Annotated in this window: 41 protein-coding genes, 4 tRNA genes and 1 pseudogene (2 of these 46 only partly in view); 18 read left to right on the top strand and 28 right to left on the bottom strand. The window is 37.9% G+C overall.

The genetic code is table 11. The features are described from left to right. From AB1A03_RS14290 to hflX, 4 genes are all read right to left on the bottom strand, one after another. Positions 1–357, bottom strand: the beginning of a protein-coding gene (locus tag AB1A03_RS14290) for a PAS domain-containing hybrid sensor histidine kinase/response regulator (RefSeq protein WP_354625281.1). Its footprint begins 2136 nt before the window's first position; only the first 357 of its 2493 coding nucleotides appear in the window; it begins with the start codon at positions 355–357; its stop codon lies beyond the left edge, outside the window. Further along, entirely contained in the window at positions 275–535 is a 261-nt protein-coding gene (locus AB1A03_RS14285) for a PAS domain-containing protein (RefSeq protein ID WP_354625280.1), read from the bottom strand. The genes AB1A03_RS14290 and AB1A03_RS14285 overlap by 83 nt, the downstream gene beginning before the upstream one ends. Continuing rightward, the gene (locus AB1A03_RS14280; RefSeq protein ID WP_354625279.1) at positions 511–2832 is read right to left on the bottom strand and encodes a PAS domain-containing protein; all 2322 of its coding nucleotides are present in this window, start codon (positions 2830–2832) and stop codon (positions 511–513) included. The genes AB1A03_RS14285 and AB1A03_RS14280 overlap by 25 nt, the downstream gene beginning before the upstream one ends. 282 nt (positions 2833–3114) lie before the next feature. Next, on the bottom strand, positions 3115–4458 hold the full coding sequence (gene hflX / locus AB1A03_RS14275; RefSeq protein ID WP_354625323.1) for a GTPase HflX: 1344 nt from the start codon (positions 4456–4458) through the stop codon (positions 3115–3117). 309 nt (positions 4459–4767) lie between these two features. Here hflX and AB1A03_RS14270 point away from each other — a divergent pair, with 309 nt between their 5' ends. Both AB1A03_RS14270 and AB1A03_RS14265 read left to right on the top strand, forming a co-directional pair. After that, positions 4768–5529, top strand: a complete 762-nt coding sequence (locus AB1A03_RS14270) for a hypothetical protein (protein WP_354625278.1) — start codon at positions 4768–4770, stop codon at positions 5527–5529. 98 nt (positions 5530–5627) lie between these two features. Next, positions 5628–7790, top strand: coding sequence for an MFS transporter (locus AB1A03_RS14265; RefSeq protein WP_354625277.1), 2163 nt, complete (start codon positions 5628–5630; stop codon positions 7788–7790). Between the two features lie 48 nt (positions 7791–7838). Here AB1A03_RS14265 and AB1A03_RS14260 read toward each other — a convergent pair whose 3' ends face one another. From AB1A03_RS14260 to AB1A03_RS14250, 3 genes are all read right to left on the bottom strand, one after another. Then, positions 7839–8651 (bottom strand): competence/damage-inducible protein A, encoded by an 813-nt coding sequence (locus AB1A03_RS14260; protein ID WP_354625322.1) that lies wholly within the window; start codon positions 8649–8651, stop codon positions 7839–7841. A gap of 67 nt (positions 8652–8718) precedes the next feature. Next, positions 8719–9585, bottom strand: coding sequence for a mechanosensitive ion channel family protein (locus AB1A03_RS14255; RefSeq protein WP_354625276.1), 867 nt, complete (start codon positions 9583–9585; stop codon positions 8719–8721). Positions 9586–9714: 129 nt separating this feature from the next. Further along, on the bottom strand, positions 9715–10620 hold the full coding sequence (locus AB1A03_RS14250; protein ID WP_354625275.1) for an ADP-ribosylglycohydrolase family protein: 906 nt from the start codon (positions 10618–10620) through the stop codon (positions 9715–9717). An 88-nt stretch (positions 10621–10708) separates the two neighbouring features. Here AB1A03_RS14250 and AB1A03_RS14245 point away from each other — a divergent pair, with 88 nt between their 5' ends. The 12 genes from AB1A03_RS14245 (at position 10709) to dndE (ending at position 26938) form a co-directional block, all read left to right on the top strand. Beyond that, positions 10709–11575 carry an NAD(+)--dinitrogen-reductase ADP-D-ribosyltransferase gene (locus tag AB1A03_RS14245; RefSeq protein WP_354625274.1) on the top strand — a complete coding sequence of 289 codons (867 nt, stop codon included), beginning with the start codon at positions 10709–10711 and terminating at the stop codon, positions 11573–11575. A gap of 284 nt (positions 11576–11859) precedes the next feature. Continuing rightward, positions 11860–13659 carry a heme ABC transporter permease/ATP-binding protein CydD gene (gene cydD / locus AB1A03_RS14240; RefSeq protein ID WP_354625273.1) on the top strand — a complete coding sequence of 600 codons (1800 nt, stop codon included), beginning with the start codon at positions 11860–11862 and terminating at the stop codon, positions 13657–13659. Further along, complete coding sequence (gene cydC, locus AB1A03_RS14235; RefSeq protein ID WP_354625272.1) at positions 13656–15431, top strand: heme ABC transporter ATP-binding protein/permease CydC; 1776 nt, start codon at positions 13656–13658, stop codon at positions 15429–15431. Before cydD ends, cydC begins: the two co-directional genes overlap by 4 nt. A 460-nt stretch (positions 15432–15891) precedes the next feature. Further along, positions 15892–16686: a metallophosphoesterase family protein gene (locus AB1A03_RS14230; RefSeq protein ID WP_354625271.1), complete on the top strand. Its 795-nt coding sequence runs from the start codon at positions 15892–15894 to the stop codon at positions 16684–16686. 57 nt (positions 16687–16743) lie between these two features. Then, entirely contained in the window at positions 16744–17808 is a 1065-nt protein-coding gene (locus AB1A03_RS14225) for an amidohydrolase family protein (protein WP_354625270.1), read from the top strand. Between the two features lie 28 nt (positions 17809–17836). Continuing rightward, entirely contained in the window at positions 17837–18244 is a 408-nt protein-coding gene (locus tag AB1A03_RS14220; RefSeq protein ID WP_354625269.1) for a hypothetical protein, read from the top strand. A gap of 358 nt (positions 18245–18602) precedes the next feature. Next, positions 18603–18998: a hypothetical protein gene (locus tag AB1A03_RS14215; RefSeq protein WP_354625268.1), complete on the top strand. Its 396-nt coding sequence runs from the start codon at positions 18603–18605 to the stop codon at positions 18996–18998. A gap of 458 nt (positions 18999–19456) precedes the next feature. Then, the gene (locus tag AB1A03_RS14210; RefSeq protein ID WP_354625267.1) at positions 19457–21499 is read left to right on the top strand and encodes a DNA phosphorothioation-associated putative methyltransferase; all 2043 of its coding nucleotides are present in this window, start codon (positions 19457–19459) and stop codon (positions 21497–21499) included. Positions 21500–21718: 219 nt separating this feature from the next. Next, complete coding sequence (dndB, locus tag AB1A03_RS14205) at positions 21719–22810, top strand: DNA sulfur modification protein DndB (RefSeq protein ID WP_354625266.1); 1092 nt, start codon at positions 21719–21721, stop codon at positions 22808–22810. A 1-nt stretch (position 22811) separates the two neighbouring features. Further along, the gene (dndC, locus tag AB1A03_RS14200) at positions 22812–24578 is read left to right on the top strand and encodes a DNA phosphorothioation system sulfurtransferase DndC (RefSeq protein ID WP_354625265.1); all 1767 of its coding nucleotides are present in this window, start codon (positions 22812–22814) and stop codon (positions 24576–24578) included. A 1-nt stretch (position 24579) separates the two neighbouring features. Beyond that, a complete protein-coding gene (gene dndD / locus AB1A03_RS14195) occupies positions 24580–26586 on the top strand; it encodes a DNA sulfur modification protein DndD (protein WP_354625264.1) in 2007 nt (668 codons plus the stop codon). 1 nt (position 26587) lies between these two features. Beyond that, positions 26588–26938 carry a DNA sulfur modification protein DndE gene (dndE, locus tag AB1A03_RS14190; protein ID WP_354625263.1) on the top strand — a complete coding sequence of 117 codons (351 nt, stop codon included), beginning with the start codon at positions 26588–26590 and terminating at the stop codon, positions 26936–26938. A 315-nt stretch (positions 26939–27253) separates the two neighbouring features. Here the strand turns inward: dndE and AB1A03_RS14185 are convergent, their stop codons facing one another. From AB1A03_RS14185 to zipA, 13 genes and pseudogenes are all read right to left on the bottom strand, one after another. Next, entirely contained in the window at positions 27254–28189 is a 936-nt protein-coding gene (locus AB1A03_RS14185) for a hypothetical protein (protein ID WP_354625262.1), read from the bottom strand. Continuing rightward, a complete protein-coding gene (locus AB1A03_RS14180) occupies positions 28190–30253 on the bottom strand; it encodes a ParB N-terminal domain-containing protein (protein ID WP_354625261.1) in 2064 nt (687 codons plus the stop codon). A 99-nt stretch (positions 30254–30352) separates the two neighbouring features. After that, positions 30353–31486, bottom strand: a complete 1134-nt coding sequence (locus AB1A03_RS14175; RefSeq protein ID WP_354625260.1) for a PIN-like domain-containing protein — start codon at positions 31484–31486, stop codon at positions 30353–30355. Continuing rightward, positions 31483–36606: a DNA phosphorothioation-dependent restriction protein DptH gene (gene dptH, locus AB1A03_RS14170; RefSeq protein ID WP_354625259.1), complete on the bottom strand. Its 5124-nt coding sequence runs from the start codon at positions 36604–36606 to the stop codon at positions 31483–31485. Before dptH ends, AB1A03_RS14175 begins: the two co-directional genes overlap by 4 nt. After that, positions 36587–37999: a DNA phosphorothioation-dependent restriction protein DptG gene (gene dptG, locus AB1A03_RS14165; RefSeq protein WP_354625258.1), complete on the bottom strand. Its 1413-nt coding sequence runs from the start codon at positions 37997–37999 to the stop codon at positions 36587–36589. Before dptG ends, dptH begins: the two co-directional genes overlap by 20 nt. Further along, the gene (dptF, locus tag AB1A03_RS14160; protein ID WP_354625257.1) at positions 37996–39594 is read right to left on the bottom strand and encodes a DNA phosphorothioation-dependent restriction protein DptF; all 1599 of its coding nucleotides are present in this window, start codon (positions 39592–39594) and stop codon (positions 37996–37998) included. Before dptF ends, dptG begins: the two co-directional genes overlap by 4 nt. A gap of 640 nt (positions 39595–40234) precedes the next feature. Then, a tRNA-Met gene (locus AB1A03_RS14155) sits at positions 40235–40311 on the bottom strand. Between the two features lie 45 nt (positions 40312–40356). Further along, positions 40357–40433, bottom strand: a tRNA-Met gene (locus AB1A03_RS14150). 45 nt (positions 40434–40478) lie between these two features. Further along, positions 40479–40555, bottom strand: a tRNA-Met gene (locus tag AB1A03_RS14145). Positions 40556–40600: 45 nt separating this feature from the next. Further along, positions 40601–40677: transfer RNA gene (locus tag AB1A03_RS14140), tRNA-Met, on the bottom strand. Between the two features lie 205 nt (positions 40678–40882). Beyond that, positions 40883–41143, bottom strand: coding sequence for a DUF5062 family protein (locus AB1A03_RS14135; protein WP_354625256.1), 261 nt, complete (start codon positions 41141–41143; stop codon positions 40883–40885). A gap of 61 nt (positions 41144–41204) precedes the next feature. Next, positions 41205–43212: pseudogene (gene ligA / locus AB1A03_RS14130) on the bottom strand (NAD-dependent DNA ligase LigA). A 296-nt stretch (positions 43213–43508) separates the two neighbouring features. Continuing rightward, positions 43509–44348: a cell division protein ZipA gene (gene zipA / locus AB1A03_RS14125; RefSeq protein WP_354625255.1), complete on the bottom strand. Its 840-nt coding sequence runs from the start codon at positions 44346–44348 to the stop codon at positions 43509–43511. Positions 44349–44782: 434 nt separating this feature from the next. On the opposite strand from zipA, the gene cysZ reads away from it, so the two are divergent. Beyond that, positions 44783–45547, top strand: a complete 765-nt coding sequence (cysZ, locus tag AB1A03_RS14120) for a sulfate transporter CysZ (protein ID WP_354625254.1) — start codon at positions 44783–44785, stop codon at positions 45545–45547. A gap of 106 nt (positions 45548–45653) precedes the next feature. On the opposite strand, the gene AB1A03_RS14115 is transcribed toward cysZ, so the two are convergent. Both AB1A03_RS14115 and AB1A03_RS14110 read right to left on the bottom strand, forming a co-directional pair. After that, positions 45654–47069 (bottom strand): SLC13 family permease, encoded by a 1416-nt coding sequence (locus tag AB1A03_RS14115; RefSeq protein ID WP_354625253.1) that lies wholly within the window; start codon positions 47067–47069, stop codon positions 45654–45656. A 141-nt stretch (positions 47070–47210) separates the two neighbouring features. Next, positions 47211–47687 carry a response regulator gene (locus AB1A03_RS14110; RefSeq protein WP_354625252.1) on the bottom strand — a complete coding sequence of 159 codons (477 nt, stop codon included), beginning with the start codon at positions 47685–47687 and terminating at the stop codon, positions 47211–47213. Between the two features lie 559 nt (positions 47688–48246). Here AB1A03_RS14110 and AB1A03_RS14105 point away from each other — a divergent pair. Both AB1A03_RS14105 and AB1A03_RS14100 read left to right on the top strand, forming a co-directional pair. Then, positions 48247–49278 (top strand): polyamine ABC transporter substrate-binding protein, encoded by a 1032-nt coding sequence (locus AB1A03_RS14105; RefSeq protein WP_354625251.1) that lies wholly within the window; start codon positions 48247–48249, stop codon positions 49276–49278. A gap of 7 nt (positions 49279–49285) precedes the next feature. After that, complete coding sequence (locus AB1A03_RS14100) at positions 49286–51670, top strand: putative bifunctional diguanylate cyclase/phosphodiesterase (protein ID WP_354625250.1); 2385 nt, start codon at positions 49286–49288, stop codon at positions 51668–51670. Positions 51671–51675: 5 nt separating this feature from the next. Here AB1A03_RS14100 and AB1A03_RS14095 read toward each other — a convergent pair whose 3' ends face one another. The 6 genes from AB1A03_RS14095 to AB1A03_RS14070 form a co-directional block, all read right to left on the bottom strand. Then, positions 51676–51972, bottom strand: coding sequence for a translocation/assembly module TamB domain-containing protein (locus tag AB1A03_RS14095; RefSeq protein ID WP_354625249.1), 297 nt, complete (start codon positions 51970–51972; stop codon positions 51676–51678). Between the two features lie 4 nt (positions 51973–51976). Further along, a complete protein-coding gene (locus AB1A03_RS14090) occupies positions 51977–52660 on the bottom strand; it encodes a translocation/assembly module TamB domain-containing protein (RefSeq protein WP_354625321.1) in 684 nt (227 codons plus the stop codon). A 248-nt stretch (positions 52661–52908) separates the two neighbouring features. Beyond that, positions 52909–54123 (bottom strand): translocation/assembly module TamB domain-containing protein, encoded by a 1215-nt coding sequence (locus tag AB1A03_RS14085; RefSeq protein ID WP_502945971.1) that lies wholly within the window; start codon positions 54121–54123, stop codon positions 52909–52911. Further along, positions 54111–55514, bottom strand: coding sequence for an AsmA family protein (locus AB1A03_RS14080; protein WP_354625247.1), 1404 nt, complete (start codon positions 55512–55514; stop codon positions 54111–54113). Before AB1A03_RS14080 ends, AB1A03_RS14085 begins: the two co-directional genes overlap by 13 nt. After that, positions 55511–55789, bottom strand: coding sequence for a BamA/TamA family outer membrane protein (locus tag AB1A03_RS14075; protein ID WP_502945970.1), 279 nt, complete (start codon positions 55787–55789; stop codon positions 55511–55513). The genes AB1A03_RS14080 and AB1A03_RS14075 overlap by 4 nt, the downstream gene beginning before the upstream one ends. Continuing rightward, positions 55759–57219: an autotransporter assembly complex protein TamA gene (locus tag AB1A03_RS14070; RefSeq protein WP_354625246.1), complete on the bottom strand. Its 1461-nt coding sequence runs from the start codon at positions 57217–57219 to the stop codon at positions 55759–55761. The genes AB1A03_RS14075 and AB1A03_RS14070 overlap by 31 nt, the downstream gene beginning before the upstream one ends. A 265-nt stretch (positions 57220–57484) precedes the next feature. On the opposite strand from AB1A03_RS14070, the gene AB1A03_RS14065 reads away from it, so the two are divergent. Beyond that, positions 57485–57671: the 5' portion of a peptidylprolyl isomerase gene (locus AB1A03_RS14065; protein WP_354625245.1), read on the top strand. The gene runs 95 nt beyond the window's last position; 187 of the gene's 282 nt are visible here — the first part of the coding sequence; the start codon lies at positions 57485–57487; its stop codon lies off the right edge, out of view.

Here is a 57671-nt window from a genome sequence, read left to right as displayed (position 1 = left end):
AATCGCATTCATAGGAGTACGTATTTCATGGCTCATATTTGCTAAAAAGTCAGATTTGGCTCGCGTTGCAGACTCCGCTTTTTCTTTTGCAACAATAAGCGCCTCTTCCATCATTTTTCGTTGGTTAATATCAGAAATAGAACCAGCATCACGATAAGCAACCCCCGCTTCATCATGTAATGCTTTGCCCCGTATTTGAAACCAGTTTATATCGCCTTGTTTCGTTAATAAGCGACACTCAACGTCATAATCGCTACCATTTTCGATATGTGATTTAAATGTAGCGAGTGCAAATTCTAATTTCCTCGTATAACGCGTTTTCCCATGATTCAAGGTTATTGGGAAAATCTTGTTCATTTTTATAACCTAACAGTGTACGAAAGCGTGGCGAAAACCATATTTTTCTCTCTTTAATATCATAATCCCATAATCCATCCCCGCTACCTGAGGTCGTTAAAGCAAAGCGTTCTTCACTGACTTTAAGCGCATTAAGCGCCAGTTTTTCACTGGTTATATCTTGGTATGCGCCATACATATAAAGTAATTTTCCATTGTCATCATGGACCAGCTTCCGGCGGCATGAACCCAAACAACTTTACCTGTGATTGGACTTTTATAGGCATAAGTAGCTTCATAAAAATCGTATTTGCCACTGACAGCACCATCATATTTCTCGGCCGTAATCGTTGCCGCTGCTTCGTCTCCTGCAACAACATTGGCAAACCATTCACTCTGTAGATGGTAACGTCCATCGGTTCTTAACGGGTCTCCCAAAATTTTTGCGGCACGATCAGATTGGTAGTAATAGTCAGGATCGCTGTAGTCAATATGCCAATAACCGCTTTGCGTCAATTCGAGTGCAATATCCGATAAAAAATTAACATGACGTATTTCTTGCTCTGCCTTAATCCGCTCGGTTAAATCATGCAATACAGTGAAAAACACCGATTTACCATCTAATTGCATGTGCGTTAAAATCACTTCAACGGGAATAGTTGAACCATCTTTACACTTATGACGCCAATCGAAACTGTGACGCCCTTGTTTAAGCGCCAGAGCGGTTACCTCTTTGACTTGCGCTTCTGAACTCTCACCATTTGCTTGATATTCAGGTGAAATGTCACTTGGTTTTTTAGCTAATAATTCGCTTTTATTATCATAATGAAGGAGGTCAATAGCCGCTTGGTTGCAATCAACAAAACGTTCGCCATCAAAAATTAAAAATGGATCTGCAGCTTGATCAAACAAAACGCGAAAACGTTCAATGCTTGCTTGAATTTGAGTTTCACTGGCGATTCTTTCGGTTATATCTCGAAAAACAACGACAGCCCCACTAATTTGCCCTGCTTCATCAATTGGTGTAGAGGTATATTCAACAGGAAATGCGCTGCCATCTTTGCGCCACAATACTTCATTACTAATATTGTGGGTGACCCCTTCTCGGTACGAAGCGCACATGGGACAATCTTCTAAGTGGTAAACTGTCCCATCGGCATTTGCATAATGAATGTGACTATGCATCGACAAGCCAATTAATTCGCTTATTTCATAACCTAACATTTGTGCTGCCGCATGATTACAAAAAGTGACTAAACCATTAGTATCTAAACCAAAAACCCCTTCCCCTGCGGAATTCAATATCAGTTCAGTTCTTTGTTTATGTTCTTGCAACTCCTTAGTACGAATATCAATGAAGTGAGCAAGGCGACTACGTTCTTTATTGCCCATCCAAAAGATGAAGAAGGTTAAAGATAAGGAAATGATGATCACCGAAATTAATACCGTCATGATTAAATTACGCATGTTACGGTAGGATACCAACACCTCCGCCAGATCAATCTCTGTCACGATACCTATCTGTAACTCGTCTGACCAACTCCATGCTCCTGCAACTTCTACACCTCGAGCATCACGATATCCTTGTATATTGTAGCCACTTTCGCCCGCTCTTAATGCCATCGCTGCGGTTGTCAATGGCCATTCCTGAGATGTTAAAGTGGGCTTATAACCTGTGCGTAAATCACCGCCGGGGTCGCGCAATGTAATACCTATCACTTCTCTGTAATCAGGATAATTTTTGGCTAACGTTAGTAATTCCGATTGCAGGCGAGGCGCTGTTAATAATTGCGACTCCCTATCAATAAAATAGGTTTCTCCAGACTTTCCAACCCACCCAGATTTAATTATTGAATTAAGTGAGATAAGCGGATCAAAGGCCACGGCAAGCAGTGCAATAATTTCGTCGGCTTCATTTTTAATTGGTCTAAGAAAAAACATCACAAATTTCTGTTGTTGATATGAATTTTCTACAACAAAAAGGTCTGAATATATAGGCGGAATAAATACACTTCTCCCCTGTAACGCTTGTGTTAGCAACTCAGGATATTGCTTCCTTAATAGGTTAGTTTTACCAATATCATGCTTAATGGAGGAAGCAATGGTGATACCATCAGGCGAAAGAATATAAAAACCGACGGCATTGAAATAGCGTTTTTTGGAGATATATAACTGTTGTAGTTCAGCGAATGCGTCGCTGTTGATCAATTGATTTTCTTCTCGAGGTAAGGTAAGCAAACGTGACACATCACTAACGATTCGTTCATCACTAAAAATAAGGTTAGTTTTATCCCTGCGGCTACTTTTCCAAATAGATAGCGATTCATTAACAGAGTTATTAACCGTCACCAAGGTATCTCCAAATTCGTGACGAAAGCCCTTTTCCATCTGCTCAAGCGCGTACCATGAGACGACCAAAACAAAACAGAGAAAGAACGAAATGAGAGTTGTAAAGATAATAGATTTATTACGTTTATCAAAAATCAAACTTCGCATATGGGTTCTCTCTATATAAATGGGAATACACATTAATTACAAAAAATAGTTAAGAATAAAATCATATAATCAATAAGTTAATATGCACCCTAGCAAAAACCATTGTGATAGCAATATTTATATACCTATGTTACCTAAAGATGCTTTGGCAGGCGCTTGCCTTGCAAAAAGGTGGAAATTTATTTGCAAGGCGATAAGTTACTTATTACAGGAATAATAGTCAAAATTATATATGAAAACAGAATGAAATGTTAAATAAAAGTCTAATTTACATAAACCATTTTATTTACCTAAGTTATACAACTTTTTATTTAAACGTTGCAGAGAGATGCTGCTTGCTTGAACAGTTAGCCTTATACCTCCTTCATGGTAAATTTCTTCAATCACGCGCATTTTACTGTGTACATCGCCAATGATCGCACGACAGTTGTATGGAATATTAAAACAAGCGGAAATCATTTGATCGGCAAGTGCATCTTGAATTTTTTGATGCAAAAGTGCTATATCATCACCGTTATGGGCGCAAATTTGTAACGCACTTGGGTATGCATTCGATAAAACATTTCGTTGAGTATCTGGTAAACAATCAACTTTATTTAACACCAATAATCGGTTCTTTGAATCAATCTGTAGTTGCTGCAACACCTGTTCAACAAGTGAAAGCTGTGAACTAAAATTTTTATCGGCAGCATCGACGACATACAAAAGCAAGTCTGCTTCTTTCGCTTCTAGTAATGTTGAATGAAATGATGCGATTAAATCATGCGGCAGTTTTTTAATAAATCCCACCGTATCTGATAGTAAAATAGGCGGATACGTAGCTGGAGATAAAAGCCTTACTGTCGTATCTAAGGTTGCGAAAAGTTTATCTTCAACAAGCACATCGGCCTCTGTCAAAGCACGCATTAATGATGATTTACCTGCATTGGTATAGCCAACTAATGCAACCGTCAACTCTTCTGCTCGACTACTGCGTTGCTCTTGCATTTCATTTTCAATACTCTTTATTTCTCTCCTGATTTCTGCCTGTTTATCACGAATACGACGACGTTCGATAGCAAATGGCGTTTCCCCCGAGCCTCGTCCACTATGACGCTCATGATCGCCACTATATTCACTGCGCACTCGTGGTGCTAAATAGGTTAAACGTGCTAATTCAACCTGTAACCGGGCTGTACGTGTACGTGCATGGCGGCTAAAAATCTCAATGATAATTCCACTGCGATCAAAGACTTTAACGCCTAATGCATCTTCAACATTGCGTAACTGCCGAGGGCTTAGTTCGCAATCAAAGACCACGACATTAGCCTGCGGACCATTATTTGTTTGATTTAAAAATTCAGTTAACTCTTGCTCATCGATATTTGCCAGAGAATCATCTATATTAGTTTTTTCATGGTCTCCTGTTATACGTGCTAACTCCTGTAATTTCCCGGTTCCAAGTACAGTACGCCGTTTAGTGGATGTTTGCCGCTGTGTTTGTGTTGCCAACACTGTAAATCCGAGGGTAGTGACTAATCGTTGCAATTCAGCTAGCGACTCATCAATCTCATCGATAGTAATATGTGGAGTACGAATGGAAATTAATAGAGCACGAGGAGTCGTCTCTAAAGTAGTTATTGTCATCATAGCGCTCGCTAAAGGAATCATATTCGGTCATTGCTAACCGCGTCACTATTATATACCTGTTAATAGTTAAAGCATGTATTTATCGGCGCTTAACTGATAAATTATATTAATACCAATCGCAATAAATAGCTGAGCTATTTTACTGGTTAAAATAACTGACTTTTTTGTTGTAAGTTTCGTAAAGGGAACAACCTATGCATAAACTTACGCCTCAAATTAAGCCTTTTTTCCTGCGCAAAATTTCGATCACAGACTTAATCCGATTGGTATAACCGTAAGTGACACTAGATTAACCAAGAGGTGGTGATGCCCGACAATTTACCTATATGCCCTAAATGTCAGTATCAGCGTACTGAATACGACGCATTAGTTCATCAAGACGTCTGCCCTGCCTGCGGCATTGTCTATAGCAAATGGAGTGCTCAGGAAACCAGTACCAGTAACAATACCCCGTATATGGAAGATAATGTCGATGATACAACCATGAGTCGCTTGGAATTACTAAAGGATCTATTTTTATCGGTTCCCTATCAGGTTGACACAATCGCTTTATACGGGCGTACTTTAACTTTTTTACTTTTTTTTATATGGGGTTGGTCGTTCATTTTAGGTGGCATTGATTGGCAAAGTATTGGCAGCTCTTTTTTACATAACGCCAATTTACCCTTTCACGAGTTTGGCCACTTTCTTTTTATGCCTTTTGGACGGTTTTGGTCTATTTTAGGCGGCAGCTTATTTCAAATAATGTTACCCTTACTGATCCTATTACTTTTTACTATTCAGCAAAAAGACAATTTTGCCGCTTCAATCATGCTTTGGTGGTGCGGTCAGAATTTTATTGATATCAGCCCCTATATTGCAGATGCGCAACATCGCTTGCTCCCTTTAATATTGAATAAAGGCGAAGAAAGCCATGACTGGGGAAATTTGCTTAGCATGACGGGCAACCTTGCACACACCCAAACAATTGCAACCATTGCTTTTACTATAGGTAGCATACTGATTTTATTAAGTTACCTTTGGGGGGGGTATTTGCTCATACAACAGCATAAATTAGCTTTGCAATAATACCTATTAACATTGGTCTGCCGCGTTAATTGCTATACCATACTCATACAAATACCAAACCCACTTTTATAACGACAGTAGTAATAGAGAATAATACAGTGATAACAACGATAAGACCTTTGCTACTGCAACTATCTAGTAGTTTTTTACTCATGCTAGGTTATGGCCTTAGCAATCTTTTGTTACCCGTGAGAATGCAGGTAGATGGTGTTAGCCTCAGCCACATTGGTCTTGTTTTATCAATGTTATCCGTAGGCTTTTTATTCGGTGCTATTTACAGCCGTAAACTATTGCAACGGGTTGGTCATATTCGCATCTTTGCCATGTCTGGTAGCTTAACCTCGGTCGCCATCCTCTTATCTGGCCTCTACCCAGACCCCTATATACTTGGCTTAATGCGTATTGTAACTGGATTTTCTGTGGCCTGTGCATTTGCCACAATCGATAGCTGGTTAAGCCATAGTGCGACTGAAAAAAATAGAGGACGTATTCTATCCATTCATCAGATGGTCATCATGAGTGCGCTTTTCTTGGGGCAATTTTTATTAACATTCGCCCCTGTATCGGAAATAACACTGTTTGTTATTGTCGGTATTTTATTTAGTTTATCGATCACCCCCATTGTTATTAGTAAACAAAAAGGACCACAGATTGAAGACAGTCCATCCATGTCTTTAATTACACTTTTTAAGTTATCACCCTTAGGTGTGGTTAGTTGCTTTTATTGTGGTGTACTGTATGCCGGATTGCTTAATATGTTACCAATATTTGCAGGCAATAACGGCATAACAGGGTTAGATTTATCACTGTTCATGGGGGCAGCAATCTCTGGGGCAATCATCTTGCAATTTCCTATAGCCTACCTATCTGACCATTTTGACCGACGTAAAGTCATGCTGGCAATGCTCGCAACTATTATTATCTTGTCCCTATTAGTCCCTTTACTGGTCACGACAGCAATGTTTAAATTAAGCCTTACAACTATTGCTATTATTACAGGAATTGTGGCCTGCCTGTACCCTATGAGTATGTCAGAAACCTTTGATAAAGTGATTAAGGGACAAATTTTAGCGGCCATGTCTTCGCTATTATTCATCTATGCATTAGGTAGTATTTTAGGCCCCTATTTCGCATCCGTTGTGATGAGTGCTTTTGGCAGTAATGCTTTATTTGCTTTCATCTTATTTACCGCTATAACATTGCTCATTTTTATAATCGTACGTATGCAGCAGCGCGTTGCATTGCCTGCTCAAGAGCAGGAACATTTTATTATGCAAACCCCATCAGGTGCTGTATCAGCACTAAATCCTAGAACCGAATATACCCCTTCGTTTGAGTATAAAGAGGAAGTTGAAGCCGCAATTAATTTAGCGACAAATAACCCCGCTGCCGCAGTAAATATGGCCAAGGCTTTAGCTTTACGTGATCCTATTCATGCATCAAATTTAGCTGCAACATTAAGTACTATCGAAGAGATTGATATTGCAAAATTATATACAGCAATTACCGCTGCAGCGCCAGAAATGACGTTACCAATTGCAACAGCATTGACCAACGCTTCACCCGACCAAGCGGAACAGTTAGTTGATTGGATAACAACCGAATACCCTGAGCAATATACTAAAATCATTGTCGCGATTGCCAATGCGATGCCGGATAATGGTGTCACCATCATGGAATTAGCCGCGGAGAACATGCATCAAAATCATCCTAGTGAGCTCTTAGAAATAACGCAAAAATATATGGAAAATTTATCTGAATCACTCTCCGAAATGCGCCCGGTGGACCGATGTGCAGCGGCTTCTCAAGAGACGGCAACGGAGTTATATAACCGCTTATCTGAGGTCTCTCCCGAGCAGTCTGCCGAATTGGCATTAACCGTCTCAGAAGCATTGCCTGAATCTGCTAATATGGTCGCAGAAGCCTATGTACATAATCTAATTTTGCATGAAGGTAAACAAACATCAGCGCGAGAGGCCGCTGAAAACGTAGAGCATGCAGTCAATGACTATATTGTACAAGTTGTAGAGCATATCCCAGAGTATGCCATCGAGGTTGCCACAACTATCGTAGATTCAGTGCCTGATGTAGCTTCACAAATGGTCGAATTACTACAAGATACAGACGCAGTTTCTAATCAAGAGTTAACGCTTTCTATTGATGATAAACCTGAACAAGACCCGATAAAGGATCAGCTATTAGATGCGGTAAGTACTCAGCAGCAGGAGATAAACAGTGAGGCTATAGAAAATCATAAATAATAAACTAAGCTTTATTTACTTTTGGAATAGTAAATAAAAAACCCCTAATTAGCATTTTTTGATGGCGAAACCAAGCCGAGTGAGGCCATCACATAATTCCTGAAAGGCTTTTTCTAAAATGAAAGTTTTTTCACCGATACCCGATATGGACATAATAATATCCATCTCCGGTTTTTCACCAATCGTTGTCGCTAATGACTTGGTATATATTTCGGGATAGTTTTTCACAACGGGCAGCAAAACCGATTCGAGCAGCGATTCATCGTTGCAACTGACCGTTACGCGCTTCGATATAGCAGCACCACCGACAAAAACGCTATCTAAAAAGGGTTGCAATGATTGTTCAATAATTGCTTGTAATTCCGAAGGTACACCCGGGACACTTATTATGGTGGTCTGTTGTAACGGTAAAAAAACCGCTGGAGCAGTACCAATGGGATTAATAATTGGCTCACTGCCAACAGGCAAATAAGCCATTTTTTCCCGTGCAGGGTTTAACCCACCCTGTGACATAATGCCCGCTTCGAAAAAATGATCATACTGCTTACGCACCAATTCAAGTGCTTCGCTATGTAAGACAAGGTCGCGGTCACTCCCTTTTGCCACCGCTTGAAGTGTTAAGTCATCCGACGTTGGTCCTAAACCGCCAGAAGTAAAAAGGATATCGACCTGCCTTGATACAGCAGCACGAACCGCGTCGGCAATAACTTCGATAACATCCGGGACGACGGTTACACGGCTTACCGCCCCTCCTCGTTGATGAATAAATTTACACAACCAATTCGTATTACTATCAACAATATCACCACTTAATATTTCATTGCCAACAATCAGTATCTCTACATCAGCAGTTTTGTTCATCAATTAACATTCCTTGTACCGATAAAATATAGCTAAATCTATAAAACAAAAAGGTTAGCCACCCGGTTTAGCGCTGACGATTAATCGTTAGCGAGCCATCAATATGTACATCACGTTGTGGGAAGGCAATAACGATATTATTTTCACTAAATAGCTCATCGATTCTAAAACGGATATTACTACGGACAATACGCAGCCCCCCTTCTACATTGGAATTAATCCAAAAATTCACCTCAAAAATAAGGGCGTTATCACCAAAATCTTCAAAGGATACAATGGGTGGTGAATCTTTTAAAACTTCAGGTTGCTCCTTAGCGGCTTGTAGAATTAAATCTGCTACCTGACGTGCTGATGAGCCATAAGCCACTCCGATACGTACAGATGTTCGAACTAGTTGGTCGACCAGCGTCCAATTGATAACGGTGTTTTCCAATAATTTACTATTTGGAATAAGCATATGGACGCCATCAATACGACGAATTTTAGTCGAGCGCGTATTAATCTCCTCAACTGTCCCCTTTGCCCCATCAACTTCAAGGAAGTCTCTAATTCTAATCGGCTTTTCCCATATTAAAATCCAACCACTGATAAAATTGTTAATGATATTTTGTGCACCAAAACCAAAACCGATAGCAATCGCACCTGAGAGAAAAGCAAAGGCGGTAATCGGCACATTAATCATGTCTAATGTGGTGATAACTAAAATGACAATGGCTAAAACATAAAAAAGTCGTTGCAGCAAATGAATAACATTGGGATCGGTATTACGTGAAGCTAAACGCTTAGTAATAAACTTCACCATAAATTTGGTGAACCATAATCCAAAGACTATAAATGCGGGAATAATAAGTACATTACCCACGGTAATGGGCTGATTACCGATTGTTATCACATTTAGATTAAAAAAGGCAGCAACTTGTGAAAATGTTATCATGATTTACCTAACGATTAATGGGTTGACTTTTGTACTAGCAAAGAGCTATTTACAATCAAAAAACAGCTCGGCTAACAGGTGTCGACAATATTATGCTAAATCAGCAATTAATACACTATTTTCAAATTGTTATTTATTGCGCCCTATATCATACAACTGTTCAGCCATGACCTGTATATCTTGCGCTTGTGTGATTTTTTCCAGCCACTTAGTAGGGATCCCTTGCAAACCATAAAATGCGCCTATCTGCCCACATACGGCGGCGGTGGTATCTGCATCATCTCCTAAATTAGCAGCAAGCAGTACCGCGTCCGCGTAATTATCGCTCTTAGCAAAACACCATAGTGCCGCTTCTAAACAGTCGACGACATAACCACTGCCCTTAATATCCATCGCGCTTTTTTCTCGGTAAGCCTGTTGCTGAATGGCTTTTATTTTACGCGTCGTCGGTTGATATAACGAACAACTTAAAATACGCTCTTTATCTTCACCTGAAAATGCGCAATGAAGCAACGAGGCAAAATAGCAACACGCATCAATACACTCCTTGGCGGCATGTGTGGTACGAGAACTTTCACCAGCAAAATGGATAACTTGGTTTAAATTAGGACTATAAAACATCACCACTGGGGCAAGACGCATTAATGATCCGTTACCTGCTGAAAAGGGATTTGTGGAGCCTGCATAGGGGTTACCATCACTTAGATATTGACTCAACGCCTCTGAAACGGTAACGCCAATATCAAAACAACGGCCGTTGCTACTCATATACCCCTGTGTACGCCAGTTGTTGTAGCGCTGCATTTGATCGTCGGCGTCAAAGCCATTACAGCTTAGTAGTGATGTGGCAAGACATAACGCCATTGATGTATCGTCCGTCCATTGCCCAGCCTGTAAACGAAATGGTCCACCGCCGACAAGATCCATTAAGGGCTCAAAGCTACCTCGCTCTTTGAACTCCAATGTGGTGCCCAGCGCATCCCCCGTTGCCAACCCCAGTAGCGCACCTAGATAACGCTGTTTACGATTTTGCATTATTTATATCCCTATTTTCGACAACACTCTGACCGCGCATTTTTTGGTGAATTTGCATCTCTAACGGTGATGGGTATATATTATCACCATGACCGATTATCATATAACAGAACATCGCGACTCAAAAGTGTGTAAAGCCCCCTGCGCCTCTTTACCGATGTTTGCTTACACTTCGCTGAACCGTTGTAATGTCCCTGCCTATATACTAGGCAGTCATACATATCAACAGCACCCGATTGCACTCTCTATCGATTGTGTTACGGCGTTACATCACGATTTTTTCAACGCATTAGCGAACATAACAAGTAAAGAGGTACGCGCGCTACACTTTCATCAATATATGTGTTCAGCGTTCCTATTAGGCAAAAGTGATGAAGCAGGTTTTACACCACAAACCGGTTCTATAAAACGCGATAAAGCCGATTACCTTCGTCTCTTACGGGGTTGGATGTTTAATGCAGAAGGTGTCGAAGCGGCTGTGATGAAGCGCTGGGTTGAATCGCGTTTTGGACTGCTTACCCTTAACCACAATGGCCTACTCAACAATCCAAACTGTATCATTAACCGTGCCTATCAAAGCGACTATGTCCGCGGCCTATATAACAGTAATGCGTTAGAAGCGCAGTTGGATTTACTCTATACCTATTGCCAGTACGAACTTCAACGTATCCTACCTTTAAATACACACTACTTATTATATCGCGGAGTTAACCACCTTGAACAGCACCACAAAATAGGCAATATTAGCGACAATCAACCACTGTTATTACTAAATAATCTCAATTCATTTACTAGTGATCGTGATTTTTCTGGCACCTTCGGGGATGTCATTCTTGAGACTCAGGTTCCTTATAGCAAAATACTTTACTTCCCAGAACTGTTGAACGGCGTACTGAAAGGTGAAAATGAATATTTAGTGGTTGGAGGAATCTACCAAACGACAATAACTCGATAACCTTCCTCGATTTATATACCCATGTTAACTAACGACTAAATCTTTTTGCTGATAGACAAGAACATGCGATACTTCACATATTATAGCCAATCCTATAATTATCTATGCATTAATGGTTGTTAAAATAAATTCTAGTTTCGTCATATATTTTCAATTAAAACAACCAATTGTAGTAATCCATGCCTCGTTAATATGCATTTATTTCTACACATAAATAATTTATATAATTAAAGGGATTACTATTACATTTTGTATCGATAAAACATTCAAACGCCAGGAATAATATGGATAAACCATTACAAAAACAGCTTACCGCTTGGTTAAAAAAACAGAAAAAGATATGTGGTTTTTACCTAAATCTAACCGTTATTTTCGGCCTGTTGAGTGGTTTTGCATTAATATTGCAAGCCTATTTAATCTCTACAATTTTACATGGCATTATCATTTTAAACCTGCCTAAATCTGAATTTAATGACGCGTTTATAGGGTTGCTAGCCCTACTTCCAGTACGCGCACTACTGGCATTTGCTCGTGAAAGAAGCTGTTTTGAAGCAGGTAAACGACTCAGACAGCATATCCGCCACGCTGTACTTAATAAACTTAATGAATTAGGGCCCGCGTTTGTAAAAGGCAAACCTGCTGGCGCATGGGCGACCATTGTGCTTGAACAAGTGGAAGATCTACATGATTTTTATGCCCGATATTTACCACAAATGTTACTGGCTGTTTTTATCCCGTTTTGCATTTTAATTGTCGTTTTTCCTGTCAATTGGACAGCGGGATTGATTTTACTTTGTACCGCGCCACTGATCCCGATATTTATGGTGCTTGTTGGCATGGGCGCAGCTGACGCCAATCGAAAAAATTTCACCGCCCTCGCTAAATTAAGCGGACATTTTATGGATCGTTTGAAAGGTTTAAAAACCTTGAAATTATTCAACCGTGGTGAAGCAGAAGGAAAGGAAATAGAAGCAGCATCTGAGTCGTTTCGTCAAAAAACCATGGAGGTACTACGTATTGCCTTTTTAAGCTCCGCTGTTTTAGAATTTTTTGCAGCCATCTCTATTGCCTTATTAGCCATTTACTTTGGATTTAGTTTCCTAGGACATTTTAGTTTTGGTGATTATGGTGCAGGCTTTAGCCTATTTGCGGGAATGTTTATATTAATGCTCGCACCTGAGTTTTATCAACCACTACGTGATATGGGTAGCCATTATCATGCTAAAGCACAAGCGATTGGTGCTGCACAAGAGCTAATGAGTTTATTAGAATACAAAGTAGAAAATAATCCTCAAGCAACAACGAGCAATGAACAGATCCCAGCTGTAGACTGGCAAAAAAGCGTCGATATTATTGCTAACGATTTCTGCGTACAAAGTCATACCGGAGTCACCCTTGCTGGCCCACTCAATTTTCAACTTAAAAGCGGGCAACATATCGCCGTAGTCGGCCCAAGTGGAGCAGGTAAAAGCAGCCTAATAAATGGTTTATTAGGCTTTCTACCCTATCAAGGGTCACTAACCATTAATGGGATTGAATTAAAAGAAATCCCCATCTCACAGTGGCGTTCTCATTTAGCTTGGCTTGGCCAAGAGCCTCAGCTTTTTCATGGCACAGTACGTGATAATATCGCTATGGCTAATCCGAACATGAGCGATGATAAAATCTTCTCTCTATTAACAAAGGCGCAAATAGCCGATTTTATTGAGCAGCAACCGCTTGGATTAGACCATCCCATTGGTGAACAAATGAGTGGCGTTTCTGTGGGACAAGCGCAGCGCATTGCATTAGCCCGAGCACTTGGACAAGAGGCTGCACTTTTTTTACTCGATGAACCAACGGCTAGTTTAGATAGACATAGCGAACAAGCCGTACTTGCTGCATTACATTCGGCCACCAGCGGTGCCAGTAGTTTAATGGTCACCCACCGCATTGATCAATTACAAAGGGTAGATACTATTTGGGTGTTAGAAAAAGGCCGTATTGTACAACAGGGAAGCTTTACAGCATTGCAAAATAGCGCAGGGTTATTTAAACAAATGCAAGAAGATGAACAACAAGCAAATACGGAGCATCATTCATGAGAGCCTTACTGCCCTTTATAAAATTATTTAAACATCAGTGGCTAATGATGATATTAGGCTTATTTTTAAGCATTGTGGCTTTAATGGCTGCCATTGGCCTGTTGTCACTCTCCGGCTGGTTTTTATCCGCCTCTGCAGTGGCAGGGTTAACAGTTGTCAGCGCACAGGCTTTTAATTATCTAACCCCTGGAGGTGGTGTTCGCTTTCTATCAATCGTACGCACCGGCAGTCGCTACGGTGAACGTTTAACAACCCATGAGGCAACTTTCAAACTACTTACGCAACTACGCGTATGGGCTTGGCGTAAAGTATTGCCGCTAAGCGCGTCCAATATGCAAGGCGTTAGACAAGGTGATTTACTTAATCGGCTAGTTGCAGATATTGACACCTTAGATCACCTCTATCTACGTTTAATTACCCCCATGTTGGCAGCATTAATGATGCTTGCTGGCTTATATCTGTTTGTTGCTTGGATAGATGCGCAAATCGCGCTCATTTTTTGTGCCAGTCTCCTGCTCATGTGGCTTATTTTACCGTGGCTATTCTATTATCTAGGGCGAAAACCTGGCGTACAGGAACTAGAAAAAAGACGTATTTTACGCGTACAACTATTAGAGTTTGTACAGGGATTAGCAGAGATCTCCCTGTTTGCCGCACATGACCGTTTCCGTAAAAAAATAGCAGACTCTGAAGATCAACTTTTAGCAAGCCAAGCAGCCATCGCTAATATTGTCGCCTTTAGCCAAGCCGCCTTGATCCTATTACATGGCGGTATTGTCGTACTTGTACTTTATATTGCATCTTCTGGTATTGGCGACCAGCAACCGCCGGGACCTATGTTAGCAATGCTGACATTTATGGCACTCGCCTGTATTGAAATGCTGATGCCTATTGCCGGTGCTTTTCAACATTTATCATCTTGTATTAATGCCAGCAAACGCGTTAATGAATTAGTAGAGCAAACCCCTGACATTGTATTTAATCAAGGTAATCAATATGCCATAAAAAGCGGTAGCATTACCCTCAAGGATATCTGTTTTTCATATCCCGACAGTGAAGAAATAATTAAAGGGATCAATTTATCAATAAAAGCAGGGGAAAAAGTCGCATTGCTGGGCCAAACAGGTTGTGGTAAATCAACCCTTCTATCACTAATTACAAGAGAATGGGAAGCGAGTTCGGGTTGCCTACTAATAGATGAACAGCCTATTAATCAATATAGTCAGGCAGCGCTGAGCAAGGGACTCTCTATCGTGAGTCAGCGAATCTACCTATTTGCTGGCACATTACGTAGCAATTTAACGCTAGCACAACCCGATTTAGTTGAATATTCAACCTTTACGGAGCAACAACAGGCTCAAGCGGAAAATGACAAACGCCTTATTGAGGTATTGAGAAAAGTTGGCCTTTCTATACTAACAGAAGGAGAGAATCCACTTGATATCTGGATAGGCGAAGGAGGCAGACAGCTTTCCGGCGGTGAACAAAGGCGTATTGGTGTTGCACGTGTCTTGCTACGTAATGCACCTATTTTACTGTTGGATGAACCAACGGAGGGGTTAGATAAGCGTACTGAACGTGAAATTCTCTCTGTACTGCTCGCATTTGCCAAGGATAAAACCGTTTTAATGATCAGTCACCGATTAACCGCAATGAGTGCAATGGATAATATTCACTTGATGGAAAATGGCGTATTGCGTGTATCAGGAGAGCATGCTGAGTTATTAACAAAAGATGCCTATTACGCCAGTCTTTATCAACAATTAAATTAGCGCATATTAATAATGACCGTAATCTATTTGGTTACGGTATAGCCCTAGATGCACTTCACATACATCTACTTGCGCCTATCAATAAACAGTTCGGTGATATCACAAAGAAGTGTGATTCACCAGTTCATCTTACCACTGAGGCCCCCCTATATTCTACTCAAAAAAAAGACTACTGCTTTTGTTATGAAGCAAGGCCACACCTCAGTTATGAGGACTGTGAAAATTAAACAACTGATCAAAATATCGCTTTTTTGGATTGCATTAACCCGTTAATGAGAGCAGAAAACAATTCAAAAGTTTGAAATTAGACGTTAGATTAAATTAAAGTGATAAAGAAATGACATAAGTCAAGGGAAAGTAAAAAACAGACTGCTAAATATTAGATGTCTGACCATAATTACTCAAGCCTGTAGGCAGTGTACAAATAAAACATTACTACTCAGTTAAAACGGAGTTAATTATGACTACAATTATTCATATCAGCGACCTCCATATTCACGGCTCTAATAAACACCCCGACAACATAAATGCAAAGACACTTGTAAGCTACATTATGAAAAACTATGCAAGTCAACCTATTACAATTTTAATTACTGGTGATATCACAGATGATGGTAGTGAGGAACAATACGAAAATGCTCTCAATATATTAAAACCATTAGTAGAAGCTAAGTTTACTGTATTACCAACACCAGGTAATCATGATTATGGATACAAAGGAAATATCTACACTGAAAAATCACAGCAATTATTCCAAGAATACATGCTAGCAAAACTCATTAACCATAAAGAAGCAGAAAATCCATCAATAAAAATGGAAAATATCTACCCTATGATAACTGAGATAGATGACACCATTTTTATTGGAGTAGACTCGGTTGTAGGTAATGAAAATCAACTGCTTCACTTTGCGAGCGGAGAAGTAGGAGAGCCACAAAGAATAGCAATTGACAAACTATTAAAAAAATACCAAGGAAATAAATCTATTGTTGTCTATTTTCACCATCACCCTTTCGATCGAAAATTTGGGATGGAAATGGATGATGCTAAGAAATTATTGCGCATGCTAGCCTCAAGAGTGGATATCCTTTGCTTTGGACACGATCACAAATCAGAAGCTTATAACGGCCAATTTGATATTGATTGGATGCTGGCTTCTGGAAAATCGACTGAGCAAACCCCTCATGACAGATTACAGTTTCGTGAAATTATATTAAGGCATAACTTAACATCTGTCGCACTCACCTCCTTTTAATTGTGACATTCAGTAAGGGCGATGATCAATCGATACTCGCCCTAAGAGGGCAATAACATGACAAAATATATCTATAATTGCCACACTCATATATTTACCCATAAACACATACCCGACCGATATTTCTATTTAGGTTTTGTAAAAGCTGCACGGATTAAATGGCTAAGAAAAATCATTCAAACTGTGATGAAAACTATTATTCCATTTTCTGAAAATGATTTGGCACATCGATATGCAGGATTTGTAGAAACAGCTTATCGCGATACACAACAAGAAAATGCAGATGCACTAATAAGTTGTTACAAACAATACCCTAATATGAAATTTATAGTTTTGCCCATGGATATGGAGTTAATGGAGCGAGGAAAAGTAAAAGAAAATATTGATAAACAACATAAGGAGCTAGTCGAACTTTGTAACGACGAGAAATATCGAGATAAATTAATACCGTTTGCACACATAAATCCTAGGCAACCCAATGCACTATCAAAATTAAAAGAGCTTGTTGAACAAAATGGGATTAAAGGAGTGAAAATATACCCACCTTTGGGCTACCGCCCTGATCACCCTGTGCTCATCAATGATATTTATCCATACCTCATGCAAATGAACCTTCCATTAATGGCACATTGTGCAAAAGGGGATGTTTATCAGGGCTATCGACGCTTTGCCAAAAATAGAAAAGCTGCGCTCGAATATATGAACCCAATACATTACATAGAAATATTAAAAAAATTTAAAAAATTAAGAATATGCCTTGCACACTTTGGCAGTGATAGTGACTGGCAGAGCATCAGTACCTCAAGTATTAACCCCAAAAATCCAGACCATTGGCATAGCATCATAAAACAGATGATAAACAGCAATCAGTATCCAAACCTTTTCACTGACATTAGCTACAGTTGTAGTGCAAAATCTAACAACCTAAATGTGCTAGCTAATATGATGGAAGAAGAAGCCCCGATAAACTCGCGTATTTTATTCGGTACCGACTTTTATATCGCAACAAGCAATAAAATTAAAGAAAACGATATAACAACCAATATCCAAGATAAATTAAATCCAAAACACTTTGATTTAATAACACGTAAAAATCCAGAAACATACCTTTATGGCAAGTAAAAATTGTGTCTAGTGACAGGAGAAGAATATGAGTGATATTAATAGTGTATTTGAAGCAATTAGCCTATATCAAGCCCATTATTCACAAGTTGACAAACTGTGGGATTATTTCAGCGTAGTTTCAATTTCAGTTGCAGGCTTCGTTATAGGGAGTCAAAAAGCAACGAAAAGCTTCAAGGAAGCATTAATAATTGCTGTAGCCTATCTAGCATTTTGTATTGGCAATAATTTAGCATTAACAAATGGACAAAAGCAGTTACAGCAGCTAGCCCAAATTGCAATAGATTTAGGTAAGGAAACTGGGATAGATGTTTCAGCTTTAGCGCCATTATCGACCTGTCATGTAGCTACCTTTCAAATATTAATTGCTTTATCTGTTTCTATAGGCGTGTTATTCATTGCATTCTTACGAAGAGAAAAAAATAATTTAGAATAGACATGCAGTAGCACAGTAATTTTGCCCGGCTAAAGAAAGGTAAATAAATTGACCGAAGCATCCTGCATTAGCATATTTTGTAATCAGATCACACTTATTTACATTCAAAAAATAATAACTTGTAACTCTATTTTTTAGTGTTACTTTATCCACACATACAATTCACAGGCCATCAGCCTGATTAGTATTAATGAAATGCTTCCTATCAGGAAAGTTTCATGGCCGGCCGCCATTACTAATCGATATAAGCAATCTGCTATATAGTGATTTGAAATTGGGAGTAGTGCGTTATGCCTACTTGGTTCGTTTACAGGAAGCCATACCTGTCATACGGCATCAATTTTAAATTGGGATCACTATGCCTATAAAAAACCAAGCACCGAAACAATCTTCAAAAAAGCACTACGAAAACATCTCTTTTGAAACACTAGCAACAAGCTGGTTACTCAACGATGGGTGGGAAGTATACGAACCTAAAATTGACCACGGAATGAAAACTGATTTACTCATTGCAGACGGTCAAAAATATTATCGTATTCAAATTAAAACTCTAGAAAGTAACAACGAAGATGTGGTAGTACAAAATATGTGGGGGGATGCAAATATCGATTTTGTGATTTACTTTTCAAAACATGACAACTGGGGCTACCTAGCCAAGCCGTTTCCACAAAGAAGTAAACCACTAAAATCAGAAGACCATATTAGATTTCACAAACACCCTAAGCCCTTTGCAAAAGCGTTTGAAGCTATTTAGATTATTCAAGGCCGTCATCATTGACGGCCTTTCTGCATAAAGAAAAAATAGTCAATCAACTACTCAATGGCTATCAACACAAGCAATGCAATTACCTAAGTGATCAGAGTGTTATTCAAGCTGAATCACTATAAGCGCTTAAACAGACACTGTAACGGAATTGCTAAAACAAACAGAACCGCAAGCGATATTTTCGTTAAGGTGTTGGTAATACCAATTACAGTAAATAGCTGCTCTATAGCACATACTTAATGTAATTGGTATAACCAGATGCACATCATTGCACAATAGGTTATTAATGAGTTACGTTTGCTAACTGTTATTTTTATGGTCGAAACTACCCTATTCGCATCCCCTTTGGAGCAGATAATAAAGGTGATGAAGACGGAAAGTCTTAAAAAGGCGCAACGGGTGATAAAGCAATTGTCTAACGACGAGACTCAATTTATAGGTGACACATGGACGCAAAGCTATTTGCAAAATTAGTTAAAGAGATAAAAACAGGTAAACAATTACCCGATGCACTCTACCTGCATAAAGACGCGTTCTCCGAACTGCCTAACACGTTAAAGGGCTTTATTCCCGCCGTTGCTAAAGCCTTAAGCATCGATGAAAACGATTGGCATTTAGTAAAGTTATTTAAAAAAGACTTTCGCTTATCACTGCTCAGTTATCCCGGGTTTTACACTGATTCCTATCCTGCACTGCACAAAAGTATTAACGTTGATTTAGGTAAGTTGTCTCATCGCATTACCGACTATACAAAATCTGACAATCCACCCATTTTGCATCGTAAAGAAACCATGGTCTTAGAAGATAACCCTCATTACGAACATTTTATTCAATTAACCAACGAGGGGGAAAATGCGGGGTTATATGAAAACACGCGCATAATCGGTTTCAAACAATCATGGCTTAACTTAATTAACCGCCATGGTTATGAGCTCGTTGATGGCAGGTTATTTCGTTGTTCCGCAGTTGCACAAACAGAAAGTGAAAACAGTATTGATCGCCACAAAACCGCGATTGTTCGCCATGAACTCTCAGCCCCCATGAAAACGCTCGCTAAAAGTGGATTTTTAGCTGGTGATCACACCGTATTTGATTACGGTTGTGGCCGTGGTGACGACTTAAGAGAGCTAGAAGCACACGGTTTAGATGCAATGGGGTGGGACCCAAACTTTCAGCCAGATAACGACAAAGTCACTTCTGATATTGTAAATATTGGTTTTGTACTCAATGTGATCGAAGATCAAGATGAACGGTTGGCCGCTTTACTCGGCGCTTGGGAGCTAACCGAGCAGTTTTTAGTGGTTTCGGTGATGCTGGCGAACGAAACCTATATAAACCAATTTACCCCCTACAAAGATGGCGTGATCACCTCTCGTAACACCTTCCAAAAATATTACGCACAAAGTGAAATAAAAAGTTACATCGAGCGCCACTTAGATGAAATGGCTGTGACCGTAGCCCCCGGTATCTTTTATATATTCAAAGACAAAATTGCAGAGCAAAATTACTTACAGAGCCGATATAAACGCCATCACAGTTGGAAACAACTCACCGGACCAGCGCCCGTTGATACACGCCTATTACAAAAAGACAAAGCCAAACTACTAATCACCCAAAACCAAGCGCTTTATAATGACTTTTGGCAACGCTGTTTACAGCTTGGGCGCATTCCAGCGAATGAAGAGTTTATACAAGCAGAACAAGTAAAAGCATTAACAGGCTCATTCAAAAAGACCTTTTCACTGCTTGAAGAGCTTTACGACACTTCAGAATTTGAACAAGCTCAGCATAAACGCAAAGAAGATCTACTCGCCTACTTTGCTATCAGTTTGTTTGAAAAACGCAAACCCTACACCCAACAACCAGAAAACCTAAAGCGCGATATAAAAGCATTGTTTGGCGAATACAAAACGGCAATAAACCTTGCAACAGAGCTACTGTTTGCCATTTCCGATATTGAGTTGATTGAACAGCAATGTATTAAAGCGCACCAAAGCCTACCAGCAAGTGTGATGAACCAAGGCCACTCACTCATATTACACAAACAGTTTTTAAGCGAGTTACCTCTCTTATTACGTGTTTATGTTGATGCAGCATTACAAATGTACGGTGAATTAGATGACGATATCGACCTAGTTAAAATCCATATCACATCAGGTAAAGTCACTCTCACAGGTTATGACGACTTTCAAAACAAAGCAGTTCCCTTCCTAAAAGAGCGCATCAAAATCAAAATGGCTGATCAAGATATCGATTTTTTTGATTACATTAATGAAAATAGAAGACCACCACTGCTTAACAAAGGTGCTTATATTGATGAGAGCTTTGATAATTACAAAAAACAGCTGAGTTTTGATAAGCGGTTAGCCAAATTACTTGGCTTTGAACAAAACGTCGATATTTTAATTTCAAGAGGGACTTTTGAAAACCAATTAGCGATCATAAATAGAACAATTGCAGGATATACTATTAAACAGGGAGCTGTATAAAAACCCACCACGCAACCACATAACGTAACCAAACGGCAGATTTAACGTTTCACTTGACATTTTAATGTCAAATCTTGACGAAAACAGTGCTTTCATCCTTATTTTTTTATAGAATATCTAACTTTCCAGTTATACCAATAACATCTAAACAGCAATTAGTACGTTAAATATAACGCGCTATACTTATTATTACGTCAAACTTAACGTAGGAGGTATATTATGAATAACTCTCAAGATGGTTACTGTTTTTCTTTCCCTGCTGTAAGTGGTATGCAAGCTGGCAAGCCTTTCTACCTTGCGACCTGTCCGTTAAACACTATTCCCAAAATTTTTGTATTCGATGAAGAAGAAGTACCGCCTGAACTACGCGCTCAACGTACTCTGAATAAATCACGTATTCCCGAAATGGCACGTTATCTTGCAGAAAATCGAGATGATTATGTTTTTTCAGCGATTACCGCTTCTGTAGCGTCCTCTATTAAATTCACAGAGGTAGGTCTCTCTGGGTTAGGTACGTTAAGTATTCCAATGGATGCACAAATACTTATCAATGATGGGCAACACAGACGAGCAGCCATAGAAGCCGCTTTAAAAGAAAATCCAGATTTAGGTCACGACAACATTGCGGTTGTCTTTTTTGTTGATGAAGGCTTAAAACGTAGTCAGCAGATGTTTGCAGACTTGAACAAACATGCAGTGAAACCAAGCCCATCACTCGGTGCTTTATATGATCTACGTGATGAAAGTGCTGATTTAGCAAGGTACCAAGCGCAACATATAAAACCCTTCGTTGGTTTTACCGAGATGGAAAAATCTAGCGTTAGCTCTAAAAGTAGCAAGCTGTTTACGCTAAGTAGCTTAAAACAGGCCAACAGAGCGCTAATGGGTAAAGGTATGAAAGATGGTTTCAGTGAAGAAGAGAAAGAGCTATCTAATGAATACTGGCAAGCAGTATTTGATGCGACACCAGAATGGCAGATGGTATTAAACAAAGAGATTTCCCCATCTCAATTCCGTCAGGAGTATGTGCACGCGCATGGCGTAGGTTTGCATGCTTTAGGCTCTCTTGGTTGCGCATTATTAACGGCTAAACCGAATGACTGGCAACAAACAATTAAAAAACTTAAAGACGTTGATTGGCGTAAGTCTAACCCGCAGTGGGCACAACGTAGCATGTTGCATGGCAGACTTAGCAAAGCCTCAACCAATATAATACTCACCACCAATGCGCTAAAAACGGCATTAGGTTTGGCGTTAACGCCCGATGAGCGCACCTTAGAAAACAAACATATAACAAAAACAGAGGCATAACATGGCTGATCTATTTAGAGCCGATGGCCTAGACGAAGAGCAAGTTGACTATATTGAAAACGAATTCTTTGCTGGTTTTAAACGCTATAACAATCACAACTCATTACCAGAGCAGTTAAATCAATATAATGCGCTTGAAGATAATTTAAAAAATACAGTAAGCGCCAACCTATGTAGAGAGTTATTACGTGAAGAGAAAAACCATGATGGCTTTACCTTAAAACACTTTATCAAAGATGTGCAAAACGTCTATTGTGCAGACAACCGCCCGTGGGTGATTGGTTACAGTGGCGGTAAAGACTCATCAGCCGTGGTGACATTAATCTATTTAGCATTATTGGCGCTGGATGAAGATAAACGTACAAAAGAGATTTACGTCGTTGCCTCTGACACATTAGTTGAAACACCACTAGTTATCGACCATGTAAACAAATCATTAGAGAGCATTGCTAATCAAGCTCGACGTGATAACTTACCGATCACTACCCATAAAGTATTACCAAAACCAGATAAAACCTTTTGGGCGTGTTTATTGGGTAAAGGTTACCCAGCGCCAACGCAGAGTTTCCGTTGGTGTACAGAGCGAATGAAGATTGATCCAGTGAGTGACTTTATCACTGATAAAGTCGCAAAATACGATGAAGTGATAGTGGTATTAGGATCTCGTAGTCAAGAAAGTGCCTCACGTGCTCAGGTGATTGCAAAACATAAAATTGAAAATACACGGTTAGCTCGTCATACCACCTTAGCGAATGCATTTATCTATACACCAATCGATACTTGGAGCATGGATGATGTTTGGAAAATCTTACGTGCCTGTAGTTTAGAGGTAACGATCTCCCCTATGGGCATTGGTAAAAAGTGGTTAAATAAATACGATCTAGAGTGGGAAAATCCGTGGGGCTCAAAAAACATGACCCTATGGAATCTATACAAAGATTCATCAGACCAAGGTGAGTGCCCAATGGTCATTGATGATAGCACCCCCTCTTGCGGTAACTCTCGTTTTGGTTGTTGGACATGTACGGTAGTGAACAAAGACCGAGCAATGGAAAGCTTGATTCAAAATGGCGAAGAGTGGATGCGTCCATTACTTGATTTTAGAAACATGCTTTCTGAAACAGGTATTCCTGAGAACAAATCTAAATACCGTAACTTCAAAAGACGTACGGGTAAAGTAAGCTATCAACGTGCTAAGAGTGACGAAGAGTTAACGATTGACCGTGCTCATATTCCTGGCCCATATATGATGAAGTTCCGTAAAGAATGGTTAGCACATCTATTAACCCAAGAGAAACAATTCAACGAAGATGGTTACAAAGTTACCTTAATCACCCAACCTGAACTACATGCAATTCGCCAAGAGTGGTTAAACGACCCCAATGAACCAGATTGGGCTGATTCACTGCCTAAAATCTACCGTAGTATTTATGGTAAAGACTTAGATTGGATAATCAACGACAATAACAACTTTGGTGAAATTGAAGCGCAGATTCTGCATGAATTAGGTGCTGAACATGATGTTTCTGCAGAGATGATTCAAAAGCTACTCGACCTTGAAATCTCATTAGAAGGATTAAGTCGCCGTACTGGTGTGTTTGATAAAATCGGCACCCTACTAAAACAAGACTGGGGCACGCTGGAAGAGATTAAAGAGAAGCATCATAACCTGCAAAGTAAATCAGACTTTGATGTACATAAAGATCAAATCAGCCAATACGAAGCAGAGCTTGCTAAATTAGAACAACAAAGCAAGGTGGATATTTAATATGATCATCAAGAGCCTTATTGTAAATAACTTTCGCGTATTTCGTGGCGTTCACGAAATCGACCTTGCACCACGTACAGAAAAAAAAATAGAATCAGCAAAGCCAATCATTCTGTTTGGTGGTTTAAACGGTGCAGGTAAAACCTCCATATTAAGTGCTGTACGTGTTGCATTGTATGGTCGTATCGCCTTTGGCCGTGGTTTATCGACACCTGAATACCAAAAAGAGCTAGATGCTCTCATTCATCGCGGTGTGGGCGTTTCTGATAACAAATCATCTATCGAGTTAGTATTCAACCATAGCCATAATGGTATTGAAAGCGAATACAAAGTAACCCGCGCTTGGGAGCGCGGTAAAAGAGATAAACTGACGCTTGAACAGAACAGCAAAGAGCTTACCCAATTAAATTACGACCAATGCCAAAGCTTTTTAACCGAGCTTATTCCAACGGGCATTGCAGACCTGTTCTTCTTTGATGGCGAGAAAATTGCAGAGTTAGCAGAAGATGAATCGGGTCAAGTATTACAAACAGCAGTAAGACGTTTACTCGGTATTGATGTGGTTGAGCGTTTACGTAGTGACTTAGCCATTTACCTAAAACGTCATCATGCTGCAGCGATGCCAGCAAATATTCAAACACAAATTGCCAAGCTAGATAAAGCACGATTAAATGCTGAACATGAAGCAGTGGAACTCACTAATCAAGCCTCATTAAGCCGTGCAAAAATAGATTTAGTCGCTAAAGAGATTGATAACGCAGAATCTGAACTGTCATCTCGTGGTGGTGCTTGGGCAAGTAGCCGAGAGCAAGAGAAAGCTAAACAACTAACGCTAGATGCTGAACGCAAACAGCTTGAGAAAACAGTGCGCAGTGAAATAGAGGGTGACCTGCCCTTCTCCTTTGCACCTAAAACACTACAAAAGCTGTTAACGCAACTTAATGAAGAGAAAGCAACTAAACAAGCAAATAGCTTTAACAAAGAGCTAACAGCGTTTATGACCGAGTTAACTTGGAAGCTGAACGCTGAAATGAGTGATGCAACAACTGCTATCGAAACGATTGGAAAATGTTTGCATGATCGGGAATCAAATCAGCATAATACCGAGATAAAACTCGACATCTCAGACCGTGAATTGAGCCAAATAGAAGCGCAAATCAATGTGCAATCTCCCGTTTCGTTTAATCGCTTTGATAAAGCACGCCAACGTTTAGCAGAAGTTGAAGAGGATATTGCAGCCCTGTCAGTCAACATTGCTCGAGCACCAGAGCAAGAGCAACTTGAGATACAGTTGAATAACGTTAAAGCGTTAACTAGCAAACGTACTAAAGCGATTTTAGAGCATAAAGAGAAAACAGAAGCAGCAAAACGTAAATACCGTGAAGCAATTGAACTCGCACGTAAAATTCAGAAACTACACGATAAACACAAAGTTGCCTTTAATGCTGAAGCCTCGTTAAGCAATGCACAAAATGCGCACATCATGTTGGCTGACTTTAGTGAAAAACTTACTGCAGTCCGTGTTAAACAGCTAGAAGCTGAGTTTATCAAAAGCTATCAGAAACTAGCCCGCAAAGACGATTTAAAGCTTTCTGCACGTATTAACACAACAACCTTTGATGTTGAACTGATTGATGACAAAAAGCATGCCATTAGCCGTAAAGCGCTATCAGCGGGTGAAAAGCAGATTTATGCGATTTCTATTCTTGAGGCGCTAGGTAAAACATCGGGTAAAAAACTACCGATTATTATCGATACACCATTAGGTCGTTTAGACTCAAAACACCGAGATAAACTGATTGAGCATTACTTCCCAGAGGCAAGTCATCAGGTGATTATTCTATCAACTGATACCGAGATTGATGAAAGCTACTTTAATAACACCCTCTTTAAAAATGAAATTTCTCACGCCTTTGAAATTCAGTTTGATGGTGCAACCAAATCATCAAGCCTGAAAGAGGGGTATTTCTGGGAACAGAAATCAAAAGCTGCATTGGAGGTAAATTAAGATGCTACCCAATAGAATGAACCTAAATAGAACCACTGAAGAGCAGCTAAAGAAACTGAAGCAGTTTACGGGTATTTCACCGAATGTCTCTTCACGTATCGCCTTTTACCGCTCTATCGAGTCTGACTTTAGATACTCAGTGGAATCTGCGAAAAAGCTAGACGGTAGCTTGGTATTAGATAAAGTGACGTGGTTGGGTGATACCCAATTAGTAACTGAGCTGACGTTAAAACTCACCTACCCTGAGTTAGATGAAAAAGAGAAGATGGCCGCCTGGGCGGCACATGTTGAAGATGGGATTGCTTCGTTGAGAAATCATAAAAATTTTGTTCATTTAGCATTAGCTATTTAAAAAATCATAATGTTGAATCTTTTGTTACAGTTAACAAAAGGTTCTCCGTAAATACATTTTTCAATTCCTCACTTACGTTAAAACTACAAAACTCTATCAACTTATCAATAATAACATTCCAATTGTTGTGAACTTGATTACATTCAACTTCAATAGCAGTAATAAACTGCAAAATATTCAATTCTATATCTTCTATTATTTCTAAATTAAAACGTACATCACCATGTGTCAAAATAAAATTATTTCGTAAATTAATTAACCCCTCCAGATACATAGTTAAATTTGATGGTATATTTGAAAATTCTGATGTGTTAATTATTTTTGCCCATTTCCCTCCAACCCAGGTATGAAGCTACCATTTACTAATAAGGCATCAGGTCTTTTTAATTCCCCTTTTTTATTATAATAGTCATTAATTTCGCCTAAACCAGCATAAATTAGAAAACCATCACAATAAGTTTCTAGAGATTTAAAGAAATACATAAATGAGCTAGATATAAAGCCTAAATTTTTCTTTATTTTGGCACATTCAAACAAATAGGATGAGTACAATTTATATACAACTGGATACCCATTTATAAGCTGAATTGAATTTGAATTACTTGGTCTTACAGCATTTACCAAATTAAAGAAATCTAGTTTTTTAATCTTAAAGGTTTCTGAAATAACTATCTGAGATTCAAACATTTCTCTGTATTTTTTCTCCCCTTCGACGAACTCTTTCAAACAAATATTATCAAAACACGTATCATTTTCTCTGTTATGTATTTCTGCTTTATTAAGAAAACTCCCCTTATACATTAACTGCATATTCAGGTTTGCAATATTTTCTAGAGAGTTTAAACATCTAATAATTACTTCCCCAATTTCTATAGGGGCATTCAACCTCCTTATCATCTCCTTGAAATCAGTAAAACAAGATAAAAACTCCATGAAATGTAACTCTTCACCTTCAAGACATCTATTCGAAATTGATGAAAATTCACTCAAAACAGGCATACTGTTTTCATTAATGATATAAACATCCCTAGATATTTCAAACAAACAATATAATATCTCCAGTGAACTCAGTTCTAAATCAGAAGTAATAAATGCAAAGGCATTGCAACCTTCAAGTTTCAAAGTTGAGCGAATGTGCTCAATCTCACTGAAATTTTTAACAATTACATGAAGGTCTTTATAAATAGTGGAAACAATATAAAGTTCAGCAATTGATGATTCCCTTGCATCAAAAAGATATACACAGCTCAATTACTCTTCCTCTGAGCCATTCACAATATAAATTATTTCACTTTCTTTTTGATTTAGGCTGTTTGCAAGCGATTTATCGGCGAATTCCAATTCTTCAGACAGTATTTCAAGCACCAATGCATCAAACTCTTTAGATGCGTCAATCTTGCTTGCACTATCTTTTGCATTCTTCAAATTATTATCTCGTTTTTCTTCTGCAATTAATAGACGCTCCCTTTCAAAACTAGGTATTGAAAAATTAGATTTATATGACTTAACAAAACTATTCTTTTTCTCAATAATCATTTTTTGATAATAAGTACTTAACTCTTTAATACCTAATTTATGTAATACATCTACTATTTCTTCAGAATTTCCCTCAACATTAAAAACTTCACAACAAACTTCATGAGCAGATAAAAATGAAAGCATTAAACGTGACAGTTGCTTTTTACATTCCCTAGTGACTTTTATCCGATTCCCATCAAAAATAGTTCCCTGTACATGAGATTTATTTAAATCAAATAATTTAGCGTTATCTTCTAACGTTTTCTCTAACAACAGAATTAATATGTCAGTTACTTTATTTACTTGCACCCCCCTAGGAATCAATACCTCAAGTAATTTGTACCACGACTCAATAATCGACTTTTGGAAAATTGTTTTTCTTGCAATGCTTGGTAAAACTTTGTTTCTTTTCTCAGAATACGTTTCTTTATATCTAGCTAATAATGCTTTAGCTGATTTTTCTTCACTACTAATTGGATCATTAAATAACAAATGATTTTTTACTAATTCAGCCGATTCCGATAGAGGATCTCTACTTGCAATAACCTTCTCGATCACTGTATCTAAAGTTGACTTAAATAACTCAAAAGATTCCTTATACTGCTTAGTTTCAAAAAATATTTTTATCAATGAATTGGTAATTGTTTCATTCACCAAGCCAGTCAATTTTTTCTTATGCTGAAGCGAAAAATCTCTCCATGGAAAATCTTTAGGCATAGGGTTAATTTGTTCATACTCATCCACCCCAAAATCAAAATTATTGATAGTAGACTTGAGACCAATAACTTCGGCAATTAGGCGAATTCCAGATTGAGATTTAAAAGACTCTTCGAAAGCAGAATTAATAACACCAATACTAGTGATTGTGTGGTCTCTAGTGATTGTTAACGATTCTTTATGGTTTTTTGTATTCCACTCAATGAGAGCAAGCGCATCTTTACCAAGGGTTGTGGACGTTAAAACTTCATTGCAAAAGTCTCTACAAATTATTGAACCTAGAGTATTATCTTGTAATAGTGTTAAAAAATGTCCACTCACTCTTTCAACAGTTGAATTTACATCAACAAATAAACTTCTCATAAAAGTTGATATAGTTGGAGGCGTTGCATCTGAAATAGTTAAAGACTTACATGAATGAGAAGAAAATATTAAGCAAACTGGCAATACAATATTTTTTACTTTGCTGTATTCATGGATTCTTAAATGTTCTAAAGCAAACAATCTATGCTGACCATCTATAACGACTAATTTACCACCTTTAATTTTCTTTTTGGTTAAATTAATCTCAACTTTCGCTTGCCCAAAATCTATATTAGCCTTACTTTTACCCGTTACAACAGTATTAAATTCAATTTCATTTCCTGTATTTGCACCAAAATTAGTGACCTTAAATAAGCCAGGCCACTCTCGAGTTATAACATCTCCAAATTCATCTTTATGCGTAGTTAATTTACTATCTGGGTAATAAGGTAGTAAATCGTTGCTACTATCAGTTTCAACTACTGATACCAATAATGGAGGAAGAAATACAATTTCTTTTTGCGGCGCCCCATCCACAGAAGTTATATACCTACTAATTTCACTTAAAGCTCGTTCCTGATCAATATCTCTTTGTATTAAGTAATCGAAATTTAGACTAGAGCTAACATCTCTAGCTAAAGATATATGTGGAATTTCATCAATCGAAAAAGTTGTCATTAAGTACTCAACAGGTACAGAACCATTACTCTCAAAAACGCCAAAAGCTCCAGACCTTTTAAAATCATAACTATATTCATCTTTATTTATTCTTCTCATGTATATCTCTTTATTTAGTTTTCGTGCATGAAATTAATATTTAGTAGTATTAACACTATAATTTTTTCAATATTGGTCAATAAACACAACCGTAATAAATTACGTATTCTTATTTCTCATTTTATACATACCACTGTCTAGCTTCTCAAAATAGTCATTCTTACCAAGATATGCCACAACATCAGAGCAATGATTGTAAATTGTTCGACGAATTATTACTTCCCAACTAGGAGGGAAATTTCTATCAGAGTTTTCATATATGTATTCATATATTTCTTTAAGAGTTAACGCTCGCTCAAAATGGGAAAATGCGTCAAAGATATCACCTAACCAACTTTTATTATCATTTTTTGTTAACTCTTTAATCTGTATTGTAGTTTGCTTAGAGAGCTGAAGTGTTAACTTATCTTTAAAATGACGCTGAAAATCTTCAAGCTTTAATACGTAAAAATCTTGTCCTGTTTTTAATCTAAATTCAGTTATCAGCTCAGGCCTAACTCTAGAAAACTCTTTAGATACCCAGTCTGGTTTTGCATCTCCTGTTACTAGAATAACGGTTAATTCATCTCGAATGGCTTGATCTATTAACTGATTCCAAAGTATCAAATCACCATATTTACTAGATATTTTGATGCCCGAATAACTACTTACTTGCTCTTTTTGTTCATCTTCAAAACCAGGTGGAATGCCGTATTTATATCTATACAAACCTTCTTCTTCAATACCTTCCATTTCACTCTTTGAGTAAGGGGCACCAACAATTCCATCAAATAACTCATATACATCTTTTATTACACTGTCTGTTTTAAAATTATTTTTTTTGACAGGTAGATGCGCAGTGATAATATTATTAATTTCATCAAACTTCTCACCTAACTCCTCCCTAAGAGGCTGTATTTCACTATTCTGCCCACCAATTTTTGCCAACCCATCGATTTCTTTCTTAAACGATTTAAACTTACTCACCACTTGAGAGTGTATTTTACTAGAGTTTTGAATCGTTACTTTCCTATTCGAATTAAACTCTAAAGCGACTTGATGTGGTAACCAAAGTTTAAAGTAATCGTTCTGTTTAAGGGATTTGAATTGAGATAAAACTTCCTTTACAACTGTAGCTTCGTATCTGTATAAGTTTAAAAGTATATTCGTATCAAAAGCTACTAGCACTTTTTTACTTGTTAATACATTGTTTTCGAGATAATCATCAATGTAGCCAGGGAAGTTATTTTTCATTTAACTAACTCCCAAAACGCTTTGTCTTTAATTTTTGTTATCTTCTTATCACCATCCACGTACAAGCTGTAATGCTTTTCTAATTCGCGGATAGACTTCATTAGGTTTTCTTGTTCTTGCTTATCATCTTTATTAAAAATCGATTTAATATCCTGATTTTTAATCTGTGAAACACGATGTACAATCCAGCTTAAAACATAAGTTGAATAATCATTCTCACTGGTCTTAAAATGGGTGATATCTTGTGTTGATAAAATCACTCCCACCCCATATTCACGCCCCTCTTTTAGAATCTTGCGTAAACTTGGGAAGTTCTGCGACATAAAGTTATCGGCTTCATCCACCAGCACGAGTTTAGTCACTTGGCGGAAGTCCCCCTGCACTTCAGGTTTACCCTTCTTCTGCATTTGCGAATAGAAAAGATCTAGCGTTAACGCCACCACTAGGTTTTGTACCTCTGAAGGATACCCCGCTAATTCAACGATGGTTACACCATCAACGAGTTCATACAAACTTGTGCATTTACTGACATCATCTTCAAATATTTCTAGCTCATTTAAGCTTTCTAACGCTGCATAAAGTGAGTCTTCAGTCGGTTCACTCTCTTCAAACAATGCCCACACATCGGCAATGGTTGGTGCTGATTGTTTCCACGTTGAAGGGTCTGCTTTGTGGATACCAGCAAGTTCATAAGCTTCGCTGATTAACTTACGTAATTTAAGCTGTTGTTTTTGCCCTAAACCAAAGGCTTTTCCCATGGTTTCAGCAAAACCTCGTGCGGTGTGCACAGGCAACATGGGCGTATCACCAAACAAACTTAACGGGTTATAAGGTAATTTATGTAGATTGAATTTTTTACCCTGAGTGGCATCAATAAACTTGTCATCTACATAGTCTGATTTGTAATCAAAAATAAGAATGCCAATCGGTTTGCCATCTACATTTTTATGCTGGTCACGATATAGCTGGGTTACCACCGCTTTGGTACACTGTGTTTTACCCGTGCCCATGGTGCCAATAATACCCGAGTTGGTATTCATGAATTTGGCAGTATTTGTAGGCTCCCAAAAAACAGATTGATCATCACGTACGTTATGGCCAACCAACACCTTCAAGTTACCATTTGGATCATATGTGCCCTTAACCTCTGCGACTTTATCTAACTCATTTTCTAATACAGGCTCAGGTTTTTTGGTGTTGTCATTGGTTATTGAGTCATCTACAAATTCTGTTTTAGTATTCTCATTTTCTTCAGAGTTGCTTGTTTTGGCTTTCACACTGGTAGATTCAGCTAACAGATATTGCTCAGGTATTTTACTTAAGGTATCTGAGCAAGCTTCCGCCATTAATGTAGTTAATGGCGTACTAACTAGGTGATTTAAATTAGCAGTTGGTAGCTGAATTTTAAGAATGTTTTGTACCTCTTCAAAGCTTGCTTCAAAGAAGGTGTCATTCTCTACCATCGCCACTAAAAACCCTTCGGGGTAGTCTTGCAGTTCAGCTAATTGATAATCGCCCTGTAACCACCACTCACGCAGTTCTAATATCGGCTCAAAGTAATCGGCTTGGTACAGGTTATAAAGTTTGTATTTATCTATCTGCATTAATATCTGACGTATAAACAAACCGCGATATAAGTGGCCCGCTAAATCATCTCGCCCTAGAATATCCTGCGTTAAATAGCGTTTTAACTCTTTAGCTTGCTCTACCCCTTTTTTATGGGTTTGTTTAAGCCCAGCTTTTACTTCGAGCGGCAATAGGTAGAGTTGATTCTCTTTAAAACCGACAAACAACACATCATCTGAAATCGCGCCCGATTTATAACCGTGTACATTACGCGAGAAATCACTGTCGTTCATTTTTAAACCGATATTACCTGCAACACGCACCATCTCTGCGACTGACAACGGCACCCAGGTAATATCTGATTTTGCTAATAAGCAGTTAACATATTTATAAGCACCAATTATGCCTTTTTTCTCTTTCCGCTCATTAGTACCAGCGGTGATCATTTTTAGCAACCACTCTCCGTTAAAGGCATTAAACTCTTCAATAATGCCCCCTTGATCTTGCTCTAATACTTTTTTGTACAGGTCAGTCTGTTTGGTTACGGTGATAGCATCGTAGTTGGTTGAGTTAGTGTAGTTATCGGAGTAATGGATCAACACCATATCTTTTGCACTTTCAAAAAAGTCTAAGGTGACCTTGGGGTCAATAATGGTGGTCCAAATAGAGTTATCGTAAGAGCGCTCAAGCAATGTTTTAAAATCATCGCTCACTGCTAGCGCTAACGAGTTTGCCCGCCCATGTTGCACATTGGCTTTACGTGCTGGTTTAATCAAACCATTAAGGCGTTGCGCCATGCTAAGATGTGCATTATGTTCTGTTTCAACATTCTTTAAACCAAAGGCAGTGAAATAACTTTCCTCTTTACTATCAGCAGCTTCACCCGCTAATAAACCATGACAAACCACGCCACTGAGCTCTTCTAATACGTTCACATCTGTTGGCTCTACTTTATGATGATTTCTGAAAAAACTTAGGTGTGCATAGGCTTGAGGGTTGGTTTCACACTCATCGTTACGGAACTTGCTATAGGTTAAACGCGTGCGTAACAGATCGATAATCGTATCGACTTGTTCTTTCAGCGCACCTTTATCTAAACCATAGTGTGATTTTAACTCGTCATAACTGGCTGTTTCTGCAAAGCGGTCAAATTCACAACGTGTTTCTTTATCATCATATAAATTCACATGAATGTGGCAGACTTTGTCTTTTTGCGTTTTAACGTAATCCACCAGCCCCATAAACAGTTCTACATTTTTATGGTTATTGACTGAGTTGATAATCAATGTCGCTTTGCTACCCGCTGTAAACAGAGAGCTAAAAGCATCTTTAAACTCTGTGACTTTATCTTTCACCAGTTTGCGCACGTAGCTATAACTTGTTTCTTGATGAGGGACTAACGCTAACCACATGCAGTTGTCTTTTTCTAACTTGGTAAAAGCAAACTCATGTTTAGGATGGTATACAAATGGTAATAAACCACGTGCATTTAAACGGTCTAACGTTACTTTAGGTAATGTTTTAAAACTGCTGTTATCGTTACAGTTATCGTCAACTATGGCCGTTGCTAGACCCAAATGATAAGCCAATATTAGCGGATGAAATGGCGTTATATATTCATGGCACTCTTCGTTTTCTTGGTATTGCGCGTAACCAATATTAACGAGTAGTTTTTCCGCTTTTGTTAGCATCACATCATAACCAATGGCCGCTATCGCTTGGTTATAATTGGTAACTAATTCAGAGACGATTTCTCTAAACTCATCCCCCCAGCTAGATAGACTTGGCAGTGTTTTATTGCTTGTGCAGTATTCAAATAACTGCAGGTATGCGAGATAAACCTCTGGGTAATCTGCTTCAATCGCTTTTAGATCTACACTCCGTTGAGGTTCAACGTGTTGGTTTAATAATTGTTTATCTAAAAAGTCTGCTTCGCGTTGCAACAGTGTTAAACGTCGCCCTTTCGGCGCGACCTCTTTATTGTCTAACAACACTTTATTTTTATTGCGGTTAAAACACGCGAAGTAATCATCTTTAAATAGCTGAACAAAACGGCCTGTATCTAACATAAGTGGTAAAGAGAGTGAATCTGATGCAACAGCCCCTTCGACATTAAAGGTTAAGCTTCCCGTTGGGCTCGTCACCTCAAAAATTACATCGTTTGATTCATTTGCTAGCGTTTCAAAATCGATCTCTTGGATATCTTCGTTATTAAAGACTTCCCCCGTTTGCGTTAACTTGGCTTTATTGCCCTGCTCAGCAATCACAAAGCTGTTATCTTCAATTTGTAGGGTGATACGTTGTTTATTAGGCTCAACTAAAAAGATATTCTCAAACGCTGGTAGGTAGAAGCTCTCTGCTGTTAATACCAATACACGGAACTTATAACACTCAGTCGTTTTATCTCGTTTTAATACCAAACTGAAGTAGGTTGGCTCGCCAGCAAAAGCACCAGTGACCGTTACTTTACTACGCTTACCACCACTATTATTAGGTTGCTGAATTTCAATACTTGGATCTTTGGTGTGTTGCAGTTTAAGTTGGTTTTTCTCTATTTTTCCACCTATGAAGGTTAATGACAAATCAAAGCTCTGCTGCCCTGGTTGTAGGGGTAAAATAATATGCTGTTCGCGTTTACCCGCATTGTTTTCTGATTTACTTTTCTTAGCAAGTTTATCAACTTGCTGCGAGTCAATTGACTCTAGCTCTAACACATTGCTGACATTACGCTTTTTCTCTTCTAAACAATCGGCAAATGTTAGCTCTGTTTTCCAGTTATCTAATTTTTCATCGGCGAAATGTTTTGCGACAAATTTGTCACTGAAATCATTCTCGGCAAACTTCTCTTCAAGCTCAGTTGAGAAACGTTCAGTTACCGTATTAATGCGATCAAAAAGCTTTTTGTTTTCTTCTAACCGTTTGTTGATTTGCTCTGGTTTTCCGCTCCAATTTAATATTTCAGGATCATCTAATAACCCCAATTCATGGAACTGTAAATCACCATCTAAAATTGCTTTGTAAAGCTCTTCAAAACCAAACATAGTTGCACCATCTTCCACTATCTGTGCAAAACGGTGGTCCAACAAACATTCAGAAACTTTACGATCTTTGGCGTGAGGATCAATCAAGTCTTTCAACGCATCTTTAATTTTTTCAGGGTGCCAAACACTGCCATCTTGAGCGATATCTTCAGCAGAATTAATTAACGTGTCCAACATACTGTTATGAATAACTAATAATGCACAGCCTTTAAAGTCACTTTGCTGACCAGCAACTTTATCACGCAGGTGTGAAATAAAATTCTCTGAATAACCATTGCCATTTTCACTATGCAAAACGGGTAATAGTTTTGTATTGCCACAGGTTAATACATTAATGGTGGTGCCTTTAATGATTATTTGATCATCACTTTTTGCAGTGAATGCATCGTATAAACGTTGGCTATTTTTGTTATCTGGCGATTGGAACTGATAACGGTAACCATGCTGTAGCTTTGTCTCGTTTAACTTTAAAAATTGCTCAGTTAAAAAGAACTCAAATTGTTTTTCTGACATAGACTGCATCTCCACTATCACTCATACGTTCAACATTACCAATACGCTCAAAAAAACAGATTAAGGCTTGTTGGCTCTGTTTATCAAAAAATACGCCTCTTGATTGAAAGGATTTAATTAACTCGTGGAAACGAACTTTTTCTTGCTCACCAATGGCTAAGTTGGTTAATAACAATAGGTAGTCTTGGTTAAAGACCAACACACGACCAGCTCGTCCGCGAGACTGCGCAAAGTGACTGCAGAATTCAGACTCAGTGGCTTTAACGTAGAGTTTGTTTATCTCATGACGTGATTCTTTTGCACCAAACTGCATTCGGCTGAGTTTAAGTAGATCTGCTAACACATCTTGTGGATTTTCACTTCCACTCAAGGTTAGATTTAACTCTCGGCTCTCTTTAAATGCCTGCGCATAGTTTTTGAGTAGAATTGCTGAGCTAGGGGTTTGCTGCAGGTTTTCTGCTAATACCCATAAAGGTTGAATGGTATTCACTGCATTATCAATTTTTTTCGATTGCAAACTTTCATTCATTGATAGGTAAGGAAAGATATTCCATAACGCCTGATACATCTGATTATAGCCATAGTCTTTTACTAAATAACGCTCATCACTGGCTTTCTCACTGTCTAAAATGTAATAACTTAATTGTGCTTCCGGTTCCCCTTTTTGCCAGCCTTTCAAATTTAAGGCTAACTGTGCCGTGTAGAGATGTGCGTATAAGCGTAAAAACTCTTTGAAAATTGAAAGCAAATATTTAGGCCTTTTGCCTAAGAAACGCAGATCTTGCTGTAGGTGTTTTGCCATAAATGGCAGGTATGGCTCTTCGCTCGCTTCAGAAATAGTAAGCTTACCTTCTATTACCTCTTTGCTTAGCTTCATTAATTTTAATAATTCAGAATAAAGTTCATTCTCTAAGAAGTTGAATTTGTTATTTGGTTTTTTATCGAAGTAGAAGTTCTGCAGTTGGTTAGCAAACATGCCACCTAAACTTGCATCTCTCGCACTGCCTTTTTCTTTAATGGTTTTGAACAGTAGAAACTCTGGCGATATTTTATAAAGTTGATCATTTTCAAAATACATTTTTTCTAAAACTGGCCAAAATTCACTTTCATCTAACTTAGTTTTGAAGCTCTTTTCACAGCTTGTTTTAAACTTTTCCAGTGCAATTTTAGATTCACTTGTTTCGTCATCTTTTACTGCTTGTTTTTCTTCATCGCTTAGCTTTTCAAGGTGTAGCTCTTTTCGAAATGATGTTTTAACTACATAACCTAGTACACTGTCCCAGTTAAAAATGTCTTTTCTATCTTTGGTATTGATTGGGAAATAGGTTGTTAAGGTATTATTTTTTACCTGCTCTTTAGTCTGAGGTAAATCAGCTCTTAGCATTAAACTCATAATCCACTTACCTCAAAATCTTCATTATCTACATTGGTTATTTTGTATTGTTTGTTACCTTTGCCAACTATGTACAGGGTATCAGAGCTGTTTGCGATCTCTGCAATTTTATCAACCAATTCATCAAGCAACACAACGGTGTTTTTGTCGTGTTTATTAGGACGATATCCCGCAACAATCCGCTGCATTAAATTCAGCAAGTTTATATTTACCTTCAACGCTAAGGTGTTATCACCAGCACGGAAATTAGCAGTAAAGAAAGAGCTGTCTTTTTCGTAGGTGTTATTTATCGCTTTTACATCGACCTTTAGTTCAAGTGATGACGCTAAGAAATAACCATTATGCTCCGAGATAAAGAACTCCCCTTTGGCTAATTTAGGGGCATTACGGTTGTTATATTTATGAATGGCAGTGATTGCCGTTCGACGATAAAACTGACGCAACTTATCCTTTTGCTCTGATGAGTTATCGAAACTAGTATGCAAGTGCCAAACTTGTGAATAATTGTCTATCAGGTGCTCATCAAAATCACCAGCAAACTGTTTATGGTATTCATTGCCGTAGTCAGATTTTCTTAGCATATAAAACAAACGCAAATAGGAGTCTGCATTTGGCACCCTTCGTATACCAAGATCAGTTAATGCTATTTTGTAATCATCAAAATCAGCATCAGGTAGTTGCAAAGAATGAGACAAAATGAATTTATCGATTTTTTGAGTACGTTTAATCGCTGGGTCAAAGTCCGAAATAATATGACTTAGCTCGTTGTCCCCTTTTTTAAATAAGTTATCAAACAGGTAATCAGGGCCAGCGAGCAAATGAAAAATGAAATCTAATAAGGCACGTGCTGTTAAAAATTGGTCTTTCATTAAACGCGCTTTAAATAGAAGGTCAATAATAACGTCTTGCACTTCTTCACGCGCTAGCAATTGATAGTTCGCACAAAGCTTTTTATCTGGGTTTTGTTTTTGTCTCTCGACATCAAAGTATTGACGAATTAAGTTAGCTTCTTGGGCTGTTATTTTCTTTAATAAGTCTTTTGCAAACTTGGAGGTATGACCATCAATCTCTAAAGTAAATTTGGGGTAGTTTTCAAAGTCTAAATAACAATGATTTTCTGGTATATCATCTTTATCATTAGCTAAAAAAGCTTTGATCGACTCAGTAATCTCTGAAATAGCCCCTTCTTCTGCATAATTACCTAACATACCTGTGTTAATGCCGATCACTAGTGGTTTGTTGGTATTTTCAAAATCAGTAAAGAGTTTATTTAGTGTTTCAATAGCTGAATCTTTAGGATGAAAGCTGTGGGTAGCATCTAAGTGGAATTTCACACGTCTAGCGTAGTCTTTGCTGTATTTTGTCAGAATCTCTGATTTACCATCGCCACTACTACCACATAAGAAAATTATCTTCTTATCGGTTGAGGATAAGCCAGTTAATTGCTTTACAAAATCCGTTTCAATATCCGTTTTAATATAAAGGTATTTTTTTACTTCATCCAAGTCAGTTGATAACGCAGCCTCTCGTTCTGTTGAGACAGCGTATGGTGATGATTTAGACATCACACTAAGGGCAGTTCGAAAATTAATCAAATGATTTAGTTCCTGTAAGGCGTTATTGTTAGGGATTATATGTTTAGATGATTTTTATGATGGTAACAGATTGATAAATGGCATGATAACGGTAAGTTCAAATTAATGGAATATTAATACCAATTCTATAATTATCTGTTCATTAATCCCTGTTAAAATGAATGCTAGCTTTGTTATTGATTTTGTAATTATACCAATCGGAGTAAATAGCTGATCTATTTTGCTGGTTAAAATAACTTACTTTTATATTATAAGTTTCGTAAAGGGAGCAACTAGTTACTTAAATCAATCCTCGCTAAATAGATCACATCATTAAAGGAATCGTGAAGAAGCTCTTGATAGCTATAAGATAGCGCTTTTCATGGCCTACTGGCGACAGTAGATAAATGACTTCGTGATTTTAAAATGAGCTGTGACCGACTATATTGGCGGGGGTGAAAACATTTACGGTAAAATTGGTTGCGAGAGCAGGATTTGAACCTACGACCTTCGCTTGTTTATAAAGAGCGGGCCAGACGATTTATCAATCTACCAATCTACAAATGGCAATAAGCCAAAAGTATATCTATGTCTATTGGTAGTTTTTCTTGGAGGCGTTTTTTGAGGTTTTTCTTGGAAGTGTTTTTAATCATAATTAAGTTGGTTGCGAGAGCAGGATTTGAACCTACGACCTTCGGGTTATGAGCCCGACGAGCTACCAAGCTGCTCCATCTCGCGTCCGTAATTTTTATTGCAACACACTTTTATTGTGTGTAAAAGTGTTGGTTGCGAGAGCAGGATTTGAACCTACGACCTTCGGGTTATGAGCCCGACGAGCTACCAAGCTGCTCCATCTCGCGTCCGTAATTTTTATTGCAACACACTTTTATTGTGTGTAAAAGTGTTGGTTGCGAGAGCAGGATTTGAACCTACGACCTTCGGGTTATGAGCCCGACGAGCTACCAAGCTGCTCCATCTCGCGTCCGTGATTTTTGTTGCAATACACTTTTATTGTGTATAAAAGTGTTGGTTGCGAGAGCAGGATTTGAACCTACGACCTTCGGGTTATGAGCCCGACGAGCTACCAAGCTGCTCCATCTCGCGTCCGTTAATCTTAGCTAGTGACGGGTGCCCCTGTCTAAGTGCGGCAAATGATATAGTGATCACATTATCTTAGCAAGTACTATTTTTAATAATAGATCCATCAGCTTAAATAACAAACAGCATCAGCTTATATTGTTTTAAAATAGAACAAACTGTGTGATTTATCTGCTCATTACTTCATACATAATAAGCTATAATCAATCGCTTATTTTAATAATGAATGATCTTCAGGAAGATGTTTACTAATCCAAAGTACTAATTTGTGTCGGATGTTAGCAGCATCTTCTTGATCTTTTGCCAAGGGCGTTATGAGCTTATCTTGCACTAACAACCTGTATATACACTCATTTTTATCTTTGGCAGAGGTTGTTGCGTCAAAACCAACATATTTACGTTGCAGTGCATAGGCGCTGCCTAATTTGATAGCATGCTGTAGTAGTTGCGATTCATTTTTTATTTTTTTCATACTTACCTCGCGAAATATTTTAGTAATTAGCCACTCTGCATAATGACGCTAATGGCCAATATTATTGGTTAAGTAAAGAAAGCAATGCTGCTTCATCCATAATATGAATGCCTAACTCTTCTGCTTTGGTTAATTTAGAACCCGCAGCCTCTCCGGCAATCACTGTTGTTGTTTTTTTAGAAACACTTCCTGCCACTTTTGCTCCTAATGTTTGTAGTGCACTTTTAATGTCAGCGCGAGATAATTTATTAAACGATCCGGTAATGACAAATGTTTGCCCTAATAATGAAAGTTCACTTTCTTCAACGGTGGCAATCTCAGGCCAATGAATCCCCTGCGTAAGTAGCTGCTCGATCACTTCAATATTATGTTCTTGTCGGAAAAAATAATAAATATGTTTGGCGACTATGTCACCGACATCGGAAACGCGCTGTAAATCTTCAATACTAGCCTCTTGTATTGCTGTGATCGTTTTATAATGGTTGGCTAAATTATTGGCTGTTGCCTCCCCTACTTCTCGTATTCCTAAGGAGTATAAGAATCTGGATAAGGTTGTTTTTTTACTGACTTGTAGGCTGTTGATTAATTTTTTAGCTGAAATATCGCCCATTCTCGGTAATGAAGCTATTTGCTGTTCGCTAAGGGAGAATAGTTGAGCTGGATTTTTCACCATGTTGTGATCAACGAGTAAATCGACGACTTTACTGCCAAGTCCATCAACATTTAATGCTTTACGCGATGCAAAATGTTTAATAGCTTGTTTGCGTTGCGCAGCACAATATAAACCACCAGTGCAGCGGATGGTTGCTTCTCCCTCAATACGCTCTAAGGCGCTTTCACAAACAGGGCAATGTGATGGAAATTTAATGGGTTTACAATTTTCAACCTGGCGTTTTTCAAGTATAACTCGTGCAACTTGTGGAATAACATCTCCCGCACGCCGCACAACAACATGATCACCAATATGTATATCTAAACGGGCAATTTCATCTTTATTGTGCAGCGTCGCATTTGAGATAGTGACGCCACCGACAAATACAGGGGCGAGTTTAGCAACAGGCGTAATTGCACCAGTACGGCCAACTTGAAACTCTACATTTTCAATAACGGTTAACGCCTCTTCCGCGGGAAATTTATAAGCCGTTGCCCAACGTGGCGCTCTTGCCACAAAACCTAATTTGTCCTGTATTGCGATATCATCAACCTTGTAGACAACACCATCAATTTCATAGGGAAGTTGAGTGCGCTTTTGCAAAATGTCATCATAATATTTTTGACATGCAGAAACACCGATGACACGTTGCACTTCACTGGAAACGGGCAAGCCCCACTCCTTTAGCTGTTGCATCCGTTGATATTGGCTATTGGCTAAATCGCCAGAAAACACCCCAACCGAATAACAATAAAAGGATAATGGACGACTTGCAGCTATTTTAGAATCTAGCTGACGTAAACTACCTGCGGCAGCATTACGCGGATTGACGAAGCTTTTTTCTTGTGCCGCTTGCAAACGTGCATTGAGTTTTTCAAACCGGCCTTAGGCATAAATACCTCACCGCGAACCTCTAAATAAGCAGGAATATTATTACCACGCAATTTCAGTGGTATATTAGCAATCGTACGCACATTTTCCGTTACATTTTCGCCGGTTTGACCATCGCCGCGTGTTGCCGCTTGTATAAATATGCCATCTTCATAAATAATACTCACCGCGAGACCATCGAGTTTAGGCTCAATACAAAAGGCAATATCATTTGTCGCTGACTTTTCTATTGCACATCAATAAAATCCGAGAGTCCCTGTTCAGTAAAAGTATTATCTAAACTCAGCATGGGCTGTTGATGTGTTACTTGGTCAAACTTGCTAAGTGCAACACCACCGACCTTTTGTGTTGGGGAATTACTTGATATGTATTGTGGGTGTTCATTCTCGAGTTTTTGCAGCTGTTGAAATACACGGTCATATTCACTGTCTGGAACCGTAGGGTTATCAAGTACATAATATTGATAGTTATAATCTTCTAATAATGTGCTTAATGTTGTGATTTCTGTTTTTATAGTCATGCTCATACCAGTTACGACTACCTGTTACTATTTTCATGCGCTAGATGCAATGCCGAATGATACCAATGGGAATAAATAGCTGATCTATTTTACTGGTTAAAATAACTTACTTTTATGTTGTAAGTTTCGCAAAAGGAACAACCATTTGCGTCAACTTACGCCTCAAATTAAGCCATTTTTCCTGCGCAAAATTTAGATCACATGCTTAATCCGATTGGTATAAGTCGTTAAAATAATAACGGGGATCTCTATTTTTTCATAAAAAAACCTCGTTAAACGAGGTTATCAGGGCTTAACGTTTGTTACATATAACGCATTAATCGTTTATGGTAATCTCGAAATTGCTGTTCCGTCATTAATTCTCTATCCGCATTTAACACGATACAATCAAACTCATCGGTCATTTGCTGTACAGCGACTAACATCATGTCGAATGCTTCTTTAATATTGATTTCATCGTTGGGAGCAGTTAAAAAGAAAGAGACTCCCTCTGAATGTAATTGCTTCATTTTGACCGGATCAAAAACACCAGGGGCAACCATATTAGCAATACTAAATAAGATAGGTCCTTTGCCATCAGATTGTAGGTGACGATGAAATATGTTCATTTTACCAAAACGGAAACCAGAGGTTAAGAAAAACTGTAATAGCGTGTGGCCCCGTAAATAGGCATCTTCTTTAGGCACAACATTGAAAATAAAAATATCTTGTATCGCCTCATCGGCATGAACCGCCCCCGGCTGTAGAGAGGGGATTGGTAAGGTATCATCTTCATTAAATACTGGCTGTTGCTCTTCAAGCTTCACATCCGTTGGCTCTTCGCTATCCACTTGCAGCGAATAATGGTCTTTATCAGCGTCTAAATCATTAATAATAAAATCATCCGTGCTGAAGTCGTCATCACCTATATTAACTTTAATTTCTTTCTCGTCTATATCGGGATCATTATCTAAATCAAGTGACACCATCACGTCACCCTCTTCATTAATGGTCTCCCGATTATTTTTTGATAACTGCGCTGCATCCTCACGTCCCTGTTGCAGTAAAGCTTTATCTTTACGATTAAGAAGATAGCCATGAATGAGTACTGCTGCTATTGCAAGCACGCCAATGACTATTAATATAGGTTGAAAATATTGCATTGTTGTTTCTCTTTATTATGGTGTAATTTATATCCATGCTACTTCAACCAGCAAAGTCAGCTAGGACAAAAGTGCCGATATGTTAGGCATAAAATAGCAGTATCGTTATTCAACATAGCGATTATAGAGCAAAGCAGATGGGTGCTATTTTCCTTGCCCGACTGGGCGCTAGCTCAACAAACCGCCCTGCGTTGTCACACTCAAAAAGTGAATAACAATTACTTCATGTTACATCTTACTTTGCTATCAGAGCTCGCGCCTGACAAAGGTTCTGGAAGTAACATGGGTATATAAAGTACCTTGAAACGATCAAAGCGTCTATATTTACAAGTTTATTTTCTTTAAAATGTTAGCTATTTACGCAAAGATCGCTTTTTATACGATAAATTTATTATAACAGAGCTCCATAACTCAATTGCAAAAGGGATATTATATTGAATAAACAAATAATTACGCAGCCACTCTCCGGTATAGAGTACTTGTTAAAAGGCGCTAAATTACTAAGTCATCGCAAATTACGTTTGTTTGTCTTGTTGCCATTAACCATTAATATCTTTATTTTTGCTAGTGCCTTTTGGTTTTTATTTAGCAGTATTACACAATGGGTTGATAGTTACATATCCGGACTCCCTGATTTTTTAAGTTGGTTATCCTATCTATTTTGGCCATTTTTAATTTTTTCAATTTTGTTCGCCTTCTCATTTATTTTTGCCACCATTGCAAATTTAATTGCAGCCCCTTTTAATGGCTTACTGGCTGAAAAAACTGAAATGCTATTGACCAATTCAACGGTAAACGATGATGGTTTAGTAGATGTTATTAAAGATTTACCAAGAATATTTAAACGTGAACTACAGAAACTCGCCTACTTCCTACCGCGAATGCTATTGTGCGCGTTGTTATTCTTTATTCCCGTTGCAGGACAGCTGGTTGCTCCCTTTGTTTGGTTTTTATTTATGGGTTGGATGATGGCTATTCAATATGCTGACTTTCCCTTCGATAATCATAAAATTCCATTTAAAACAATGAAATTAACATTACGAAAACGACTTGCGAAGAATTTAACTTTTGGTATGTTGATTAGTTTTTTTACAACGATTCCGATACTTAATTTTATTATTATGCCTATTGCTGTTTGTGGTGCTACTGCATTTTGGGTCGATGTCTATAAAAAAGAGCTGACTAATATAGATAAATAACTTCCCCCCCTTATGTAACTTCGCTTATTCCTCATTAAGCCTAAGTCTAACGATGGAATGCCACGCCAATAAAGTGGCATTCCATCGTAATAACCTGCTATCACTGCTATAAAAAAGCAAACCATTTCATGATGAATAACATGGCGAACGTAACTAATAACCCAATGCCACCAATAGTTACCCCCACTTTAAGCATTTGCTTATTATCGATTTGACCAGAGGCATACGCCAAAGCATTGGGAGGGGTACTAATAGGTAATGACATCCCTAATGATGCTGCAAATGTCACTGCAATAATCAGCGCCACTTCACCACCAAAAGGTAATAATGAATGCATTGAAGCGCCTAACGCAGCTACCAAGGGTAGTAATAAGTTGGCAGCGGCAGTATGCGACATAAAATTAGCCATCAGTAAACAGGTGCCAGCAGCTCCAACAATAAGTGCTAACGGATGAAATTTCACAAACGGTATCACCGCAATTGCATTCGCAGCCAAGCCCGTTTTATCAATAGCAACACCCAATGCAATACCACCAGAAACAAGCCATAATACATCCCAAGAAATATTTTTTAGATCCTCCTTGGTAATAATCTTAAACATCGAGAAAATAGCAACAGGTAGCATTGCAACGACATAGGAGCTCATACCATGTAAGCTACCGAGCAACCATAATAATATGGTACTTGCAAAAGTAACATAGACCAAAATCGCCTTAGGTGTTTTTAGAAATCGTCCCGAAATATCCAATTTTATGGTTTGCCGTGAAGCTGGGAAAAGAACAATTAATACAAACCAAGCAATGATTAACATAACGACTACAAATGGTACGCCAAAGGACATCCACTTAGCGAAACTAATACTGTTATCTCCGACTAAATACTTGAGTGCAACCGCATTGGGTGGCGTACCAATTGGGGTGCCAATTCCCCCTATATTTGCAGCAACAGGAACAGATAAAGCGAAGGCAACTCGTGCTAAATCCTTTCTTTCAAACAAAGCTAAGACGGGAGTCAGGATAGATAGCATCATTGCAGTAGTCGCAGTATTGCTCATAAACATCGAAAAAATAGCAGTGATCATCATTATGCCAAACATCACATATTTAGGTCGTTCACCGAATGGACGTAATAAAACGCGGGCAAGGTTAATATCTAATCGATATTTGGTCGCTGCCATTGCCAAAAAGAATCCCCCCAAAAATAACATAATAATGGGTGAAGCAAAGGTGGCCATTATTGTATTTTGACTAATAAGTTTTCCCAATACAGCTGGGTCGCCTGAAGTGGCAAACCATAAACCATGATCAGAGACGAGTAGTAATTCTAATACAATGATCAAAACAGATGTCGCGTAAATAGGAATAGGCTCTAAAATCCAACAAAGTGCAGCCATAACAAAAATGGCAAGCACACGTTGTTCTACGAGTGTAAATCCCTCTATAGCAAAGCTATCAGAGGGTAAAAGTAATATTATGAGGGGTAGTATGATAGGTAAAATATACTTTAAATTTTGTTGTATCATGGATAAGCTCCTATACCTAGATAGGAGTTTATTTTCCAATATCAAATAATTATTTTAGTGTTGTAGAATCATATGCTTTAACATTACTTCTGATAAATATTCAGAAAGAGTTGATAGATCACGAAATAATTGAAAACAAATCTAATTATTTATTAAACGATATAAGGTAGGCGCATCTAAATTATCACTATAAGGTTCATAATCAATCCCTTTTTCAATTATATACTCGGTTAACAACTCCTTAATTGTTTGGATTAACTCTTCCGGTTGCCAAACTTTCTCTAAAAAATTATCAATTTTGGCATTATTGATCGCTTTTATTGTATCATCCTGTGTTGCTAAACCTGTCAACAGTAACTTTTTCGTCCCCAAAAAGCGCCTATCAGCAGCGACTTTGGTTAACAGCTCGACTCCAGACATCTCAGGCATAACCTGATCTGAGATAATTACCCCTACATATTCCTGTTGAGCATCAAATTCTTCTAACAGTTCCAGACATTCATAGGCAGACTCACACTCTTCAATATTAAAAAGAGATTCGAAAACCTCAAGGTCTCGTCTAACGGCATCTAATACTTCGCGCTCATCATCGACACATATTATGTTAATTTTATCCATATCCACCTTCTGAAATCATTTACAAAATTCTTAAAATTATTTTAGACAATATGGGCTATTTAAGCATTTAAATAATTACCTATCTAAGTGATCAGCACGACAAAAAAGTGTATGCATAGGGCTAAAATCAGAATAAACATCAACACAAAGGCAAGCAAATATAAACTCAAAATGACAATCGTTATTTATGGCCATTTCTATGAGTTCATTACATAGGTGGTCTTATTGGCAACAAAAACAACAAGTAAGCGCTTGCATAAAATACAAAAACCAACACAGAGCAATAGATAAAAAACATTTAGATCAAAAGGATAAAAGATTCGACTAAATATACTCCAATAATCAAGAAAGCGATTACTAACCGTTAATAGTTCACGAAAACATGCACAAAATACAACCTTATTAATCGATACGCTAACAAAGTAAATAAACAGTTCTATGAGAGTGTTAAATAAGAGAAAATTATCTATAGTTGAACATACATCTATATCATTAACTTACTCTCTATCAATATCTTAATTCTATAATTTATATAAACCTTCACAAGGAAGGACAACAAATGAAACATTGCTTAGTCACTCTGCTAACACTATTTTTAGGCTTTCCTGTATTAGCACAAGAGATAAAAATTTACACGTGGGACGCTTTTTTATCTGAAAATGTTGTTAATCAATTTACCAAAAAAACGGGGCATACCGTTACACAGTATTTTTTCGATAATGAGATTGAGCGGAATGCGATATTAATGAGTGGTCAGGGCGATAAGTTTGATCTTATATTAATGGATCATTTACGAGCACAAGAATACGGTAAATTAAATAAGCTCAGATCACTATCCAACTTAAATATTGCTAATCAACAATACAACAGTATTCAGTCACGTAACTCCTGTGGTCAGTATGGTATCCCCTACGCACAGGGCGTAATGGGGATAGTCCATCGTAAGTCGGTCTCGCTTAAACAAATTGACTCTTGGAATGATTTATTAAACCCAGCTCCCGAGCATGTTGGTGGTACAATCATGCATAAAGATGACATTGATACAACCGCCATAGCCCTCATTGCATTAGGGTTAGATCCCTTTACCGAGGATAAAGCTGATTTAAAAAAAGCTTATGATTTACTAACTAAACAATCCGATAAAATCGAACAGTATGCCTACCCCATTAGTTATCTAACTAATGCGACTTCTACAGCGAAGCTTTCTCTTTCATTTGCCTACTCTGGTGACCTTTTTAATATTAAAAAATTGAGTGGCTATGATGACTGGGAATTTGTCATTCCAAAAGAAGGAACAGTACTATTTGTCGACTGTTTTTCATTACCCAAGCTAATGGCAGTCAAAGATGCAACTTTGGCATTTATCTCGTATATCAACAGCCCAGAAATCGCCGCAAAAAATGCCCAAGAAATGTGGTTTGCAACCACGAATGAAGGAGCCCTGCCACTGCTCAGTGATGAGTATAAAAATGATAAAGAACTGATCCAAAATCCTAATCAAATGAGTAAAACATATCAATATAAATCAACATCTAACCCTGCATATATATTACGTAACAAAATGATTTCGATGTTACATACCAAGGAGTAAGGTGCGCATGAAATTAAATAAAAAAATTAAGTATATTATCTTACCAGTGCTAACCTTGCTTTCTATTTTTCTATCGACAATATTTTATATCGCTAATAAACAGTATATTATCGATAATGAAATCGCTTCATTAAACGCACATATTGATCAGTTACTATTGCGTTCGGAATACAAATTTAAATATACAAAGGATTACTTAAGACAAAAAATCGAAAGCAAAGAAGCAACACTTATTTTAAACAGCGTCGAAAACAAACAAGAAATACCGCATACTTATATCGCACAATTTCTAGAACTGTTTCTCAATAACGACTTATCATCGACTCATAGCCTTAACATCATCAATGACTTTTCAATTTATAAAAAAAATAATGAACTTGTTGTACACATCAATACTGAGGACCCGTTTGCTGAGCCCGTATTAAAAACACAGACAAAGCAAATTCTATATAGTGCGAGATCCGATAAGCAACTTTCGCAATATTATTATTTTACTGAAATGTCTCATAATGACGCTGACATTAAATTTTATATGGTACAAATTTTCTCGCCCTATCAACTTATTAGCACCACGCGCTATAATGTTGATGACTCTCTCTATCTGATGCAAACTGTACTCAATACTGATTATCTTACCGATGAACTTAATACAATTGAAAATGATTACCAAGGATTTTTTAGCTATAAGCTAACAACTGAAAAAGCAATTATCGATACATTGTCATTTTCAACAAAAAACTTTACACAGCATAATAAAGGTTCATACCAAGGATCATTCGCTACCCCCCTATTCAATTTCACCTTAACCTTAGATAAAAATTATTTTTCGCAAACGTTAAACGTACTCATATTAACCATCGTTATAGTCAATATCTTCATTCTGATTATTATCTACCTGTTGTTAATGCTGCTTATCAATAAACAGATAATCAAACCAATTACTTCCCTAGCAGAGGCAATAAAAGGGATAGAGAACGTGCACGAGATAGATCTTAAGCCTCTGCACAGTAAGGATGAAGTTGCCGATCTTAATGCAAGTTACATATCGTTAATGCATAAAATTAATACCCTAGCGAACTATGATTCACTAACAGGCCTTCTAAATAGAAGCTCTTTTAACAAAGAGTTGAACACATTATTGGCCAATCAACCAAATCAAGACTGCCTTACTGCACTTTTTTATATCGACTTAGATAATTTTAAGTATGTAAATGATAATTTTGGCCATGAAGTCGGCGATAAATTACTCAATGTATTCAGTTTACGGTTATCGAAAACGCTCAGAATTGCCACTCGTGACCACAGCGTAAGTAAGACCATTATTGCACGATTCGGCGGGGATGAATTTGTTGTTGTGATAACAGAACTTCCCTCTATCGCTGTGATCAAATCAATAGGTAAACGTATTTGTGGTCTTTTTATCGATGGATTTACGATAGGTGAAGACAACTTTGATGTGCATGCGAGTATTGGTATTTCTTATAGCTCAACACATAATCAATCACCCAAAGTGCTTTTAAACCAAGCAGATGTAGCCATGTATATTGCGAAAAAGGAGGGTAAAAATAAATTCACACTGTATTCTCAAGCGATACAAGAGAGGATACAGTTTGAGAAAAACATTGAAGCCTCACTCGTTGAAAGTCTAATTGAAAAAAACTTTTTATTATTATTTATGCCCGCATTTAGTACAGGTAGTTTAAAACTCGAAGGCTATGAGCTACTGATCCGTTGTCCCATGCTAGAAAAATTAAAAATAGGTCCGGATACCTTCATTACGATTGCGGAGAAATCGGATCTGATATTAAAAATTGATTTATGGGTGGTAGAACAAGCATTAAAAATGCTCAGTGAGATTATTCGCGATTATGCTTTTAAAGGCTTTTTTTCTATTAATGTTTCATCAAAATCATTGCGTGATGATTATTTTTATAATTACTTAAAAAAGTTGATTAAAACTTACGATGTGAATGTAAAACAATTGGAAATAGAACTCACGGAAACGTGTCTATTACCCAATGACAAAAAGGCGATTGCAAGTTTAACACAGCTAAAATCGCTCGGTATACGCATCGCATTGGATGATTTCGGTACAGGCTACACTTCATTTAGCCAGCTAGTAAATTACCCTCTAGATACTTTGAAAATAGACCGGTCATTTGTGCAAGCCTTAAATCATGATAATCGCGACGGTAAAAAACCGACTCTCAATATCATCTTTGAGCTTGCAAAGGCCTATGAATTAGATGTCATTGTTGAGGGTATTGAAACCGAAGCTGACTTTAATTACGTACAAAAATTAGGCTGTGATAGTGCGCAGGGGTACTATTTCACTAAACCGATGAGCTGGGATGCAATGCTTGCAAAGCACCATAAATTACAAGATGTTTAAGGTGCCTAATCCCAATCAAATTCATAGTATGCATCGATTGCCTGATACAGCCCACTCGATGCCTCCACAAAAAAACGTTCAAACATTTCATAACGTAGGGCGACCACACTAAAGCTATCAAATACGCCAACACCATAACTGAGTTGAATGTCATCTGTGATATAGCCACTTACATCAACGGATTGTTCATCCCCAGTGCCGCTGCTGGAAAGCGCTAAATCTTGAATACCTAAGTTATTACCAAATCCAGAAAGAATCTCTGAGGAACTTCCTGTGCCAAGGTTTATCAACATGCTGGTCATCTGATTATCCCGAACTATCATTACTATTTTGTAAAGATTTACCTCGCGTGACATATGAAAGCGCATCTTGTTGCGACATAACCGGGTCGGAAAAAACAACTAAATCAAAATCGCCGGGCGTACCTGTTACGCGCACCCCTGCCGTTATATTTTTCTGAATTCTATTAGGATCGCGAATAGCTTCTATGGATATATAAGGTGTCTCTGGTGCTCCTTGGAAGGTCACAGTACTATTTTGCAAAACCAGTTGCTGTCCGAGTGAGCGGTAGCTTCCGTCCACCAAATTCAACACTCCATGCATGGTGACATTATTTTGTAATGCTTTGCGTATTAACAAATTACCGGTTACTTTAGTGTTTAAACCAAAGGCATCGATAGTCAGTTTTTCACCGAGGGATAACCCCATGTCTATTTCTATAGGTAGTGATGCAGACTGCTTATCAACTTCCATATCGACAACAATAATATCTTTTGAGGGTGCGATTGCATCGTCTGCTAACTCTTCTATTTTTATACTGCCATGGTCAACATTGATTTGACCTGTTAACTTTAAATAATCAATATAGGAAAGCTTAATATCGGGACTGACGACTAACGAAATATTATCAAAGTCTTCGATAGCCATTTGTTGTGCGTAAAGGTGAACATCACCGACAAGACTTTTTTCCCAATCGAGGTTCCCACTTATATTGACCTGGCCTAAAATCGGGCTATTTTCTTGCTTTTGTTTAAGCTGGTTTTTGGATAACTCACCGGAAAAAAACTCCCCTTGAATAGTGGCTTTCTTCTTATTTAGCTGTATATTACTATTAAATTGATGAATTCTAACGGGTATATCAACGCTGCTGATATCGACATTGCTGATCGTTATTTTACCGTTACTATCTGGTGAATGGAGTGGCCCGGCCAGACATCCGCATCGATTTTTCCATTAAATTAATCCAAAGCAGGAATAATCGCAGCAAATGGGGCTAAATCAGGTAAAACCAATTTAATTTGTGCTGTAACTTCGGGTGATTTTTGATAGGGAAATAACTTCCCTTTTATTTGCGCATCAATCAGATTATTAGCGAAGATTGAGACATCAACATTACTTGCTTTTTTATCACTCAGTAACTTTATATCGAACTTTTCAACCTGATAGGTCACGGGTGGCTCAAATTCATTATCTAATTTAACACTGACTTGCATATCATTAGATAAAAGATGAATTTCATATAATGGTTTTTTATTTTCAAACCATTTTATTTTAGCCGTTGCTGTAACTGCGCCTGCCATTTTAAAATCATTAGGTAAAAATGGTGCGATATTTTCTAATAAATAGGAGTCTAACTTAAACTCAGTTTCACCATTAGCCCCCACATTTAATTTTTTGAAGCATAGTTTTCCGCTATTATTTTGCAGATCACCGTCAACACTCCAACAGTGAGGGCTAAATATAGCGATATCTTCTTCGATAATAACATTGAGTGGATTGTCTAACCTTAGATTATGATCATAAGTAGTAATGTATGCACTATTTAACGAACTTAGCCATTCACTGTTATTTTGTATTACTGCTATTTGTAAATCGGTAGTGGCAATATCACTGTGCAAGGCGATATTAATCAAATGCTTTTCACTTGTTTTTTGACTCACCGTATTTTCAACGCTGATGGTAATGTTATCAATATTCTCCCCTGCGCTACTCAGTCCACTGAGATTTAATGTCGCATTCATTTTAATCTTATCGGCTAAGGTTGATTTACCGGCCAAATTAAAATGTTTTAAAGCGGTATCTTGATATTTGACCTCATTGCCCTGTAATTTAGCGTCAATATGGAGCAATTGTTGTGAACCACTTAATGTCACACTCCCTTTCATATTGCCCGTACTTTCTGCTAGTAGTTGGCTCAAATCAACAATATCAATATTAACCTGTAAATCACTTTGCTGAGCGTAACGTCCATGCATATTAAAACGGTTACTGCCATTTTTAATCACGACATGTTCAAAAACGACCCCCTGTTTACTGTCACCATTAATAGCCCCCTGTATTGACAAGGGGCGCTCAAATAACTCACCCTTCACATCTAAGGTGGGCATCGAAAATTGCCAGTCTTGACTATTTTCAGTTAATCCAACACGACCGGTTTGGCTTAATTTCCAGATACAACGCCCTTATATTGGCTATCTAATAGCGATAAATCTAATTTATCGACGCTGAGATCGGCAGCCCATTGCAACTCTTTTTGCCAATTTATATGGCCGTTTAGATCAAGCTCTCCATTTAATGTTTTAACAAGTAAACGGGATATTTGTAATTCGGTTAAATTTCCTGAGCTAGATAAATTAAGCACACCTTTTGGCACACTGTTGATTTCATAATCACCCGTTATGTCTAGCTGATAATGACTAACGTCCCCGCTACTTTTTAGCGTTCCCTGTGTTGAAAGGTAGTCTGCTTTCCCGGTTAATGGCCATTGCAAATTGTGCCAATCCATAGCGAGGGTGTAGGGTAAATTTTCAGCTAATAAACTTGTTTGAGCATTAATATTTGCCCACATCTTGTCACGCAAAGTTAACTTGGCTGACAAATCGGCTAAATCACCATCTAATGCTAAAGTGAATTTTTGACCCGCTAGTAATTGTGTAGGTTGAAGTGATGTTATATTTTTTATGCTACCCGTTGTATGAATAGTAAGCGGATAATGGTCGTTAAAATCAATCTCTCCATTAAGCATTAGATCACTTTCAGGAATATCAAGTTGTAAAGTGGTAATTGATAATTTTGTATCAATAAAAGAGAGGTTGGTTTTCAGTGAATTAACTTTAAATAGCGTCTCGTTGTTTTGTCTAAGTGCAAAATCATCTACCTGTAGTGATGTTACATTCAACGCGATAGGCATGTTGATTTGAATTAAATCACTTTCTGCTAGAAGCGCTGGTAAGGTTGCAGCCTGTGCAACAGGTTCATTGGCACCGGGCTCTGTTGTGCTCATCGGTAAGGTAACGGTTATTCCGTCTAAAACTGCACTTAACGTTAACACATTTTTCTGTGCAGCCGCTTGTAAACTTAAACTATTTAGTTGTATAGATTGGTCATCTATTAACAGATTAATATTCTTTAAATTGACGGCATCAACAATAATATCAAGTGGAAATTGGAATGGGCTGTCAGGCTCAGGAACTTCTTTAGCATCAAGTTCAGAAGGGGGTGATTGCTGAATAATAATTTTTGCATCACTAACCGTTAGCGCTTCGATACAAAGCTTTTTAATTAAGCATGGCCAGCCTAAGCGATAGCTTAAGTTATCAATTTGTATCTGATTTAATGGATCTTCCCAGCGGATATCTGCAAATTTAGGTGCGTTTAAAATACTCCCCTCAAGCAATTGCAGAGAAAGTCTCGGTTCAAATCTTTCGACACCATTAAGCAGTAACACATTGCCGCGATGTGTTAACAGTAACAACATTACCGTGACGAAAAGTACCATGATAAATGCAACGACTAAGCGTAATAAAACTCTACATGAATGATATAAATAAGAGAGTAAACTCATAGCTCAGGCCCAATCATAATGTGCAATGTTATTTTATTTTTTTCTGTATCAAAGGGTTTAGCGAGATAGAGGCGAATGGGACCCACTGGCGAAGCCCATACCACACCAACACCCGCGCTGGTTAATAAATCGGCGGAGAGATCATCCGTTGCATTACCAGCATCACCAAAAAGTGCCGCTTTCCAATTTTCCACAATCGGATAGCGATACTCCAAGCTGCCAACAATTAAGTATTTCCCTCCAACTAAGTAGCCATCGCTATCTTTAGGGGCAATACTTTCGTAATCATAACCACGAATAGTTTGATCCCCCCTGTAAAGAAACGCATAGAAGAAGGAACATCTTCAATGGACTGTGTATAAATAGCACCAAACTCCGTATTAATAAAAAACTCATGTGTACGGTTTATGCTACGTAATAATTTATATTGCCCATAAACTTTAATTAAATCTTCATCCGATAACCACCATTGATTAGAAAACTCAATAGAGACTAATTTTTTATCCCCCCAATATGGATTCATGCCCCCTCGTTGACGACTTCTACTAAATGTCACCCCCGGTATAATAGAGCGTTTTGAGTATTCTTGCTGCCCTTGCCTACCATATTCATGGTCATATTTAATGAAAGTAGTGAGTTGCCATTGGTTTTGTAATAGCGAATTACGATTAAGACCAAGAAGATATTGCTGAGTATCGGTATCGTTTTGATTTAATTTTTTGTAACCTGCCTGCACGGTATCATAGTTATAAATAGCATCTATCTCAGGAATTTTATAAGTAAAGTTAATTTCTTGCTGTTCTGCAGAAACAATTAAATTACCTTCAATAGAGTGCCCGTAGTCGTTAACCCAAGGTCTGTTCCAACGTAATTTACTACGTATTTCTTGGTCTGTACTGTAACCAAGGCCGACATTAAAGGAGTCCTCTGGTCGCATGGTTGCCTCGACAGTTAACGGAATCAACAACCCTTGCTTGTTTTTTATTTCAGGTACGATAGTTATATTTTTGAAATAACCTGTTTTACTGAGATCTGCATTATATTTACGCAGCTTTTGGTATTCAAATGGCTGACCAACTTTAAATTTTCTTAACGCAATAACTTGCTGTTCAGCAGGTAGAATGGCGCTAAATTTCAACTCACCAAATTGATATCGAGGCCCAGTATTAAACCAAAAATAGACAATAGCACTATTTGTTTTAGCGCTAACTTCAACTGAGGATTTTTCATATTTTGCATCAAAGTAACCTCGTTGACGGGATAAATTGAGTAAACTGCTTTTCGCTGACTCATATTTACCATGATTCAAAAAAGCATTTTCTTTTACATCAAATTCTGTGAGTAACTTTTGAAATGCCTGATCATTTACACCTTCCCCAGTTAATTTCAGGTCGAGTTTTGTAATGCGAGTGCGCTCCCCGGGAATAATGGTGACTTTTACTAGCTGTGATTGTTGTTCTGTTTCAATCTGTATACTGGCATTGTAATAGCCTAATGCGACTAACGCTTCAGTAGTTGATTCTTTCACTTGCTTTATAAAACTAAAATGCTGCAAATTATCAGGTTCATTTAACCCTTTTAAGAAAATTAATACATTTTCAGTTGCATTTTTATTTACGCCATTAATCTCAAAGGAGACTTTGGCAACGGCTATAATATGAAATAACGCAAGGGAAAATAAAATGAGTAATTTTAAAGCTCTCATTAATGTCGAAGACTCTCATTTTTGAAAATGTATCGCCATGATACTTGAAGATGAAAAGTCAGCAAGAAATCGCATCTTCAAGTATCATGGCTATATAACTATTAGAATGGGATATTGTTACCTAAAAATAAACATTTAGCTATCACAACAACGTAATTATCATCCAAGCTAACGGTAAATTAGATTTGCTACACGACCATTTTTAATTTATCGTCTTAATAATCACATATACATTTTTAAAAAACAGTAAATAAAAGGAAATATCATGGCATTAGCAAGCGCAAGACACATACTGGTAAAATCTGAAGAAGATTGTCTTGAATTAAAAAAAGAGATTGAAGCTGGCGCTGATTTCGCAGAACTCGCTAAAAAACATTCCTCTTGCCCTTCTGGCGCACAAGGCGGTGAACTTGGTGAGTTTGGCCCGGGAATGATGGTGCCTGCGTTTGATA

The sequence above is a fragment of the Psychromonas sp. MME2 genome, from assembly GCF_040566515.1.
In the GTDB taxonomy this organism is placed as follows: domain Bacteria; phylum Pseudomonadota; class Gammaproteobacteria; order Enterobacterales; family Psychromonadaceae; genus Psychromonas.
The sequence above is the reverse complement of the archived record's forward strand: the minus strand, read 5'-3'. Positions and strand labels throughout refer to the sequence as shown.

Coding starts and splice junctions, on each gene's coding strand:
- AB1A03_RS14285 (WP_354625280.1), bottom strand. CDS start 535: ATGTATGGCGCATACCAAGATATAACCAGTGAAAAACTGGCGCTTAAT.
- AB1A03_RS14280 (WP_354625279.1), bottom strand. CDS start 2,832: ATGCGAAGTTTGATTTTTGATAAACGTAATAAATCTATTATCTTTACA.
- hflX (WP_354625323.1), bottom strand. CDS start 4,458: ATGACAATAACTACTTTAGAGACGACTCCTCGTGCTCTATTAATTTCC.
- AB1A03_RS14270 (WP_354625278.1), top strand. CDS start 4,768: ATGCCCGACAATTTACCTATATGCCCTAAATGTCAGTATCAGCGTACT.
- AB1A03_RS14260 (WP_354625322.1), bottom strand. CDS start 8,651: ATGAACAAAACTGCTGATGTAGAGATACTGATTGTTGGCAATGAAATA.
- AB1A03_RS14255 (WP_354625276.1), bottom strand. CDS start 9,585: ATGATAACATTTTCACAAGTTGCTGCCTTTTTTAATCTAAATGTGATA.
- AB1A03_RS14250 (WP_354625275.1), bottom strand. CDS start 10,620: ATGCAAAATCGTAAACAGCGTTATCTAGGTGCGCTACTGGGGTTGGCA.
- AB1A03_RS14245 (WP_354625274.1), top strand. CDS start 10,709: ATGACCGATTATCATATAACAGAACATCGCGACTCAAAAGTGTGTAAA.
- cydD (WP_354625273.1), top strand. CDS start 11,860: ATGGATAAACCATTACAAAAACAGCTTACCGCTTGGTTAAAAAAACAG.
- cydC (WP_354625272.1), top strand. CDS start 13,656: ATGAGAGCCTTACTGCCCTTTATAAAATTATTTAAACATCAGTGGCTA.
- AB1A03_RS14230 (WP_354625271.1), top strand. CDS start 15,892: ATGACTACAATTATTCATATCAGCGACCTCCATATTCACGGCTCTAAT.
- AB1A03_RS14225 (WP_354625270.1), top strand. CDS start 16,744: ATGACAAAATATATCTATAATTGCCACACTCATATATTTACCCATAAA.
- AB1A03_RS14220 (WP_354625269.1), top strand. CDS start 17,837: ATGAGTGATATTAATAGTGTATTTGAAGCAATTAGCCTATATCAAGCC.
- AB1A03_RS14215 (WP_354625268.1), top strand. CDS start 18,603: ATGCCTATAAAAAACCAAGCACCGAAACAATCTTCAAAAAAGCACTAC.
- AB1A03_RS14210 (WP_354625267.1), top strand. CDS start 19,457: ATGGACGCAAAGCTATTTGCAAAATTAGTTAAAGAGATAAAAACAGGT.
- dndB (WP_354625266.1), top strand. CDS start 21,719: ATGAATAACTCTCAAGATGGTTACTGTTTTTCTTTCCCTGCTGTAAGT.
- dndC (WP_354625265.1), top strand. CDS start 22,812: ATGGCTGATCTATTTAGAGCCGATGGCCTAGACGAAGAGCAAGTTGAC.
- dndD (WP_354625264.1), top strand. CDS start 24,580: ATGATCATCAAGAGCCTTATTGTAAATAACTTTCGCGTATTTCGTGGC.
- dndE (WP_354625263.1), top strand. CDS start 26,588: ATGCTACCCAATAGAATGAACCTAAATAGAACCACTGAAGAGCAGCTA.
- AB1A03_RS14180 (WP_354625261.1), bottom strand. CDS start 30,253: ATGAGAAGAATAAATAAAGATGAATATAGTTATGATTTTAAAAGGTCT.
- AB1A03_RS14175 (WP_354625260.1), bottom strand. CDS start 31,486: ATGAAAAATAACTTCCCTGGCTACATTGATGATTATCTCGAAAACAAT.
- dptH (WP_354625259.1), bottom strand. CDS start 36,606: ATGTCAGAAAAACAATTTGAGTTCTTTTTAACTGAGCAATTTTTAAAG.
- dptG (WP_354625258.1), bottom strand. CDS start 37,999: ATGAGTTTAATGCTAAGAGCTGATTTACCTCAGACTAAAGAGCAGGTA.
- AB1A03_RS14135 (WP_354625256.1), bottom strand. CDS start 41,143: ATGAAAAAAATAAAAAATGAATCGCAACTACTACAGCATGCTATCAAA.
- zipA (WP_354625255.1), bottom strand. CDS start 44,348: ATGCAATATTTTCAACCTATATTAATAGTCATTGGCGTGCTTGCAATA.
- AB1A03_RS14115 (WP_354625253.1), bottom strand. CDS start 47,069: ATGATACAACAAAATTTAAAGTATATTTTACCTATCATACTACCCCTC.
- AB1A03_RS14110 (WP_354625252.1), bottom strand. CDS start 47,687: ATGGATAAAATTAACATAATATGTGTCGATGATGAGCGCGAAGTATTA.
- AB1A03_RS14105 (WP_354625251.1), top strand. CDS start 48,247: ATGAAACATTGCTTAGTCACTCTGCTAACACTATTTTTAGGCTTTCCT.
- AB1A03_RS14100 (WP_354625250.1), top strand. CDS start 49,286: ATGAAATTAAATAAAAAAATTAAGTATATTATCTTACCAGTGCTAACC.
- AB1A03_RS14095 (WP_354625249.1), bottom strand. CDS start 51,972: ATGACCAGCATGTTGATAAACCTTGGCACAGGAAGTTCCTCAGAGATT.
- AB1A03_RS14080 (WP_354625247.1), bottom strand. CDS start 55,514: ATGAGTTTACTCTCTTATTTATATCATTCATGTAGAGTTTTATTACGC.
- AB1A03_RS14070 (WP_354625246.1), bottom strand. CDS start 57,219: ATGAGAGCTTTAAAATTACTCATTTTATTTTCCCTTGCGTTATTTCAT.